Below are 44,717 nucleotides of genomic sequence, written 5' to 3'. Positions count from 1 at the left end.
GGAGCGGGGCGGCCGGGGGCTGCGCGGGCGGGGCCGCGAGGGCGGCCGGGGTCGCGGTGGCGGGCGCGGGGGTGGCGGTGGAGCGGCCGGCCAGGGCGGGGCGGGGGCCGCGTACCGGGGTGGCGGTCACCGAGGACAGCGGGGCGCGCACCAGGCCCTCGCCGGTGGCGCGGCGGGCGGTGCCCAGGGTGCGGGCGAGTCCGGGCAGCCGGCCCTGGGCGGCGCCCTGGGCGGCGGCCTGCTCGATCTGGTGCCGCTGGGCGGTGGCGATGATCCGGTCCACGGCGTCCAGGGCGTCCTGGCGCCGGGCGAGCCGTTCGGCGCTGCGGTCGCGGTAGCGGAGGGCGTGGGCCAGGGCGAGCCGGGCGGCCCCTTCGGCGGTGTCGGCGTCGGCGGCGCGCTGCTCCAGGCCGGGCAGCCGCTGTGCGGCGGCCTGGGCCTGGGTGCGGGTGGTGGCCGCGTCGCCCCGCAGGGTGGTGGCGCGGGCGCGCCGCAGGTTCAGCCGTTCGCGGGCCTCGGCCCGGGCGGCGGTGGCCTGCCGTCGGCGGGCCCGCAGTTCGGCGATCCGCGAGGGGGTGGCCTGGCCGGTGCCGCGCAGGGCGCGGCGCAGTTCGGAGCCGGACCGGCGGGCGCGGTCCGAGAGGAGGGCGAGCCGCTGCTGCGCCTCGGTGACCGCGCGTTCGGCGGCGAGTGCCGCCGCTTCCCTGCGGCGTACCTCGTTCTCCAGCCGGGTGAGCTCCGCGTCCTGAAGCTCCCAGGCGGTCTTGGCGGCGGTGTGCCGGTCGATCGCGTCGTCCAGTCGGCCTTCGGCCCGGGTCACGGCGGTGTCCGCCCGGTCCAGCACCGCCTGGCGGGCGTCCCGGGCCCGCAGCGCCTCCCGGCGGGGGTGGGCCTGGTCGGTCTCCCGCTGGTGCGCGCGGGCCTGGAGGAGTACGGCGTCGGCGTGGGCGGTGACGGCGTCGGCCAGCTGGTTCCAGGCGGTGAGCGTGGCGGCGTCGGTGCTGTGCAGGGCGCCGTCCGCGGTGAACCGCCAGTGCTGGAGCCCGTCCTCGGTGCGGAGCACCAGTTCGACCGGCCGTCCGGCCAGCACGGCGGTGCGGGAGGCGGCGTACAGGGCGCGGGCCAGGAGCGCCCCGTCGGAGGCCGGGCCGGGACCGGGGGCGAGCCAGAGCTGTGCGGCGGTCTCGGCCGGGTCCAGGGCGGCGGCGAGCGCGGCGGGCAGGTCGGCGAGCGGGTGGCGGGTCCAGTCGCGCAGATCGGCGGCGGGCTGTGCGGCGAGGATGGAGCGCAGGTCGTAGACCTGGGGGTCGGTGCGGGCGTCGGTGATGCCGAAGCCCAGCACATCCCTTTCGGACAGCCGGAGTTCGGCGCTGCCGGTGACATAGCGGGTGCCGCCCGGGCCGGTGACCTTGACCAGCACGTCGACCATGGTCTCGTAGCTGCGCGTGCCGCGTCCGCCGCCGGCGGGGAGGGCGGTGCCGCCGGTCTTCACCCATTCGCGGCGCAGTGCGGTGACCGAGGAGCCGGCGCCCTGGGCCACCGGCTGCTGGGCGAGCAGCGGGATGCCGACGCCGAAGAGGTGGGTGGGGCCGAGGGAGTCGGCGGTGTGGGCGGTCTGCAGGGTGGTGGCGGAGGCGCCGCCGACGGCCAGGGCCTGGGAGGCCGTCAGCGAGGGCAGCCGCAGCCGGTCCAGGGTGACGTCCCCGGCGTCGGTGATCCGCCGGGGGTTGCGGATCTCGATCTCCAGGCCGGGCGGGGCGCCGGGGTCCTCCTCCACCGGGTAGGCGCCGGGCATGGTGGCGGTGGCCCCGGTGCCGCGGGCCAGGTCCACGGTGATCCGGCCGGCCTGGATCAGCTCGCCGAGCCGCACCGCGGCGCCCTCGGCCGACTCGGACACCGGGGTGGAGGTGAGGTCGGCGGCCAGCTCGGGGGCGACGGCGGCGATGGTGTGGGCCAGTTCGGCGGCGGCGTTGAAGCCGAACACCGGGGTGGGGCCGGTGGGCAGCAGCCGGGGGCCGTCGGTGATGTGGCGGCCGGCCGGGGCGGGGGCCGCCGTCCGGGGGTCGGTGGTGGAGACGGCCGGGGGCAGCGGGTCGGGCGGTGTGTGCGGGTCGGCGGCCTCGCTGCCGGTGAACCGCAGGGTGACCAGGGCGGGCACGGTGGCGGTGCGTTCGGGGCGGCCGAACAGCATGCGCCTGGCCCATTCGCCCCAGCCGGTGTCCTTCTCGGCCCAGCCGATGATCCCGGCCTCCAGCAGCCCGCCGGGGATGTTCAGCGGCCAGTCGGTGACCAGTTCGGAGCGGACCGAGGCGGTGTACTCGTACTCCACCTCGAAGTCGGCCGCGTTGTCGGTGCGCATCCAGTAGCGGTCCTCCTCGGTGGAGGCGTTCTTGGCGGTGGCCGAGGAGCTGGTGGTGTACGCCAGGTTGGGTCCGGTGCGGTCGGTGCGGGTGTCCACGGCGGGGCGCGGATAGCGGGTGTTGGGGGTGATGACGGGGTTGGTCTGCCGGGTCTTCGTGGTGGAGACGGAGGTGTTGGAGGGGGCGTGGGCGTGCACCTGCTCCTGGCCGGTGCCGGGGCCGCCGGGTCGGCCGCGCAGGGTGCGCAGGCCTGCGGTGTCCTGCACGGGCCGGGCCCGCAGGGAGACCTCGACCAACCGGGCGCCGCCCTTGGCGACGTGCAGGAAGTGGAAGCGCTGGGCGGCGCCGGGGCCGCGTCCGGGCAGGGCGCGCAGCGCGGTGGGGGTGGTGAGGTCGGCGATCCGGGTGCGTACGCCGGAGAGGTAGGAGGTGTGCCCGGGGGTGGTCGCGCCGGGGGCTTCGGCCTCCACCAGGCGGGTCAGCTCGGTGCGGAGCCGGTCGCGCCGCTCGATCCGCCGGTTCGCGGGGGCGGCCGGGGCGGTGGGAGCCGGGCCGAGCTGGCGTACGGAGAGGATGCCGGCGAAGCCGGGTTGCCCGGTGCGGGCGAAGCGGTCCGGGGGCGGCAGGGTGGCGGCGGCCCGGGCGGGCACCGGCAGGGTGGCGAGCAGCGTCTGGAACCACTCGGCGTCCCGGGCGAGTTGGGCGTCGCTCATCAGGAACTGCGCGCCCCGGGGGATCTCCACGGCCACGGTGACCGGCGCGGAGCTGGTGACGTTGACGGCGTTGCCCACCAGGGTGCGGCGGCCGTGCCGGACGGTCAGCAGGATGGTCGCCCCGCCCCGGATGCGGTGCAGCGGGCCGCTCTCGGTGGGGGTGCGGGTCACCGCGGTGGAGGCGGTGACGGCCCGGGACCGATCGGTGCGGCGGGTGTGGGCCAGCCGGCCGGAGGGGTTGAAGAGGGGTTCCGCCTGGGGTGCGGGCGCGGTGGCGGGGGCCTCCTCCGCGCGCGGCTGGTTGCGCGGTCCGTCGCCGGGCTGTTTCTCGTCGGTCCGCTGGACCTGTTCGGCGGTGTTGGGCGGCGGGGCGGGCCGCTGGGTGGCGGTGAACGCCTCGGCGGTCTGGTGGGTGGTGCTGGTGGTGGTCTGGTGGGCGGCGGTGTCGGTGGCGCCGACGTCCGTCTCCAGGTACTGGGCGCCGCTGTTCAGGTGCTCGCCGTCGTGCAGATAGCCCTCCAGTTCGATGGAGAACTCGTGGTCGGCGCCGAGCCCGGGCAGGGTCAGGCCCTCGATCACATAGCCGCCCTTGAAGATCTGGTGGGCCCGGGCGGCCAGGTTGGCCGGGCTGAGGGCGGAGCGCAGCGCCTCCCGGAAGGTGGTGGACTCGTCGGTGGGGTCCGCCCCGGTCAGGTTGTCGGCCAGGTGGGCCAGCTTGTTGGCCTGGTCGGTGAGGAACCCGGTGACGGCTCCCCAGCCCCGGGCGATCAGCCCTTGCTCGGGGTGGCCGGGCTGGGTGCCGGCGGTGATCCGGTCGAAGGCGCCGATCAGCGCGGCCGAGCCGCGGAAGGCGTCCAGGATGGCGTCGTCGGGCATCCGGACCACGCCCGGCACCGGGGTGCCGTCCGGGCGGGTCAGGGCCAGTTTGGCCCGGTCGTCCGGGGTGACGGCCCGGACCTGGGCGAGGGCGGCCGGCGGGCGGGGGGTGCCGGCCGGTTCGGTCCGGTGGCGGGCCACGGCGAGGGTGAGGTGTCCGGTGGCGGTACGGGTGAGGGGCCGCTCCTCGTCGGGGCGGGCGCCGCCCGCCGTGTCGGAGGCGCCGCCCGGGGCGCTCGCCGGGTCGGCGAAGTGCCGTACCGGCGCGCTGCCGGCGCCCTCGTACAGGTCCAGCGCGAACAGCGCGGGCACCTCGAAGAGCTCGGTGGACTGGCCGCCGCTGCCGATGAAGAACTGGTCCTGGTTGTTGCCCGATCCGGCGGTGTAGGTGCTGCCGGTGCCCCGGCTGTAGCTGTGGTCGACGGAGCCGCTGAGCGTCCACGGCGGCTCGCCGGCCGGACCGGACGGGCCGCCGCCGAAGCCCGCGCCCCAGCCGTAGGCGTACCCCCGGGACTCGTTGCCGGGCACGCTGAACGAGGAGATGCCCATCACCTGGATTCCGGGCAGGGTGCGCAGATGGCGGGCCTGGCCGCGGGGGTCCCGTACCGCGCTCAGCCGGAGCTGGACGCGGCGGGTGCCGCCGGTGCGCCGGGGCAGCTCCAGCCAGATCGGCTGCCCGCCGTCCACCAGCGCGTCGGCGGAGGCCCGCAGCCCGATCGCGGAGCGGGCCTGATCGAACCGGCGCAGATTGGTGAGCTGGGCCTGCGCCCGCTCCTCGTCCTCCACGAAGGGGGCGAGCGGGCGGTTCTCCGGGGGCAGGAAGCCCTCGGCGCGCAGCCAGGCCTCGGCCCGTTGGAACATCTCGGCGGTGCCGTTCACGCCGAGCGGGGCGGCGGACAGGCCGAGCGAGTCCAGGTTCTCCAGGTCGTCCGGGAGCTGGCGGACGTCCGCCCCGGGGGCCTGGCCGAGGGCGTCGGCGGCGGCGAGCCGGCGCAGCCGCAGGCCCCCGTCCCAGGGGCCGGCCGTGTGGGTGCTGCTGCCGCCGCGGGCCCGGACCAGGGTGACCCGGTAGGTGACCCGGGCCGGGGTCAGCAGATGGCTCTTGTTGCTGCGCACGGCGTGCGCGAGGGTGGCCGAACCGCCGGAGGCCAGAGCGGTGCTGGTGCCCCACTTGACGGAGCCCTTGAAGGTGGTGCTGCCCACCACCCGGGAGGAGGCGTCCGGGTGGCCGGCGGCGGTGTCGTCGGTGAACACCGGTGCCACGCTGCCGTCGAAGGCGAGTCCGCTGCTGTACTTGGCGGAGCTGTCCAGCTTCACGGTCTGGGAGACATGCGCCTCCAGGTTGATCTTCCCGTCGAGTGACTGGTGGCTGGGCGTGTCGTCGGGCTCCACCACCGCCTCCAGCCGCAGCATGCCGACCGCCTTGCCGTGGCGGTCGAGCAGTACGGGCGAGTACAGCGCGCCGTCGCGCTGGAGCGGCAGGGTGCCGCGCAGCACCGGCTCGGAGAGGAACGCCTCCACAGCCTCGGCCGAGTCCTCCGACAGCTCGGAGAAGTCCTCCGCGAAGGCTCCGCGCACCTCGGTGAGCAGCCTGGCCGGCTGCCGGACGGTGTCCACGCCCCACACCGGCAGCGCGTCCAGGGCGGCAGGGTCGGGCAGGGCTCCGGGCGGGTCCACCGCCAGGTGCTCGGGGAACCAGACGGTGAGCGGGCCGTGCCGCTCACCGGTCCCCCAGCCGCCGTCGCCGGGACCTCCGTCGTCGGCGGCCTCCGCGTCGACGCGCAGTTGCCACTCGCTGGTGAACTCCACCGGCTGGGACAGCTCGTTGCTGCGCTGGGCGGTCATGGTCTGCACGGCGGTGCTGACGGTGGTGGCCGCCGAGAACTGGTTGTGCGTGAGCGCCAGGGCCATCGCCCCGTCCACCCGGCTGACCGGGCCCGCGCGGCCCACGGCGAAGGCACCGGACCAGGTCACCGGGACGGTGCGGACATTGCCCGAACTCCGGGTGACCGGCGTCTCGCTGCTGCCCTGGCCGCGCCGCTCCACCCGTACCTCGGGGTCCTCGGTGCCGTGCTCCCCGTACCGCCCGGACCGCTGGGGGTCGTGCAGGCCCAGCCGTACGTCCACGGTGCGCCGGCGGCCCTGGTGGGTGAAGGTGAACCGCCGTCCGCTGCTGCGGAGATACGGCAGCTGGCGGGCCAGCTCCACCGCGTCCGCCCGCTCGCGGAGCTGGACGCGGACCGGGTGGTCCTCGGGCGCGGTGTCGGGGTCGATGCCGAGGGCGGTCAGGATCTGCCGGTGCAGCCCCCGCACCACGGTGTCGTCCAGCGGCTCGACGTGCACCAGGCCGACGGTGCCGTCATAGGCGGCGCCGTAGCCGGTGACATACGCCGAGAGCGGTGTCCCCCAGTTGCGCGGGGTGCTGCTCGCCTGCCAGCGGCCGTCGTGCTCGTCCGGCGGCAGCGGGTCGACCACCTCCACCGACTCGGCCTCGGTCGCGGTCTGCGGGGAGTACGGGTGGTCGGGGACGGCCGGGCCGGTGTCCAACGCGGCTGCCAGCGCCCGTAGATCGGCCTCGATCACCGCTGGAGCGGATTCCGGGAGGGCGGTCGCGTCCGCCATCACCCCGGGCTGGACATCGGTCAGCCACTGCCGGAACAACGACTCACGATCCGCACCGCGATCCCGCAACGCCGCGTAGTGCAGCAACTCATGAAGGATCTGGGCATCGTCCCGGCCTTCGGTCCCACCGAGCCGGATGTGCAGCTGATCGCTGTCGCCCGGATCGGCGGACCGGCTCAGCTCGATGGCCTCGGCGTGCTCCGGCGCGGGCGTCAGCACCACCTCCACGTCCACCTGGTCACCCGAACCGGGCAGCAGGAGGCCGTGGTTGACATGCCGGGCGAACAGCCCCGCCACGCGCTCCCGGAACGCCGGAAGTTCCGAAGCGTCGAAACCGGGACCGAACCGCACCGGCACATGCACGGACACACTGCGCACCCACCGGCCGTCATCCGCCTGCACCCGGCGCACCCACGCCCGCACCAGAGTGTTCCGCCCGTGCAGCGTCCCCGGAGCCCGACCCGGATCCAGCAGATCACGACCCGGATCGAACCAGTCCTGACGCAACGCCCGCGCCGGAGCCGACGCCCGACGATGCCACCACTGATCACGATGGACGGGAGCGGGATCGGGAGCCGGTGCCGGGAGCCCGGCCATGAACTCGCGGAAGGCCTCGTAGCGGGCGTTCTCCGCGTCGGTGGCCGCCACCGGGTTGACCTCGGCATCCGCTGCCTGGTCGGCCGCCCCGTAGAGCCGCTCCAGGATGGGCAGCAGCCGGGGCTCGTGGGCGCGGACCCAGGCGGCGCCGTTGTTGCGGGGCTGCCCGGTGCGCGGGTCGGCGCCCTGGTTGGTGCCGAGGTAGGCGTTGCTGAGCTGGGCGAAGAACTCCTCGGCGGTCAGGGCGGAGTGGTTGTCGACCACCCGGCCGTCGGTGTGGCGGCGGGGGCCGTCCGGCCAGGAGCTGTCGGGGCCCTGGGCGTACCGCGTCCGGTAGCGCAGGCCGATCAGCTCCCGCTCGGCGTCCAAGAGCGCGGCGGCGTGCAGCAGATGGGCCAGCTCATGGGTGACCGAGGAGTAGCCCTCGGGCTGGTGCGGTACGGGGCCGATGGGCGTCCGCTCGCCGAGCAGGTTCTCCTCCGGCAGCGCCGCCACCAGGGCGCCCGAGGTCGCGCCGCGCAGGTCGTCGACCCGGTGTCCGGCCGCCCCGTGGGCGTGGGTGAAGGCGTTCACCGAGCCCAGCGGCACGCCCTGGGGCAGTACGACGACCATGGCGCCCGAGCCGAGCAGCCGGGTCGCCGCGTCCGGGTCGCGCAGCATCCGCGCGGTCCAGCGGTACGCCTCCTGGCGCGCGGACGCCGGGCGGGAGACGGCCGCCGGGACCACGACCAGCAGCCGGGCGGCGGCCTCGGCGAACTCAGCGGCGGTGAGGCGGGATCGCAGGGCGGAGGTGAAGTCCGCCCGGCCCGCCAGCCAGCGTCGCAGTCCCGGCTCCAGCAGCGTCAGGGCGTCGATCAGTTCCGGGGCGGGCAGCCGGGTGAGGCGCGCCAGCAGCCGGTCGGCCTGCTCGGCGTCGGCCGGCTCCACCGCCCGTGGCAGGGTGACGGTCTCGCCGGAGGCGTGCGCCGGGCGGGGGCTCGCGGCCGTGTCCGTGGTGGACGGCGGCGGTACGGGGGCGGGGTGCAGTCCGCCGGAGGCCCCGGGGGTGCCGTCGCTGGCGCTGTAGTGCCGCTGGTGGAGGTAGACCTCCACCACCGGGCCGCCCGAGGGGCCGAGCCGGTCGTGGACGGAGGCGGGCGCGCCGAGGTGGCCGGGGCGGGCGATGTCCACGGCGATGCCGAAGGCGTGGGCGGTGAGGGCCAGGAAGGCGTCTCCGTAGTCGCTCGCCCAGCCGGTCTCCCAGTCCTGCACCGCGTTGAGCAGCCCTTGGAGTTCCTGGGCGCTGGGCGGCGCGGTGCTGGTCAGATACGCGGCCTCCAGCCCCTCGCGCAGTTCCGCGTCGCTGAGCGCGGCGGCGCCGGTGACCCCGTGGTCCCGGGCGAGCGCCAGCAGATCGGCCCGGGTGACGGCGGGGTCGTACAGGTGGGCGGTGAACTCGTCGGCGATGGAGGCGCGCAGTTGCAGGATGACCTGGTCGGGCAGGGGTACGCCGCCGACGGCCCCGAGGGCGTACTCCGTGACGATGGCCCGCATCGCCCCGATCACCCGCTGGGACGGCAGGTGCGGTGGCAGGGTGCCGTCCTCGGAGAGCGCCGTGGCCTGGGCGACCAGGTCGCTGCGGACCCCGGCGGTGTCCGACAGCCAGGCGTAGGCCGGATGGGTGGTGGGCAGGTCGGTGAACCGGTCGCGGATCACCTGCGGGGCGCTGCCGAGCAGCGCGTACAGCAGGCACTCGCCGTTGGCGACGGTCCTGATCGGGTTGCCGGCGGCCGGAGGGTTGCCCGTGCCGGGCGCGGGCGGGGCATGGCCGGAGGAGGTGGCGGTGGCCTTCCCCTTGCCCTTGGCGGTGTCGGTCGCGGGCGTGCCCTTGGTGGTGGCCGGGGTGGCGGTGGGGTCCTTCACGGGGGTCTTGCCGGACGTCTTCGCGGAGGGCTTCGGCGCCTTGGAGGCCGTCGGGGTCTTGGCGCTCTTCGACGGCTTCGTGCTCTTCGGGTCCGGCTTCGGGGTCTTCTTGGCGCTGCCCGGGGGCGCCTTCGCGGCCTCGGGCTTCTTCGGGGTCTCGGGCTTCTTCGGGGTCTTGGAGGTCTTCGCGGTCTCCGGCTTCTTCGAGGTCGTGGAGGCCGGCGGGGCGCTGGTGGTGCCGGAGGCCGGGGCCGGGGTGGCGTGGGAGAGGGCGGCCTCGGCGGTGGCCGGGCCCAGGGCCGGGTTGGCGGTCACCGAGGCCACGGTGGCGCCGATCAGCCCCTCGCCGCTGTCCTGGCGGGCGTCGCCGACGGCGGTGGCGAGGGCGGGCAGCCGTCCGGCCGCCTTGGTCGCCAGCGTGGCCTGGCGAAGCTGCTCCTTGCGGTCGGCCGCGATGGCCCCGTCGATGACGGCGAGGTCCCCGCGGCGGTCGTCGCGCTCTCCGGCCAGGTCGTCGCGGCGTGCGAGGGCCTTGGCCCGCTCGGAGTGGCGGGTCGCCTCCGCCGAGCGGGCGTCGCTGACCGCCTGGGCGAGCGCGGGAAGGCGCCGGGCCGTGTCCTGCGCCTCGGTGTGCAGAGCCGCCAGCTCGTCCCGCAGTTCGGCCTCCCGGGCGCGCAGCCTGGCCACCCCGGCACGGAGCGAGGTCTGGGTCTGCTCGGCCCGCTGCCGCTGTTCGGCAGTCCGGCGGACATGCTCGGCGGGGGTGGACGACCGGACCATCCGGGTGGCGTGGCGCAGACCGGCCAGGACGAGCCGGTTCTCGTAGGAGCGCCGTTCGGTCACCGCCGTCCGCCGTTCCACGGAGGCGAGATCGTGCTCCAGCCGCCGTATCCGCCCGTCCAGCCGGGCCTGGGTGCGGCGGGCGCCGTCCAGGGCGGAGCGGGCGGCGCGGTGGGTACGTACGGCCGTCTGCCAGGCGCCGTCGCGCTGCCGGAAGACGGTGTCGGCCGCGGACAACCGCTTCTGGGCGGTGTCGAGTCGGGTCTCGGCCGTGCCGCGGGGCCCGCTCCGGCCGGTCTCCCGCCGACGGGCCGCGGCCTGCCGCCGGACGGCGTCACCGTGTGCGGTGACGGCCTCGGCCAGGTCGCCCCAGGCCTGGGCGGTGGCCGGGTCGTGGGTGAGCAGGGAGCCGTCCTCGGCGAACATCCACTGCCGCAGACCGTCCTCGGTCCGCAGCACCAGCTCGACGGGGCGGTCCGCCAGCAGCGCGGTGCGGGAGGCGGCGAAGAGGGCGCGGGCGAGGAGCCTGCCGTCCGGGTCGGGGCCGGGGGCGAGCCAGAGCTGCGCGGCGTCCTCGTCGGGGTCGAGGGCGGCGGCGAGCACGCCGGGCAGGTCGCCGAGCGGGTGGCGGGTCCAGTCGCGCAGATCGGCGGCGGGCTGTGCGGCGAGGATGGAGCGCAGGTCGTAGACCTGGGGATCGGTGCGGGCACCGGTGATGCCGAAGCCCAGCACATCGCGTTCGGAGAGCCGCAGTTCGGCGCTGCCGGTGACATAGCGCGTGCCGCCCGGGCCGTCGACCCGGACGAGGACGTCGACCATGGTCTCGTAGCTGCGGGTGCCGCGTCCGCCGCCGCCCGGCAGGGCGGTGCCGCCGGTCTTGAACCACTCGCGGCGGGTCGCGGTGACCGCCGAGCCGGCGCCCTGGACCACCGGCTGCTGGGCGAGCAGGGGGATGCCGACGCCGAAGAGGTGGGTGGGGCCGAGGGAGTCGGCGGTGTGGGCGGTCTGGAGGCTGGTGGCGGAGGCCCCGCCGACGGTGAGGGCGGTGGAGGTGGTGAGGGCGGGCAGCCGCAGCCGGTCCAGGGTGACGTCCCCGGCGTCGGTGATCCGCCGGGGGTTGCGGATCTCGATCGCGATCCTGGGCGGGGCGTCGGGGTCCTGCTCGGCCGGATAGGCGCCGGGCATCGACTCGGTGACCCCGGCGGCGCGGGGCAGGTCGGTGCCGATGCGCCGGGCCTGGATCAGCTCCCCGATCCGTACCGCCGCGGCCTCGGCGGAGCTGGAGAGCGGGGTGGCGGTGAGCAGACCGGGGGCGAGGGCCGGGGCGGCCTCGGTGAGCGCCTGGGCCAGCTCGGGATAGGCGTTGAAGTGGAAGACCGGGGCCGGTCCGGACGGGACGAGGCGCTGGCCGTCGGTGATCCGGCGGGGCTTCGCGGCGGTGGGCGCGGCGGAGGTGCGCACGGTGCGGGGGTCGGTGCGGGACAGGCCCGGCGGCAGCGGGACGGGGGCGGTGGCCGGCGGGTCGACGGCCTCGCTGCCGGTGAACCGCAGGGTGACCAGGGCGGGCACGGTCACGGTGCGCTCGGGGCGGCCGAACAGGGTGCGGCGCGCCCACTCGACCCAGCCGACGTCGTCGGAGAGGCCGATCAGACCGGCCTCGATGATGCCGCCGGGGATGTCCAGCGGCCAGTCGGTGACCAGTTCGGAGCGGACCGAGGCGGTGTACTCGTACTCCACCTCGAAGTCGGCGCCGTTGTCGGTCCGCATCCAGTAGCGGTCCTCCTCGGCGGAGGTGTTCTTGGCGGCGTCCGAACTGACGGTGGTGTACGTGACGTTGGGGCCGGTGCGGTCGGTGCGGGTGTCCTCGGCGGGGCGCGGGTAGCGGGCGTTGGGGGTGAAGGTGGTCGCGTTCTGCCGGCTGGTGGTCGTGGCGGACGAGGTGTTGGACGGGGCGTGCACATGCACCTGCTCATGGCCCGAGGTGCCGGGTCCGGCGGGCCGGCCGCGCACGGTGCGCAGCGCGGCGGTGTTCTGCCGGGGCTGGGCGGTGAGCGAGACCTCGACCAGCCGGGCGCCGCCGCTGGCGACATGCAGGAAGTGGAAGCGCTGGTGGTGGCCGGGGCCTCGGCCGGGCAGGGCGCGCAGCGCGGTGGGCGTGGTGAGGTCGGCGATCCGGGTGCGTACGCCGGAGAGGTACGCGGCGTGGCCGGGGCTGGTGGAGCCGGGGGCTTCGGCCTCCACCAGCCGGGTCAGCTCGGTACGGAGCCGGTCGCGCCGCTCGATCAACCGGTTCCCGGCCGGGGCGCCCGTACCGCTGGTGGCGGCGACGGCGGTGGCCGGGGCGGTGGGGGTGGTGGCCGGGGCGGGGCCGGTGGCGACCGGGGCGGCGGCCGCGGTGGGGGCCGGGCCGAGCTGGCGTACGGAGAGGATGCCGGCGAAGCCGGGCTCCCGGGTACGGGCGAAGCGGTCCGGCAGCGGCAGGGTGGCGGCGGGCCGCGCGGGCGCGGGCAGGGTGGCGCTCAGGCCCTCGAACCATTCGGCGTCCCGGGCGAGTTGGGCGTCGCTCATCAGGAACTGCGCGCCCTGGGGGATCTCCACGGCCACGGTGACGGGCGCCGAGCCGGTGGCCCGCACGGTGTTGCCCACGATGGTGCGGCGGCCGTGCCGGACGGTGACCAGGATGACCGCCCGGCCGCCGATGCGGTGCATGGGGCCGCTCTCGGTGGGGGTGCGGGTCACGCCGGTGGAGGCGGTGACGGCCCGGGACTCGTCGGTGCGGCGGGTGTGGACGAACCGGCCGGAGGGGTTGAAGAGGGCCCCCGGCTCGGGTGCGGGCGCGGGGGCCTCCGCGCGCGGCCGGTTGCGCGGACCGCCGTCGGGGTCGTCCTGGTTGCCCTGCTGGACCTGCTCGGCCGGGTTGGGCGGCGGGGCCGGCCGCTGGCTGGCGCTGAACGCCCCGGCGGTCTGGTGGATGGTGCTGGTGGCGGTCTGGTGGGCGGCGGTGTCGGTGGCGCCGACGTCCGTCTCCAGGTACTGGGCACCGGTGTTCAGATGCTCGGGGCCGAGGAGGTAGCCCTGGAGCTCGATGGAGAAGTCGTGGTCGGCGCCGATCCCGGGCAGGGTCAGGCCCTCGACCACATAGCCGCCCTTGAAGATCTGGTGGGAGCGGGCGGCCAGGCTGGCCGGGCTGAGCGCGGAGCGCAGCGCCTCCCGGAAGGCGGTGGACTCGTCCGCCGGGTCCGCCCCGGCCAGGTTGTCGGAGAGATGGGCCAGCCTGTTGGCCTGGTCGGAGACGAAGTCGGTGGTGGTGCCCCAGGCGCGCTGGACGGCGCCGCGCGGCGGGCGGCCGGGGTAGGTGCCCGCCGCGATGGAGTCGAAGGCGCCGACGAGTGCGTCCGAGCCCCGGAAGGTGTCCATGATGGCGTCGTCGGGCAGCCGTACGACGTGGGGCACCCGCACGCCGTTGCGGTCGGTCAGCGCCAGCCGGGCCTGGTCGGCCTGGGTCACCGCGCGGAGCCGCGGAGCCGCGGTGGGCTCGCGCCGGGCACCGGCCGGCTGGGTGCGGTGCTGGGCGACGGCGAGGGTGAAGCGGCCGGAGACGGTCTGTGTGACGGGCCGCTCCTCGTCGGGCCGGGCGCCGCCCGCCGTGTCGGAGGCGCCGCCCGGGGCACTGGCCGGGTCGGCGAAGTGCCGTACCGGGCCGCCGGGCCCCTCGTACAGGTCCAGCTTCAGCAGCGCGGGCACCTCGAAGACCTCGGTGGACTGGCCGCCGCTGCCGATGAAGAACTGGTCCTGGTTGTTGCCCGACCCGGCGGCGAAGGTGTCGGCGCTCTGCCGGGCGTAGCCGTAGTCGATCGCGCCGCCCAGCGTCCAGGGGGGATCCCCGGCCGGTCCGGACGGGCCGCCGCCTATCCCGGCCCCCCAGCCCCAGGCGTGCCCCCGGGACTCGTTGCCGGGTACGCCGAACGAGGAGATGCCCATCACCTGGATGTCCGGCAGGGTGCGCCGGTGCCGGGTCCGGCCGCTCGGGTCGCGCTCGGCGCTCAGCCGGAGTTGGACGCGGCGGGTGCCGCCGGAGCGCCGGGGCAGCTCCAGCCAGATCGGCTGCCCGCCGTCCACCAGCGCGTCCGCCGAGGCCCGCAGCCCGATCGCGGAGCGGGCCTGCTCGAACCGGCGCAGATTGGTGAGCTGGGCCTGCGCCCGCTCCTCGTCCTCCACATAGGGCGCCGTCGGCCGCCGCAGCGGCGGCAGGAAACCCTCAGCGCGCAGCCAGGCCTCGGCCCGCCGGAACATCGGGTCGGCCCCGGTGACGGCGAGCGGCGCGGCGGACAGGCCGAGCGAGCGGAGGTTCTCCAGGTCGTCGGGGAGCTGCCGGGTCCCGGCGCCCCGGGCGTGCTCCTGCCCCTGGACGTCGCCCGCTTCCAGCCGGCGCAACCGCAGGCCGCCGTCCCAGGGTCCGGCCGTATGGGTGCTGCTGCCGCCGCGCGCCCGGAACAGGGTGACCCGGTAGGTGACCCGGGCCGGGGTCAGCAGATGGGCGCGGTTGCTGCGTACGGCGTGCGCGAGGGTGGCCGAACCACCGGAGGCCAGGGCCGCGTTGGTGCCCCACTTCACGCCGCCCTTGAAGGTGACCGGGCCCTGCACCCGCGAGGAGGCGTCCGGGTGGCCGGCGGCGGTGTCATTGGTGAACACCGGGGCGAGGGAGCCGTCCAGGGCGAGCCCGCTGCTGTACTTGGCGGAGCTGTCCAGCTTCACCGTCTGCGAGACATGCGCCTCCAGGTTGATCTTCCCGGCGATGGACTGGTGGCTGGCGGTGTCACCGGGCTCCACCACCGCCTCCAGCCGCAGCACCCCGACCGCCTTGCCATGGCGGTTGAGCAGCACCGGCGAGTACAGCCCGCCACCGCGCTGGAGCGGCAGGGTGCCGCGCAGCACCGGCTCGGAGAGGAACGCCTCCACCTGCTCCGCCGAGTCGTCCGAGAGGTCGGCGAGGTCGTCCTCGAAGGCGTCCTGCACCTCGGTGAGCAGCCGGGCCGGCTGCTGGACGGTGTCCACACCCCACACCGGCAGATCGTCCAGCGCGGCGGGTGCGGGAAGCGGGCCGGCCCGGTCGGCGGCGGCGAGGTGCTCGGGGAACCAGATGGTCACCGGCCCGTGCGAGCGGCCCGGCCCCCAGCCCTCGTCCACCGAGGCGGTGCTGTCGCTGTCGCTGTGCCCGGACTCGCTGCCGCTGCCGTCGCTCTCGTCCGCCTCGTCCAGGACGCCCGGGTGGTCGATCCGCAGGCTCCAGCCGGTGGTGAACTCCACCGGCTGGGACAGCTCGTTGCTGCGCTGGGCGGTCATGGTCTGCACGGCGGTGGTGACGGTGGTGGTCGCCGAGAACTGGTTGTGGGTCAGCGCCAGGGACAGGGCGCCGTCGATCCGGCTGACCGGTCCGGCGCGGCCGACGGTGAAGGAGCCCGACCAGGACACCGGAATCGTCCGGACGTTGCCGGAGCCCCGGGTGGCGGAGAACTCACTCGTGCCCTGGCCGCGCCGCTCGACCCGTCCCTCCGGGTCCTCGGTGCTGTTCCCGTACCGCTCGGAGCGGACGGGGTCGCTCAGCCCCAGCCGGATGTCGATGGTGCGCCGGCGGCCGTTGTGGGTGAGGGTGAACCGCCGTCCGCTGCTGCGGAGATACGGCAGCTGGCGGGCCAGCTCCACCGGGCCGACCCGCTTCCGCAGCTGGACCCGGACCGGATGGTCGTCGGGCGCGGTCGCCGGGTCGATGCCGAGCGCCCGCAGGATCTGCCCGTGCAACGCCTCCACCATGGCCGCGGGCATCGGCTCCACGTGCACCAGGCCGACGGTGCCGTCATAGGCGGCGCCGTAGTCGGTGACATAGCTGGACAGGGGCTCGCTCCAGTCGCGCGGGGCGCTGCTCGCCTGCCAGCGGTCATCGTGCTCGTCCGGCGGCAGCGGGTCCACCACCTCCGCCGACTCCGTCGCGGTCTCGGTCGCGGTCGCGGTCTGCGGGGAGTACGGGTGGTCGGGGACGGCCGGGCCGGTGTCCAACGCGGCCTCCAGGGCCCGGAGGTCCGCCTCGACCACGGCGCCCGACTCCGGCAGGCGTCCGGCGTCCGCCATCACCCCGGGCTGGACATCGGTCAGCCACTGCCGGAACAGCGACTCGCGATCCGCACCGCGGTCCCGCAACGCCGCGTAGTGCAGCAGCTCATGAAGGATCTGGGCATCGTCCCGGCCGTCGGTCCCACCGAGCCGGATGTGCAGCTGATCGCTGTCCCCCGGGTCGGCGGACCGGCTCAGCTCGATGGCCTCCGCGTGCTCCGGCGCGGGCGTCAGCACCACCTCCACATCCACCTGGTCACGCGAACCGGGCAGCAGCAGACCGTGGTTCACATGCCGGGCGAACAGCCCCGCCACACGCTCCCGGAACGCCGGGAGTTCCGAAGCGTCAAAACCGGGACCGAACCGCACCGGCACATGCACGGACACACTGCGCACCCACCGGCCGTCATCCGCCTGCACCCGGCGCACCCACGCCCGCACCAGAGTGTTCCGGCCGTGCAGGGTCCCCGGAGCCCGACCCGGATCCAGCAGATCGCGACCCGGATCGAACCAGTCCTGACGCAACGCCCGCGCCGGAGCCGACGCCCGACGATGCCACCACTGATCACGATGGACGGGAGCGGGAGCAGGGGTGCTCTCGGGGGAGGACTCGGCGGCCTGCTCGGACTCCAGCGGCGGCGGATCGGCGGGCCCGCTCTCCACCACGGCCGGTTTTACCGGTGCCTCCGGTGTTTCCGGTGCCTCCGGTGTTTGCGGTGTTTGCGGTGTCTCCGGTGTCCGGGTGGCGGCCGTCTCGGTGCTGGTGGGGTGCGGCGGGGCGGGCAGGACCGGGTCGGCCGTGGAAGGGCCGCCGACCGTGCGTACCGCGGTCGGGGCGGCGGGGGCAGGGGCGGGGGCGGAAGGCGCGGCCTGGGGCCCGGCGAGGTCGCCGATCCGGGTGGCGAGCCGGTTCAGTCGGTGGTCGCCCAGCCCGGGGTTGGTGGATGCGGGGGTCTCCCCCAGCAGGACGCCGGTGACATCCTGGCGCCCGCTACCGTCCTCGCCGACACCGAGCAGTTCGGCGATCCGCTCGGCGTACTCCCGGGGATCGGCGTCCGCCCACCACTCGGTGGCGGTCATGGGCTGGTCGCGGCCCACCAGGGTGACGGGAGGGCCCTGGTGGACGGGGGTGCTCGCCGCCGGCTCGGCGGTGACATGGAGCAGGTCCCCGCCGGGCAGCCGGTGGCCCGGGGCGTTGAACAGCTCCTCCACCCCGGTGCGTATGCGCTGCCAGACGTCCTCGGGCAGACCGTCCGGCCCCACGGCGGGGAGCTGGACGGTGACATCGGTGACCCATTGGCCGTCGTGCTCCACCCGGCGTACGTCGAACACCGAGCGCCGCACCGGTGGGGCGGCCTCCCCCGCCCTCGGCGCGGGGGTGTCCGGGGCGGTGACCGAGGGGTCGTCGGCGCTCCAGGTGTCCTCCAGGGTCACCGGCTCCACGGAGGACCGGGCGGCCTCCCACTGCGGGTTGCCGGTGAGCGGGGCGGGGCGGGGGGCGCCCGGCATCGTCTCCGGCTGGGTGTGGACCTGGTCCGCCGACTGCCCCTCGGCATCCGCAAGGTCCCGGCGTTCCGGCAACTCCTGCGGCGAGTGCTCCTGCTCGCCGGGGGTCGGCTGGGTGCGCGCCCGGGGGTCGTCTTGCCCGGTGGCGGGTGGGGCGCCGGTCGGCTTGCCCCCGCTTCCGGTACCGGAGGACTGCTGCTCGGGGAGGTGCGTACCGCCCGCCGAGGGGGTGTGCGGACGCGGCAGGGCGTCGCCGCCGAGCGCGGTGGGGTCGGCCAGGTCCGTGTCGGAGCCCGCGAAGGGGTCCGGGAAGCCGGTACGGGTGGTGTCGAGGTCGGCCGTCCGGCCGGTACCCGTACCCAGGCCCGTACCCGTACCCAGGCCCGTACCCGTACCCAGGCCGGTACTCGGGAGGTTGGCCTCCGGGGTCCCGCCCGGCAGGGGCGCGGGCGCGCCCGGCCCGGTGACGGTCGGCCCGGCGGTGAGGGGCGAGGACGGCAAGGGCGTGACCGGCTGGGGGCGGATGGGGGTGGCGGTGTCGCGTGGGCCGCCGGCTGCCGTGGTGTCCTCGAAGGCGGAGTCGTCGAGGGCGGGGTCGCCGAAGGCGGTGGGCGACGGCCCGGCGGGGGTGGGGGCGGGCGGGCTCGGCGGAGGGGTGAGTGACCCGGTCGGCGGCGGGGTGGTGGTGGAGGAGGTCAGGGTCACCGGCGGCGGGTCGATGCGGTCGAGGCCGGGCCCGGTCGCCGACGCGGGCAGCGGCGGCGGCAGCGGGGCGGGTGTCGGGACGGCGGGGGTGGGGGCGGTGCGGGTGAAGCCGTCAGGACCGCCGCTGGGTCCCCGGCTGCCCTCCGGGCCCGAGCCGCGCGGGGGGATGCGGTTGATGTCGGTGAACTGGCTGGAGTCCGTGAGCCACTTGTTCAGCCACAGTCCCCCGCCCCCGCCTCCGACGTCGGTCACCACCTGGAACATCGAGCTGGTCCCCGACCCGACGAAGGTCTCCCACTTGAACTCCCACACCCCGTCGAAGAGTCCCTGGACCAACACCTCCGCCGCGCTCTCGCTCACTGCGCCGACGATGAAGGCCTCGGGCAGGTCGTTGAGCACATCCAGCGTCTTGACGGTGAGCGGGTTGCGCTTCACCCAGGAGTCGAAGTTGTCGATGTTCTTCTTTAGGTAGTTCTTGAAGAAGTTCCCGAACAGGTCGAAGGCACCTCCGAGCCAGCCGGAGAAGAGGCCGGCCAGCGCCCCGAAGGCCGCGCCCTTGCCGACCTCCTTCCAGTCGATGCCGTCCGGCTTGCGCGGCCCCTCGTTCAGCGCGATCTGCGCCAACTGCACCGCCAACACCTGCAACGCCTCGGTCAACGCCCCCGTCAGCGCCGGCCCCAACCCCGACATCCGCAACAACCGCTGCACGATCAACAGCACCGCCAGCCGACTGCGCGCCCGCGCCAGGAACATCTGCGTCACCGACGTCCCGCCGGTGAACGCCGCCAACGCCGCCAAAATCGCCAACTCCGCGATCAACGAGATGATCTCGGCGATGATCTCCCACTTGGCACCCTGGATCTTGATCGAGTGATCGACCTGACCCGCGGAGATCTCGTCCAACTGGTCGACCATCTGGTCGATATGGCTCACCCCGGCGTCGTCCACCAGCACCGACAACGCGCTGATATAGGGGTCGGCGACCTCCTTCGGGAGCGCGGTCGCCGCCTCCGCGATCGACGCCCGGATCTCCTCCTGGAGAGACTTCAGACCACGGCCGTAACGGTGGTAGAGCTCACGGCTCTCATAGGCGAGGTTCTCCCTGGCCTCCAACGGCATCTCACCGATGAGGATCCAGAGCATCTTCCGGACATCCTCCGGAAAGTTGATCTCCTGCACCCAGAACTCCGCTCACCCTGCCCGCACCGTGCCTCTGCCGGTGCCGGCACTCTTGCCCGTCCGCCGTACCCGTCTCGCCCTCAGGCGCCGGTCAGCGGCGTCCTCCGCCGCCGCCCCCGGTCTCGCCGTCGTCGAAGATGGACTCGGGTGTCCTGCGCCGGTGTTCGGCGATCCGCTCCTCGGAGTCCGACTGGGTGCGCTCGATGCTGTTGAGATTGGCGAGGGTGGCCTGCACCAGTCCGTCGAGCGCCTCGAACAGCTTCTCGCTGGAGCCGGTGCAGAACTCGTTGTTCCGCTCGTAGACCGGGCGGTTCTGCTGGGCGTAGTCGTCGGTCCAGCCGGGCCAGGCGGTGTAGGTCTGCTCGTCGGAGCGGAAGTCGCGGCCCAGCGCGTACGCCATCCTGGGCAGGTTCCTCATCCGCTCGATGGCCGTCCGCAGTTCGGCCGGGTAGGCCTCGAAGACACCGCTCATGACCGCTTCCCTCCGTGGTGACCGCCGTAGCCGTCCTCGTGGATCTCGTCCCGCAGCCGGTCGGCGGAGCGGCGGGGCCGTCCGGGCGCCTCATCCTCGCCCGCCAGCGCGGAGCCGAAGACCCGGTCCCAGTCGAGGTCGACCCCGCGCACCCCCGAGGCCGCGCCCTCGGCGCGGGTCAGCGGTTCGAAGACGTCCATCACCTGGCGGGCCATCCGGGCCCGACCCCGCTCGGCCGCCTCCATCACCGAGGCCGCCAGCTGGGCCGCGTTCATCGAACGATACTTGCTGTCCAGGAACTTCAGCCCGGCCAGCTCCCCCTGGGGGCCGATGACGACCTCCACGGAGCGGTCCCGGGACCGCACGGTCTCGGTGGCGCCCGCCATCCGGTCCTCGGCGCGGGCCACGGCCTCCTGGACGGACTCCAGTTCGGCCATGGCCTTCTTGATGCGCTGCTCGATCGATTCGGTCACCGGTGGCACCTCCGGTCGGTGGGGCGGGGGAAGCGGGCAGGGGGGCGAATACGGGCGGCCGGGGTCATCGTCCGATCACGGCCGGGGAGCCGCCCTCGTCGGTGCCCCAGACGTCCTCTTCCTCCTGCACCCAGGCGTCGCGGGTGCGGTCGCCGCTCTGGGTCTGCTGCTGGCCGGGGGCCTGCCCGCCCATGGGCATGAACGGCGAGCCACCGGTGGTGGCGGCGGTACGCGGGGTGGAGACCCGTACGTCGTTCTCGTCGTGCCCGCCCCGGGGGCCGCCCGGCCGGGGGCGTCCGCCGCGCGGTCCGCCCACGGGGCGGCCGTCGTCGATGACGTTGCGGACCCGCTCGGAGTTGTTGGCGCCGCCGCCACCTCCGGCCCCGGCGCCGCCCATGCCGCCCATCGGCATGCCTCCCATGGGCGCCCCGCCCATCGGCGTCTGCGCGGAGCCGCCGCCCACGTTCGAACCGGGCAGAGAGCCGGTGTTGAGCTGGTTGCCGAAGTCGCCGCCGGCCGCCCCGTAGGCGGGCAGGGGCCCGGCGCCGCTGCCGACCGTGGGCCGCTCGTAGGGGGTGTCGTCGTACAGCTCCTCCTCGTAGCCGCCGAGGGAGCCGTCGTAGGAGGGGCGGTCCAGGGTGGGGAGGGAGGAGTGGGGGCCCGAGCCGCCGGGCAGGGCGCCGCCGCCGTTGAGGTCGCCGGTGATCACGGTGCCGTCGGGGCGGGTGGTGGTGCCGATGCCGGTGTGCGGGTCGATCGTGGTGGTCGTGCCGTCCGGGTAGTCGGTGATCACCCGGCCGTCGGGCTCGATGTGCGAGACGCTGCCGTCGGGGTGCGGGAGCCGGTCGCCGGTGTTCAGCGGCCCGGTGGAGGTGGTGCCGTCGGGGCGGGTGACGGTGGAGGTGTGCAGGTCGGGGTCGATGGTGACGGTGGTGCCGTCGGGGTGGCGGGTGACGACGCGGCCCTGGTCGTCGATGCTGGTGTGGCTGCCGTCGGGCATGGTGAGCCCGTCGCCGGAGTAGACGGGCAGGTCGGCGCCGCCGAGTGAGGGCAGGTCGCCGGGGTTCAACTCACCGGTGATCGGGTCGATCGAGCCGGGCCGGTCGAGTCCGGGGCGGTCGCCGCCCGGGAGCCCTTCGCCGCGCGCCTGGTCGTACTCGGCCTGGGCCTGCTCGTAGGCGGCCTCGCGACGGGCCTGCTCCTCGGCCTGCTTGGCCTCCGCCTCGGCCTGCTTGGTGTCCTGCTCCTGCTGCCGCGCCTCCGCCTTGGCCTCCGCCTCCGCCTGCTTGGCCTCGGCCTCGGCGCGCTGTTCGGCCTCGCGCTTCTCCTGCTCGGTGAGCAGCTGGTCCTGGCGCAGCTCCTGCTCGGTCTGGAGCCGGCGCTGCTCCTCCTGCTGCTCGCGCTGGGCCTGTTCGGCGCGCTGCTGGGCCTCCTCCTGCTTGGCCTCCTGCTCGGCCTGCTTGGCCTCCGCCTTCTGTTCGGCCTCGGCCTGCTTCTGCTCGGCCTCCGCCTCCTTCTGCGCCTGCTTGGCCTCCTGTTCGGCCTGCTTGGCTTCCGCCTTCTGCTCGGCTTCGGCCTGCTTCTGCTCGGCCTCCGCCTCCTTCTGGGCCTGCTCGGCCTTCGCCTCGGCTTCCTTCTGCTCCGCCTTCTGCTCGGCCTCGGCCTGCTTCTGCTCCGCCTCCGCCTCCTTCTCGGCGGCCTTCTGCTCGGCTTCGGCTTCCTTCTGGGCGGCCTTGGCCTCGGCCTCGGCCTCCTTCTGCTCCTGCTCCTTGCGCTGGCGCTCCTGGTCGGCGCGGGACTGGGCGAACTGGGCGGCCTGGACCTGCTCCTGGCGCTGCTGAGCCTCCTCGGCGCGGCGCTGGGCCTCCTCCTGCTTGGCCTCCTGCTCGGCCTGCTTGGCTTCCGCCTTCTGCTCGGCCTCGGCCTGCTTCTGCTCGGCCTCCGCCTCCTTCTGCGCCTGCTTGGCCTCCGCCTCGGCCTGCTTCTGCTCCGCTTCGGCTTCCTTCTGCGCCTGCTTGGCCTCGGCTTCCTTCTCCTTCTGCTCCTGCTCGGCCTTGGCCTGGGCCTCCTTCTGCTCGGCCTCGGCCTCCTTCTGGGCCGCCTTGGCCTCGGCCTCCTTCTCCTTCTGCTCCTGCTTGGCCTCGGCCTCGGCCTGCTTGCGCTCCTGCTCGGCCTCCTTCTCGGCGGCCTTGGCCTCGGCCTCCTTCTCCTTGCGCTCCTGCTCGGCCTTGGCCTGGGCCTCCTTCTCGGCGGCCTCCTTCTCCTTGCGGGCCGCCTCCGCCTTGGCCTCCTCCTCGCGGCGCTTGGCCTCGGCCTCCGCCTTGGCGGCCTGCTCCTTCTGCCAGGCCATGAACTCGTCCTGCTTGCGCTGCGCCTCCTCCTCCTTGCGCTTGGCCTCCTCCTCCTTGAGTTCGGCCTTGTCCTCCTTGTAGCTGCTGGTGAGGTCGCTGCCGCCGCGGGTCTTGATGGAGCCGAGGACGAAGCTGGAGGAGGCCCAGGCGTTCTGCACGTCGCGCATGGCCTGCTGGGCGGGCTCGACCAGGTTCTCGATGACGGAGCCCTGCCAGAGCTGGACGGCCTTCTCGCCGACGTTCTTCCAGGTGGTCAGCTCGTCGAGCTGGCCGAAGGTGTCGCCCTTGAGGTAGCGGGTGGCGTTCTGGTCGAAGCCGGACATCGCGTGGTACGTGGTGTAGACATGGCCCCGCGCGCCGGTGTTGATCTTGTACGTGATCATCTTGATGTTGTATTCCCAGACATGGTCGGTGATCTCCACCAGCATGTCGTGCAGCCAGCGCAGCGGGTTGCCCATGTACCACTCCCAGTGGGCCCAGCTGCGTTGCAGGGTGCTGACCGCGTTGCGCAGGTCGGTCTTGGCCTGGCGTATCTCGTCGCCCTGCTTGGAGCCGCCGGTGGTGCCGGCCATGTCCTTGGCGTAGCCCTCGTACTGCTTGCTCAGGATGTGCACGAGGTTCCAGAAGACACCGGCGGCCTGGCCGCGCCAGGCGTCGTTCTGCTCGGTGCCTATGCGGCGCTCCCACTCCTGGACTGCGTCGCGCCGGCCGGCGAAGAACTGCGCCACCCGGTCGAAGGCGGCCGCCGCGGTGTCGAAGGAGGCGAGGCTCACCTGCTTGTTGTCGAGGACGTTGAGGCCGTTCCAGTGGAAGTTGTAGGTGCCGTCGGGGTTGTTGAGCAGCGCCTCCAAGGCGCGCCCGGTGCCGTAGCTGTACTGGGTCAGCGGCTGGGTGGTCCAGGTGGCCGCGTCACCGGTCAGCCCGAGGTGGTTGTCGTACTGGCTCTTGAACTCGCCGCCCTCCACGACCCCGCCGGCGGGCGGGCCGTCCGAGCTCTTGTTGCCGAGCAGCGTGATCCGCGCCTTGTACATGCTGATCTTGTCGCCGCTCTGGGGGTTGTCGCTGCCGGTCATGTAGAACGGGACGACGAAGTCGGTGTTCTCGATCCGGAAGCCGGCGTTCTCCACCCGCCAGTTGAAGTCGTCGGGGTCCGCGTAGTCCACGGAGTCCTGCTTGCTGATCTCGACCTTCATCTGCGGGATGTCCGCGTTGCCCTTGAGTTCGTCGAAGAGCTTGCCCCGCTCGGGCGCGAGATAGCCGGTGAAGAACTCCACGGCCTGGCGCCAGCCGTCGTTGTCCGAGGTGAGCGGCTTGATGTTCTCTTCACGCACGGTCGGCTCCGGGGGTGCGGGTGGGGCGGGCGGGGCGCGACCCGGGTGACGGGGCCGGGCGGCGGGGGTCGGGCTACGGGGACGCGACCCGGGTGACGGGTCGGCTGGGGCGCGGGGCTAGTCGTCGTCCTCGCTCTCGCCGCCGCCGAGCGTCTCGTCCACGTCCTCGAAGATGTCGAGGAACTTGTCGCCCTCGATCTTGGCCAGGTTGTCGCCCTGGGCCTTGAACAGCTTCTCGATGCTGGTGCGCAGGTTGTCGTCGATGTCCTCGAACAGGGTCTTCTGCTCCTCCAGGATGGTCTTGATGTCGGTGATCATCTTCTTCACCGAGTCCTGGAGGTTCTTGCCGCTCACCTCCTTGTCGTTGTCCTTCATGATGCCGATGGTGAGCGGGAGTTCCGCGCCGGGCTTCACGAAGTCGGGGCGGGCGCCGCCCTCGCCGATGTTGGCCAGGGCCGGCACGTCCTCGCCGGTCGGGCCCACACCGTCCTTGGTGATCTTGTCCAGTTCGGCGACGAACCCCGCGACGTCCACGTCGAGGAAGTTCTGCAGCCACGCCTTGTCCAGGTTGACCGGGCTGTTCTCGGCCATGTACGGCTCCTGCTCCTGCTGTCGTCGGTCTGCCGGCTCTCGGACTCCACCGCCACGCCCTGCCCGCCCCCGGTGGGCCCGGGGCCGGCCGCCCGGCCGCCGGGAGGGCTCAGGAGAGCGCTCTCGGCGACGGCGGGCGGAAACCGGCCGGACCGGAGTGGGGGCGGGGCCGGGTGTCAGCGGCCGATGCGCACGTCGCTCCAGAGCTGGGTGAGGGACTTCTCGCTGTACTGGTAGTTGTCCGACACGTCGGTGAGCAGCCGGGAGTGGTTCTCCAGCAGGTTGCGCATCGCCTCGACGGCGTTGTTCCAGGCGAGTTGCTTGTCGTTGTAGACCTGCCGGTCCTCGCCTTCCCAGGTCTGCTTGAGCTGCTGGAGCTCGGCGTCGAGGTTGGCGAGGATGGTGGCTATCGCCCGGGTCTGCTGGACCATGTCGTCCGCCGCGTTGGTCATATGGCGGTAGTCGACGTAGATGTGTCCGTCGGTGAAGTCGTCGCTCATGGTGGGCCTCGTCTCGCAACGGGTGCTGAAGGGGGCGGGGGTGGGCCGGTCGCCGCCGTGGGTGGCGGGGACCGGGCGGGGCTCAGCCGCTGAGCGTGTCGAAGATGGACTGCGACTGGGTGTACGCGGTGTTGATGGACTCGTTGTTGGAGCCCTGGGTGAGACCCTGCGTGCGCAGCGTCTCGTTGAGGGTGTCGACCATGTCGCGCAGGTTGCGCGAGATGATCTCCGCCTGGTCGTCCCAGAGCTTGAGCAGGTCCTGGAACGCCTTGCCGTCCGAGCCCTTGAGGCCGGAGGACAGGTTGAACTTCATGTTCTCCACGTCCTGGCGGCAGTTCTGCACGCCGGTGAACGCCTGCTCCAGGGCCATCACACCATTCCGTGTGGCCTGTTCCTGTGACTGCTGCATGCCTGCCATGGACCGTAACTCCTCAGCTGACGCCGGTCGGCCCGCGGTCGCCCAAGGCGGCGGGCACAAGGGGGCCACATGCTCTCATCGAAGCGGCAACCGGTCCGTGCGCGGGTCCAGTTGAACCTCCAACAAAAGAGGTGGCCAGTCGGATTCTGCGTGAAGGGCCGTCAAGAATCCAGCCGTGCCGGTGACGTACCCGGTTTTTTACACCGACTACACGGATCAGACGCCCGTTCCTTCCGGATGGTTCTCCGGGGGGCGGCCCGACATGCTCCCGTCACCTCCGCGCCTCCTGCCCGGCGGCCGCCTTCGCCGGTTCCGCCTCGGATCCGGCCTCTTGGGGGCAGGGCGCGGCCGTGGTAGCGGAACGCCCGGTCACGGCCGCGGTGGTGCTGAGGTCGGGGCCGGTGGGGAGCATCGCCAGCAGCGGCGAGGGCAGCCCGCGGGCCTGCCCGGTGCCGTACCCGAGCGCGGCCAGCGACTCCTGGTCCGCGACCCGGTGCTTCGTTCCGCTCTCGGTGACCAGGTAGACCGTGGAGCCGAGCGCGCCGCCGCCCGCGCCGAGCGCCCGGACCAGGGCGCCGCCACCGGGGCGGACGGTGATCCGGTCGACCCGGGTGCAGGCGGGGGTCAGGCCCTCGGGGGCGGGCTGGGCGGCCGGGCCGAGGCCGCCGATCGGGGCGAGGGCGACGCTCACCCGCGTACCGCCGCCGGCGCTGCCGATACGGGCGCAGGGTGTCCAGCCGTCCGGCGGGGCGACCGCCCGCGGCGGCGACTCCGGCAGGTCGGCGGCCGGGTCGGTGTCCGGGGCGGGGGCGGTACGGCCCTCCAGGGCGGTGGCGCCGAGTTCGGCGGCGGCCGGCGCCTGCCCGGCGTAGGCGGTACGGCGGGTCTCGGGGTCGCCGAGGACCAGCGCGGCGCCGGTCGCGGTGAGCGGGGCCAGCCCGTCGCGGCGCAGCAGGTAGTAGCGGGCGGGTGAGCCGGGGACGGTGATCCGGAAGACCTGTCCGATACGCGTCTCGGCGCCGGCCAGGGACGGGCCCTTCTCGCCCCGGCCGGGCACCTCCGGCGCGGCGAGGGCGGGTCCTTCGGGCAGCGCGTTGAGGAAGGCGGCGGAGACCCGGGTACGGGGCCTGGCGTCGTAGCCGAGGGCCCGCGCGGCGCGGGAGGTGCCATCCAGCCGGAGCCGGCTGCCCCGCCAGAGCAGGTGGTCGGTGCCGTCGGGGCCGGTGACCAGGACGGCCTCGCCGGAGCCCAGTCCGCCGCCGGCGGTGGGGGCGCCGATGGCGAGGACGGTGGCGGCCGGCCCGTCGGCGGCGGTGGAGCAGACCTGCCAGGCGCCGGTGTCCAGCCGGTCGGCGGCGGGCAGCGCGTCGGGGGCGCCGAGGATGCCGACGGGTGAGCCGTGCGGGGTGCCGTCGAGGGAGCGGCCGCCCACCGAGGTGGTCGTGAGGTCGGCGCCGCCCAGCAGCCGGGCGGAGGCGTAGTTGCGCACCGGGCGCAGCCGTCCGTCGAGGAAGAGGTAGCGCGAGCCGGTCTCCTTGGCGACGACCAGGGTGCCGGGCTCCCGCCAGGAGTCCTTGGTGCCCGGTTTGAACAGGCCGAAGACGAAGGCTCCGGCGGAGATCAGCACGGCGATCACCACCCCGATGGCGATCCCGCGGTTGGTGCGCCCCTGGGGGCTCTCCGGTGCGTCCGGGTCGCCCCGGAGCATGGCGGAGGTGAGCCGGCCCATGACGAACATATGGGCCTGCACCTGGTCGCGTCTGGACTGCATCGCGCCCGCCCCTTTCCGATTCCGAGGTCAGCCGTTGAGGGCCCGCAGGGCCCCGTAGACGCCGAGCACCCACAGCACCAGGGGCAGCAGGGCGATGGCGGCCGCCGAGTGGAGCAGTTCCCCGGCCCGGCCCCAGTAGGGCACCAGCCGGCGGCCCGGCACCGTCCAGGAGGCGATGGCGATCCCGGCGGTGGCCGCGAGCAGCCCGACGGCCAGCAGCAGCCGGCCGGAGGGGTCGTAGTCCAGGGCGGCGGCCCAGGCCAGCAGGGCCAGGCCCCAGGCGCCCGGCATCACCAGCGACAGCCGCTGCCAGACGTTGCCGAGGCCCTGGGCGTGCAGCAGGAGCAGCAGCGACAGCACGGCGGCGGTGATCACCTCGGCGAGGCCGGGGTGGTGGGCGAGCATGGTGAGGCAGCCGGCGCAGACCAGCCCGACCGCGCCGTACAGGGCGCTCATCCAGCCGTCGGCCAGCACCGAGCGGGCGGCCACCACGGCCGTGGCGTGCGGTTCGATGCCCTCCTGGAGCTGCTGGGCGTTGGTGGGCAGCGGGGGCATCTTCAGTCCGGCCATCCGGAAGGACAGCGAGGGCACGAAGGCGCCGAGGAGCACCGCGAGCAGCGCGATGACGCCGGCCGCCTCCACGGGGGTCAGGTCCGCCACCAGCATGCCGGTGGCGGTCAGCGCGCCGAAGAGGGCGAGCACCGCGGGGGCCAGGAACAGCGCCGCGTAGGCGGCGACGGCGGCCAGTGCGAGGACCGTGCCGCCGGCCCCGGCGGCGGAGGCGGCGAGCAGCCGGGCGCCGAGCACCTCCTGGCCGTGCGCTCCGGTGATCGACCCGCCGGGCAGCAGCCAGCCGGCGACGGCCATGTAGGGGCCGACCAGCAGTCCGAGGGCGGCCGCCGCGCCGCCGTCGCCGACCGCGCGGGCCGCGGCGGCGGCGCCGGCCAGCAGCAGCAGCGCGGCGACGGTGGCGCAGACGGCGCGGACGGTGCCGGAGCCGCCGGGCAGCGCCAGCACCGCGAGGCCGGTGAGCAGGGTGGCGACGGCCAGGCCGCGCAGCACGGCGCGGGCGGCGGCCGGGGACCAGCCGTGCGGGCGGCGCTGGAGGGTGGTGGCGATGCCGTCGACCAGGTCGTCCAGGTGCACCTCGGGCAGGGCCTCGGTGCGCGGGCGCAGGTAGAGGGTCTCACCGTCGCGCAGGTCGAAGGAGTCGAGGGTGCGTTCCTCGTCCATCGGTTCGCCGCCGAGGCGCTGGAGGACCCAGCCGCCGTGTTCGACGCCGGTCTCCTCCAGGTCGTCCCCGGCGTAGCCGAGGACGGCCGGCAGCAGGTCGGCCACCGGTACGTCGGCGGGTACGGCGAGGTCGACGGTGCGCGCCGGGGCGCGTACGGTCACCCGGCACAGACCTGCCACCTGGTTGTCACTCATGGGGCTGGCTCACGCCCTTCCGCGTTCTCCACGTGTTCTCCACGCGTTCCGGTGTGGCGTCGTCCGCCCGCTTCCGCCCGGTTCGGGCAGGCCAACAGGCCTGGTCGCGGCCCCTTTTGACCTTGGGCACGCGGCCCGGACGATCGTAGTATCAATCATCTGTCCGAGGTACCCACCGCCGGCCGTCACCGGTTCCGGCGGGCGAAGGAGTCCGTACGGTGAGTGTGGTGCTGTTCCGCAGGCCGGCCCGCAGGCGGGGCCCGGAGATGCCGGAGGGGGAGCTGACCCTCCAGGAGCCGCCGGTGCTGCCCGAGGTGGTGCCCGACTCCTCGGCGGTGTGGACGTATCTGCCGATGGCGCTGATGTCGGTGTCGATGATGCTGATGTTCATCCGGCCGGGGTCCTCCGGCGGCAGCAGCTTCATCTATCTGGCGCTGGGGCTGATGGTGGTGGCCTCGGGGGCGATGATGCTGGGCCAGGTGATGCGTCGCAACAGCGAGCGCAAGCAGCGGCTGAAGGGCGAGCGCCGCGACTATCTGCGCTATCTGACCCAGACCCGGCGCAAGGTGCGGGCGGCCGTGGTCGACCAGCAGCGGGCGCTGGCCTGGCGGCATCCGGAGCCGGCCGCGCTCTGGTCGATCGCCGACTCCACCCGGTTGTGGGAGCGCCGGCCGCAGGACGAGGACTTCGGCGAGGTGCGGGTGGCCGTCGGGGACCAGAAGCTGGGGCTGCGGCTGAACCCGCTGGCGACCAGCCCGGTGGAGGACCTGGAGCCGCTGGCCGCGCATGCGCTGCGCAGCTTCATCCGGGCCTACGGGACGGTCCCGGACCAGCCGATCGCGCTGTATCTGCGGGCCTGGGCGCGGGTGCTGTTCCGGGGCGACGCCGAGCGGACGCGGGCTCTGGCGCGGGCGCTGGTGGGCCAGTTGGCGGCGTTCCACTCCCCCGACGACCTGTGGATCGCGCTGTGCGTGTCGGACGAGCGGCGGGCGGACTGGGAGTGGGTGAAGTGGCTGCCGCACCATCTGCACCCGCAGGAGACAGACGGGGCGGGCCCGGCCCGGATGACCGGGGCGGCCTTCGGTGAGCTGGAGGACCTGCTGGGTCCGGAGTTCCTGGAGCGGCCGGCGTTCGACCCGGAGGCGCTGCCGGGCCGGGAGGAGCCGTTCACGGTGATCGTGGTGGACGGCGGCACCGTGCCGGGCGGGCACCGGCTGGACGGGCCGGGGCTGCGCAACACCGTGGTGCTGGACCTGTCGGGCGCGCTGACCTGGCGGCCGGGCCGGGTGACGCTCCGCTTCGAGGTGGAGGACGGTGAGCTGCGGCTGGTGCGCACCGACCGGGACCGCAAGGAGCAGACCACCTTCCTGGGCGTGCCGGACGTGTTCGGGCCGCACACCGCGCGGGCGCTGGCCAAGCGGCTGGCGCCGTACCGGATGGGCATCGGCACGGACACCGCCGAACCGCTCTCCACCGATGTGGAGCTGACCACCCTGCTGGGCATCGCGGACCTGCACCGGCACGATCCCGATCCGCTGTGGCGGCGGGGCACCGGGCCGAGCCGGCTGCGGGTGCCGATCGGGGTGGGCGCCGACGGGGTGCCGGTGGAGCTGGACATCAAGGAGTCGGCGCAGGGCGGCACCGGACCGCACGGCATGCTGATCGGGGCCACCGGCTCCGGCAAGAGCGAGCTGCTGCGCACCCTGGTGCTGGCGCTGGCGCTGACCAACTCCTCCGAGACGCTCAACTTCGTGCTGGTGGACTTCAAGGGCGGGGCGACCTTCCTGGGCCTGGATGAGCTGCCGCACACCTCGGCGGTGATCACCAACCTGGCGGACGAGGCGGCGCTGGTCTCCCGGATGCAGGACGCGCTGCACGGCGAGCTGATCCGCCGCCAGGAGCTGCTGCGGGCGGCCGGAAACTACACCTCGGCGCTGGAGTACGAGAAGGCGCGGGCCGCCGGGACGCCGCTGGCGCCCCTGCCCAGCCTCTTCGTGGTCGTCGACGAGTTCAGCGAACTGCTGGCCGCGCATCGCGAGTTCATGGAGCTGTTCGTGATGATCGGGCGGTTGGGCCGCAGCCTCGGGGTGCATCTGCTGCTGGCCTCGCAGCGGCTGGACGAGGGCCGTATGCACCAGTTGGAGAGCCATCTGTCGTACCGGATCGGTCTGCGGACCTTCTCGGCGATGGAGAGCCGCGGGGTGCTGGGCGTGCCGGACGCCTACGAGCTGCCCTCGGCCCCCGGCGGCGGCTACCTCAAGTCCGGGGTGGAGGCGCTGACCCGGTTCCGGGCGGCGTATGTCTCGGGCCCCTACCGCGAGCGGCGCGGCAGCGCGGGGCAGGCGCGGGCCGCCGGCCAGACGGTGCCGTGGGGTACCGGCTACGTCGTCCCCCGGGCCGTACCCGACCCCCCGCAGCCCGAGGCGGAGGCCGAAGAGAACGGCAACTCCCTCCTCTCGGTGGCGGTGGATCGGCTGCTCGGGGAGGGGCCGCCGGCCCACCAGGTGTGGCTGCCGCCGCTGGACCTGCCGGCCACCCTGGACCGGATCCTGCCGCCGCTGGCGCCCCATCCGGAGCTGGGCCTGACCACGGCGGCCGCCCCGGGCCGGGGGCGGCTGAAGGTGCCGATCGGGGTGGTGGACCGCCCCTTCGACCAGCGGCGCGACCTGCTGGAGGTGGACCTGTCCGGGGTGGGCGGGCACATCGCCATCGCGGGCGGCCCGCAGAGCGGCAAGAGCACCATGGTGCGCACCGTGCTGGCCGCGCTGGCCCTCACCCACACCCCCAGCGAGGTGCAGTTCTACTGCCTGGACTTCGGCGGCGGCACCCTGGCCGGGCTGGCCGGACTGCCGCACATGAGCGGGGTGGCGGCCCGGCTGGACGCCGAGCGGGTCGGCCGGACCATCGCGGAGGTGACCACGCTGCTGGCGTCCCGGGAGAAGTTCTTCCTGGACCACGGCATCGACTCGATGGCGAACTTCCGCCGCCGCCGGGCCAACGGGGAGTTCCCGGACCAGGACCACGGCGACGTGTTCCTGGTGATCGACGGCTGGTCGACGGTCCGGCAGGACTACGACCGGCACATCACCACCTTCAATGCGATCGCCGCGCGGGGCCTCAACTACGGCATCCACCTCATCGTCACCACCGCCCGCTGGGTCGAGCTGCCGTCGGCCGTGCGCGACCAGGCGGGCACCCACCTCGAACTGCGGATGGGTGACGCGATGGACTCCGAGATCGACATCCGCCGGGCCGCGACCGTGCCCCGCACCGCCGGCCGAGGCCTGACCCGGGAGAGCAAGCTCCACTACCTCACCGCGCTGCCGCGGATCGACGGCGTGGAGAGCTCGGACGACCTCGGCGAGGGCGTCGCCGGGCTGGTCGCCGCGGTACGGGAGGCCTGGACCGGCCCGCCGGCCCCGCAGGTCCGCATGCTGCCCACCGAACTGCCCCTGTCCGACCTCCCCGCACCGCACGGGGACTTCCGGGTGCCCATCGGCCTGGAGGAGGACGAACTGTCCGTCGTCTGGCACGACTTCGCCGAGAGCCCGCACATGATCGTGGTCGGCGACACCGAGAGCGGCAAGACCAACCTGCTGCGGCTCGCCGCGAAGGCGATCATGGACCGCTACACCCCGGCCGAGGCGCGGATCATGGTGGTGGACTACCGGCGCGAGCTGGTCGAGGCGGTGCCCGACGAGTACCGGCTCGGGCACGCGGTCTCCATCGACGCGCTGCGCGACCTGGTGGACGGCGCGGCCCGGGCGGTGCGCACCCGCGTCCCGGGCCCGGACATCGCCCCGGGCCGGATGCGGCTGGCCGACTGGTGGAACGGCCCGCGGCTGTTCGTCCTGATCGACGACTACGACATGGTCGGCTCGGGCCCGGTGAACGCCCCCTTCGAGCCGCTGCTCACCCATCTGGCGCTGGGCTGGGAGGTCGGCCTCCACCTGATCGTGGCCCGCTCCGCCAGCGGCGCCGGCCGGGGCATGGGCGAGCCCCTGATGCGCCGCCTCCAGGAGGTCAACACCCCCGCCCTGCTGCTCTCCTGCCCGCCCTCCGAGGGCTACGTCTTCGGCAACGCCAAGGGCCGCCTGCTCCCCCCGGGCCGCGCCACCCGCATCGCCCGCCGCAAGACGGTCCAGGTGCAGACGGCGTTCCTGGGTGGCGGGGAGGAGGAGGGCCGGGCCTGAGGCGGCCCCGCGAGCGGGGCGGGCGGTACGAGGCCGACCGGAACGGGTCGGACAAGGCGACCGGAGCCGAATGCCCGGCGGTCAGCGCCGAGCAGGAAGCACCCCGTACAGCGCCGACCGCCGCACGGCGTCAGGGCCCCGGTGGGTTCGGCGGGGCCGTGGGGGGCTGGGTCGGGGGGCGCCAGTGGCGGGTGCGGCCGCGGGGGATGATCGCCGCCGCGGCGGCCACCAGGATGAGCAGGCCGGCGCCGGCCGCGGCGACCACGAGGGCGCGGTGGCGGGGCTCGTGGGGGGCCGGGGCGGGCATCCGGGCGGGGGCGGGGCGGGGGGCCGACCCGGAGGCGCCGTCCAGGACGGCGGTCAGCGCGGCGTAGGGGTCGAGCCGCGGCGGGCTCGCCGGGTAGCCGGTCGCGGTGAGCCGGTCCCGTACCTGGGTCGCCGTCAGCTCCGGATGGCGGGAGCGCACCAGCGCGGCGGCGCCCGCCACATGGGCGGCGGCCAGCGAGGAGCCGCTGCCGATGTAGTGGCCGGTGCCGCGCGGGCCGGGGCCCACCACCGAGCCGCCGGGGGCCGCGAGATCGGCGCCCACGGCGGTGGGCGCCTTGGCCGGGCGGCTGCCGTCGGGGCCGTAGTCCAGCACCGACAGCGCCCCCGGGGCGGACGCCGGCCAGTACCAGGTGGCGGGCGGCGGGCTCTCGCCGCGCGGGTCGTCCGGCAGCGCGTCGGGGGCCGCCGGGGCGACCACCAGGGCGTCCTTGGCCCGCGCGTAGGCGACCGCGCCGGTCAGCTCGGTCCGCCCGGTGGGCAGCGCCCGGGAGACGTAGATCACCTTCGCGCCCGCCGTCGCGGCGGCGCGGATCGCGGTGGCCACCGACACCGGCGTGGCGGTGCCCCGTTCGTCGGTGCACCGCACCGCCAGCACCCGCGCCTCGGGGGCGACCCCGACCGCGCCCACCCCGGGCAGCGGGGCCCCGGCGATCAGCCCCGCGGCGAAGGTGCCGTGGCCCACGCAGTCCTCCCCCGCCGAGGCGAGCGTGCGCACCCGCCCGGCCAGCGCCGGGGCGCCGGCGCCCACCCCGGTGTCCACCACCGCGACGGTCACCCCCGCGCCCTTGGACTGCCGCCAGGCTCGGGACAGTTGCAGGGCCCGTACCGGCCAGGGCGCGGTACGGGCGGTCTGCCCGGAGGCGCCGGTGCACGGCTCGTCCGCGGGCAGCTGCGCGCGCACCACCGGCAGCGGTACGGGGGCGGCGGACGCGGGGGCGGCCGTCAGGGGCGGCACGGCGGCCAGCGTCAGGGCCGCCGCCAGGGCTGCCGCGGGAAGCGCGCGTCTCATGCCGCGCATCCTAGGTCGTCCGGCCGAAGGGCGGGGCGGGCGGCCGGAGTCGGCGCGAGGGCGGGCCGACTCGGCGGGAACGGCCGGTGAACTGACCCGTTCCACCTGGTAGATCACTTCGGCCTCACGTAGCCTGCAGGAGGTGCGCCGCGCCGTCCCGCGTGGGCCGGAGGCCGCACAGGGACGAGGGAGGACCAGCGTGTCACGGCAGTTGCTCATCGTGGGCCCGGACGAGCCGCAAGGAAGCCGGACCATCGGTGAAGCCCTGACCCAGGCCCGGAGCGGGGCCGTGATCCGGGTCCGCCCCGGCCGCTACCCGGAGAACCTCACCGTCCGCACCCGGGTGACCATCGTCGCCGACGGCGAGCGGGGCAGTGTGGAGATCTGCCCGCGCCGCGGCAGCGCCGTCTCCCTGGTCGCGGACGCGGTGATGCTCACCGACCTGACCCTGCGCGGTGGCACGGAGGACGTGCCGGTGGTGGACGCGGCGCGCGGCCAGATCGCCATGGACGGCTGCACGGTGGCCGGTTCGGCGTGGACGGCGCTGCTCGCCCGCGACTCCGGCTCGCTGGCCATGCGGGACTGCCGGGTGAGCAACCCGGACGGCGCGGGGGTGGTGGACACCGCGCCCACCGGGACGGTGGTGGCGGACTGCGTCATCGAGAATCTCGGCACCACCGGCGTGGTCATCGGCGAGCAGGCCCGTACCGCCGTGCGCGGCTGCCGCATCCGGGACGCCCGGGGCAACGGCGTGCTGGCCAACGGCGAGGCGACCGGCACCGTGGAGGACTGCGAGATCTCGGGCACCGAGAAGCCGGCCATCGCCCTGGAGGGCAGCAGCGCCACCCGGGTGGCGCGGACCCGGGTGCACGACGCGGCCGTAGGCGTCTACATCACCAGCGACTCCCGCCCGGTGCTGGAGGACGTCACGGTCACCGGCACCCGGGGCCCCGGCATCGTCATCGCCTCCGGCGCGGCCCCCGAGCTGGTGGACTGCCGCACCTCGCGCACCAAGGGCAACGGACTGGCCGTCACCGAGCGGTCCCGGGGGATGTTCCGGGGCTGCGCGTTCGACTCGGCCGGCGCTTCGGCGATCCGGGTGATCGGCTCCAGTGCCCCGTCGCTGACCGACACCACGGTGCGGGACTGCGCCGACCCGCTGGCGGCGGTGCTGCTGGACGAGGACTCGGCCGCCGAGTTCGACCGGCTGCACCTCCAGGACGCGGCCGGCACCGGGCTGCTGGTCCGCGGCGGCGCCAACCCGCTGCTGCGCCGGGCCCGGGTGCTCGACGCCCGCGGCACGGGCATGGAGGTCGTGGACGGCGGCCGGGGCCGGCTGGAGCACTGCGAGATCGAGGGCGCCGGCGCGGACGGCGTGCGGATCGGCGCCGGCGGCAACCCCCAGCTGCGGGACACCGCGATCCGCCAGTCCGCCGACGTGGGCCTGCGGGTCGCCGCGGAGGGCCTGGGCACGATACGAGACTGCCGGGTGCACGCCTCCGGGGCGTCCGGCGTCGGGGTGGACGGCGGCGGTGAACTCTCGGTGCTGCGCGCCGAGATCACCGACTCCGGGGCGCACGGGGTGCTCGCCTCCGAGGGGGCCCGGGTGACCCTGTCGGCCTGCCTGGTCAGCGGCTCCACCGGGGACGGCATCCGGGTGGACAGCGCCGAACCGGTCACCGCGACCGGCTGCGCCGTACGGGAGAACCGGGGCGCGGGCCTGCGGCAGACCCGGCCGGGCGAGCGGCTCACCGTGGAGGACCTGACCAGCACGGGCAACGGCGCGCCGGACCTCTGGGGCGCCGAGGTGGCGGCCCAGGCGGCGGGCGCCGGGGGCCGGCCGGGCCGGGCCGCCCCCAAGGGGCCGCTGGAGGAGCTGGAGTCGCTGATCGGGCTGGCCGACGTCAAGCACCAGGTGCGGACCCTGGTCAACCTCAACCAGCTGGCGCAGCGCCGGACCCGGCTCGGCATGCCGGTGCCGCCGATGAGCCGCCATCTGGTCTTCTCCGGGCCGCCCGGCACCGGCAAGACCACCGTGGCCCGGCTGTACGGCGGCATCCTGACCGAGCTGGGGGTGCTGCGCTCGGGGCACCTGGTGGAGGTCTCCCGGGCCGATCTGGTGGCGCAGGTGATCGGCGGCACCGCGATCAAGACCACCGAGGCGTTCAAGGAGGCGCTGGGCGGGGTGCTGTTCCTGGACGAGGCGTACACCCTGCTGTCGGACGGCAAGGGCGGCGGCGCGGACTTCGGCCGGGAGGCCATCGACACGCTGCTGAAGCTGATGGAGGACCACCGCGACGAGGTGGTGGTGATCGCCGCCGGCTACACCGACGAGATGGGCGCCTTCCTGGAGTCCAACCCGGGTCTGGCCTCCCGCTTCACCCGGACCATCGACTTCGCCAACTACTCGGTGGAGGAGCTGGTCACCATCACCGAGCAGATGTGCGAGGCGCACCACTACACGCTGGACCCGGGCACCCTGGACGCGCTGGCCCGCCACTACGGCCGGATGGAGCGCGGCGCCACCTTCGGCAACGGCCGTGCGGCGCGGCGGGTGTTCGAGGAGATGGTCGACCGGCAGGCGTTCCGGCTGGGGTCGATGCGCGATCCGGCCGAGAGCGACCTGTCGCTGCTGCTCCCCGAGGACGTGCCGGTCGGCCAGGGGGCCGACGCGCAGGACGCGGCGGGCAGTTCGGACGAGCTGCTGGCCAAGCTGGAGGCCATGGTCGGGCTCTCGGCGGTGAAGCGGGCGGTGACCGACCAGGTCCATCTGCTGGCCACCGCGCGGCAGCGGCGCGCGGCGGGGCTGCCGGCCCCCCGGATCAGCCAGCACCTGGTCTTCTCCGGGCCGCCCGGCACCGGCAAGACCACGGTGGCCCGGCTGTACGCGGACATCCTGCACTCCCTCGGCGTGCTGCCCAAGGGGCAGTTGGTGGAGGTGGCCCGCGCCGACCTGGTCGGCCGCTATGTCGGGCACACCGCGCAGCTGACCAAGGAGGTCTTCGAACGGGCCCTGGGCGGGGTGCTGTTCATCGACGAGGCGTACACCCTCACACCGGAGGGCTCGCCCTCGGACTTCGGCCGGGAGGCGGTGGAGACGCTGCTGAAGCTGATGGAGGACCACCGCGACGAGATCGTGGTGATCGCCGCCGGGTACAGCGCGGAGATGCGCCGCTTCCTGGACTCCAACCCGGGCCTCACCTCCCGGTTCACCCGTACCGTGGTCTTCGAGGACTACACCACCGACGAGTTGGTGGGGATCATCACCGCCCAGGCGGCGGACTCGGGCTACGACTGCCCGCCGTCCACGGTGGAGGCGCTGCGCGGCTATGTGGCGGCGCTGCCCCGGGACCGCTCCTTCGGCAACGCCCGTACCGGCCGCCAGCTGGTGGAGGAGATGATGACCCAGCAGGCCCGCCGGCTCGGCACCATCGCCACGCCCGGCCTGGAGGACCTGCGCCTGCTGCTCCCGGAGGACCTGCCGGGCGCCCGCCAGTCCCCGGTCTGACGCCGCCCGTACGGGCCCGGACGCCGCTGTCCCGTACGCGCCCCGGACGGCGGAGTCCCGTACGGGCCCGGGGCCGCAGGTCAGGGTGCCGGGGGCACCTGCCACCTGCCGTACGGAGCCAGGCCGCGGTTAAGGGCACCCGGGCCACCGCCCGTACGGCCCCAGGCCGCGGAGGTCAGGCGTCGGGGCCACCGCCCGTACGGGCCGGGCCCGGGGCCGCGGTTCACGGCGCCGGGGCCACCTGCCACCGGCCGTCCGGGAGCAGCCGCACCGTGAGGGTGCCGGTGCCGTCCGGGTCGGCCCGGTAGGAGCGCGTCCCTCCCCCGGGCAGGATGACGTCGAGGTCCAGGCCCAGCGCCTCCGCGGCGGCCACCACCACGGCCAGCGCCGCCGCGTCCGCCCCGCCCGGCGCGGCCTGGGTGGCGGCGACCCGGCGGGCGAGCAGCCAGCGCAGCTGCTCCTCGGGGGTGAGCCCCAGCTCCTCGGCGCTCAGGGTGCCGCCGGCCAGCACCGCCTGGACGGAGGCGGCGGCGGACACGGTGACCCCCGCGTCGGCGAGTTCGGCCACCGGTACCGGCTGCCGGCGGTCGAGCAGCGCGGAGCGCCGGTCCGGCCCCAGCGCGGCGAGCAGCGCCTCCTCGAAGCCGTCGAACACGGCACCGGTACCGCCGGGCGGCGACGGGGCAGGCGGTCCCGGCGGGGACGGGGCCGGGCGCGACGGCGGCACAGGCGTCGGGCGCGGCGACGGCACAGGAGGGGCCGGGCGCGACGGCGCCGGGGGCGGTGGGGCGGAACGCGAAGGCGCCGGTACGGCGAGGCGGTAGTGGCGGTCGTCCAGGAGGAGGACGAGCGGGGGGTACGGGCCGGGTGTGCCGCCGCCGAGCGCGGGCGGGAGCCCGGGGCCGGGCCGGCGCCCCGGGGTGAAGGTCTGGAAGGTGCCGTCGCCGCGGACCACGGTGACCTCCACGCCGAAGGTGCGGGCCGCGAGGAGCGGGAGCAGGTCGGCGGCGGAGTGGTCCCAGCCGGTGTCGCCGGGAGCGCTGCCCGGCCGCAGCAGCTGGGACCGGGCGAGCCGGGAGCGGGCCGTGGAGTCCAGCGCGGCGGCGTGTGGGACGACGGCGAGCTGGTCGAACTCGCGGCGGCCGGGCGTCCCCGGGGCCAGCGCCGCCACCGGCCCGGTGGCGTCGATCTCGGCGGCGGCGAAGGTGTCGGTGTCGTCCGGGGCGACGGCGTCCAGCAGGTCCGCGTCGGCCGGGTCGGCGAGCCGGGCGGCGAGCATGGCGCGCAGGATCCGGGGGGTGTCCGGGTCGGCCGGGTCGATGCCGTGGTGGGCGGCGAGGGCGGGTGCGGCAGCGGCCAGCCCGTGGGCCAGGGCGTGGAAGAAGGCGTCGCCGTCGCGGGGGACGTCCAGCAGGGTGTGGCCGGTGCCGTCGGGCGCGGTCAGCCGGGTGCCGTCCGGGGATGCGAGGTAGCGGGGGCGCGGCGGGGCGGGCGGCGCCGGGGGCCGGGGGCGGGACACGGGCCGGTGGGTCACCGGCGGTGGTTCGGCGAGTCCGGCGCGCAGGGCGCGGCCCTGGGGGGTGGCGCCGAGCTGGTGCCAGCGGGTGAGCAGGTCGGTGGCGGCGCGTACCCGGTGCAGCTCGGTGGCGGCGGCCTCGGCGGTGCGGGTGAGGGCGCGCAGTTCGGCACGGCGGGCGTGCAGGGCGCGGCCGGCCGCCCGGGAGCGGATCATGGCGCGGTCGCGGGCGGCCCGGGCCGAGGCGTCCTCGCGGGCGGCCCGTTCGAGGGTCCGCGCGGCGACGCGCTGCCGCCGCCGGGCCTCGGCGGTCCGCTGGTCGGCGGCGGCACGCAGCGCGGTGGCGGTGTGCCGGGCCCGCCCGGCCTCGGGCGGGGTGGCAGCGGAAGTCACCGGGGCGGGGCCCGCCGGCGGCGCGGGAGGTGCGGCGGCCTCGGCGGTGGTGAGCCGGGCCAGGGCGGATCCGTACGCGGTACGGGCGTCGGCGGCGCGGCGGTCGGCCTCGGCGGTGTGCCGGGCGGCGGCGGCCTGGGCCGTGCGCAGGCGTTCCTCGGCCCGGCGCAGGACGGCGGGGCGGGGGCCGCCGCCGGGCAGGGCGGCCCAGCGGGTGAGGTCGTCCCGGGCGCGCCGGGCGCGGTCCACGGTGTGGCGGGTGGACCGGCGCACCTGGGCGGCGGTGTCGTCGGCCCGGGTGATGGCGGTGGCCGCGGTCTCCAGCTGCCCGGCGGCCGTCTCCAGCCCGTCGGCGGCCGTATGGGCGGTCCGCCCGGCGGACTCGGCGTCGGCCAGGACGGTGTCGGCCTCCTCCAGGGCGTCGACCAGCGGAATGAGCCGGCGGGCGGTGTCCCGGGCCGCGGTACGGGCGGTGTCCAGCGCGGCGGCCGCGGCGTCCCGCTCCTCGCGCAGCCCCGCTGAGGCGCGGCGCTTCTTCCAGTACGCCTTGTCGGCGTCGGTCCAGGCCTTGGCGGCGGCGGTGACCGCGTCCCAGGCGGCGGAGACCCGGGCGGGGAAGACGGTGTCGTCGATCAGCCCGAGCTCCCGGGCGACGTCGTCGCGGATCCAGACCAGGGCGTGGGTGCGCGCGGAGACGGCCTTGGGTCCGCGAGGCGGGTGCTTGGCGAAGGGGCCGGTGAGGTGGCGGGCGAGGCGGCCGGGCGCGCTGTCCTTGACGCCCCGGTGCACCTCGGCGACGGCGAGCCAGTCGGTGGGCACGGCGAAGAGGAAGCTCCGGCCGGTCTTCGGTTTGACGTTGAGGGAGGAGAGGTGGTCCTCCCCCACCGGCGCGCCGTCCCCGTCGGCGGCGTAGGGGCCGGTGAGGGTGGCGGTGGGCTGGTTGAGCCCGGTCTGCTCGGTGCGGATGGCGACGCCGCCGCCGAGCGCCGAGTCCTGGGTGTTCTCCTGGGAGACGGAGGTGGACACGCCCTCGGCGGTCTCCCGCAGCACCTCCGTCTTCATCCCGTCGGCGACGGTCAGCAGCACCGCCCCGGAGAAGTCCGGCACGGCGTGCAGGGAGAGCCGGGCGGAGTCGGTGCCCACCGGGTTGCGGTGGGTCAGGCCGGGCACCTCGTAGCCGCCAGGGGTGGCGGCCTGGTCGTAGAAGGTGGACAGCGCGGTGTTGGTGGTGGCGTCCTCCAGGGTCTGGGCGGGGCCGCCGCCGGGGTGGGTGAGGGTGGTGGTGGAGGCGCGGCGCAGCAGGGCGGCGCGGCGGGCGGCGTCGGGGGCGCCGGTCCCGTCGCCGTCGCCGTCCAGGCCGCCGAGGTCGGTCCCGTACCCCTCGGCGATGGCCCGGCGGCTCGCCTCCCGGATGTGCTCCAGGCCGAGGACGCGGCGGACGTGGAAGCCGTTCTCGGGGACGGTGAACGGCCGGAGGCTGCCGTCGGTGTGGCGGGCGCCGCCGCCGAGCAGCCCGGGGCGCGCCCCGGAGCGAGGCGGGGTTGTGGGGGTGAGGTCGGGTGGGGCGAGCCGGGGGTCGGAGGCGGCGACACCCGGGGCAGGACCGGGCGCCATCAGGCTGAGTGGTACGTGTTCGCGCAGCGCGCCGGCGTCACCGGTGGCGGTGATCCGCTGCCGGCCGGTGAAGCGCCGCGCCGCCTCGCCCGCGCGTGCCCCGGCCCTCCGGCGGGGGGCGGGGGAAGCCCCACCCCCGTCAGTGGGCGTCTCGTCGTCGAACTCCAGGGTGAGGCGCAGCCGGTAGGGGGTGGTGATCTCGGCGTGCGGTTCGGTGGAGGCAGCGCGGTAGGTGGTGCTGCTCGCGGTGGAGTGGGCGGCGGAGACCGAGCGCCGCGAGGTGCCGGTCTCGGTGTAGACGGGCCCGGCGGCGACGGCGGTCGGGTCGCCGGTGTGGACGGCCTCGCCGACCAGCATGCCGATGTCCTTGCCGGAGGTGAAGTCGGCGCTCTCCTGGACGGACTGGACCGCGCGGCGGTTCTCCTCCCGCTCCTGGGAGTGGTCCAGCATCTCCAGGGCCGGTGTGCCGGGCAGCAGTTCGACCCGGACCCGGGCCCGCCGCCCGCCGACCCGGACCTGCCGCCACCCCCAGCCGCCGGAGCGGGTGGCGGTGCTGGTGCCCGTGCCGGTCAGCTCCCGGTGCAGGGCCCGCAGCACCCGGGCGGTGACATGCTGGCGGATGTGCTCCTGGGCGTGGTCGTCCAGCCCCAGGGCGGCCACCTGCGCCTGGAAGTCGGCGAGGACGGCGGTCGGGTCCAGGCCGTTGACCGGATAGGTGCCGAAGCTGTTGCCCCGCATCCAGGGCTGCGGCGACCAGGCGTCGGCGGTGTAGCGGGGTACGGGCCCCAGGCCGTCGTCCAGGATGCCCAGCAGATGGGCGCTCTTCTCGGGGACATGGGCCAGCCAGCCGCCGGGGACGGAGACCACCGACCCGGCGGCGCCGGCCAACGAGGAGGGGACGAGCGGGAGACCGGCGGCGGTGGTGCCGAGCATGCTGGAGACCATCGCCAGTCGGTGCTCGACGGTGCCGCTGACCAGGACCTGGTGGCCGAAGCTCTTGAGGTTGAGGTCGGCGACCACGGCGCGGCTCAGGGTCAGACTGCGCTGGCCGCTCTCCGACCAGGGGTTGGCCACCAGCCCGTACGCGCCGAAGGGCCCATGCGTCCCCGAGTGCGGTTTGGCGTAGGTGAGTTGGCCGCCGAAGGAGTGGGTGACGCTCCGCCCGGTCTTGCCGGTGGCCTGGGTGCCGCTGCCGAGGATCATCTCGGTGTCCATCTCCACCGGACCGGTCAGGGCGTGGATGCCGGTGACGGTGGTGAACTGGCGGAAGGTGCCCCACAGCGTGCCGTACGGGGGTTTGCCCATCAGGCCGGCGGTGGTGAGGCCGAGCGGGCCGGAGCTCTGGTCGAAGGAGGCGGTGGCGAACTGCGGCTGGAAGGACCTCAGCACCGCCTCCCGGGCCGGGGCGCCCTCGTAGGAGAACTGCCAGCTCCCGCCGGAGGCGTCCCGCATCACCGTGCCCGCGGTCTCGACCAGTCCGAGCGGCACCACCACGGTGAGGGTGAGGAAGGCGTGCTGCCGCAGCTCGGTGAAGAGCCGGTGCTCCGGACCGCCGGGCGGCGGTGGTCCGCCGGTGGCCAGCGCATGCGCCTGGCGGCGGGTCAGGGCGGTGCTGGGCAGGGCCCCGCCGAGGGTGCGGTACGGGTTGGGGAAACCGGGCCGGTGCGGGTCGACGGCCGGGGTGTGCCGGTCGGGGACGCTGATCAGGACCTGGCCGGTGACCGGGCCGCCGCCGACCGGGGCGCCGTTCGGGCCGGTGCCCATCAGCAGGGCCTGCGGGCGGCGGAAGACGAACGGCTGGGTGCCGAGCAGCCCCAGGGTGGCCACCCCGCGCACCAGCCCCCGGAACCGCCAGTGGCCGCCGTGGCTGACGGTGAGGGCGAGGTCGTAGCGGTAGAGGTGGGAGGCCTTGGTGCTCACCGACATGGGCTCGTTGGTGACCGAGGCCCCGTGGCCCGACTCGGAGTCGTGCTGGACGGCGGAGCGCCAGCCGAGCGAGAGCACCCCGGCGTTGTCCGGGGCGCCGATCGCCTCGCCCGCCCCGGGGTCCGGGTCGCGGAAGGCGAGTTGGAGGTCGAAGCCGCCGCCCAGGGTGCGCTTGCGGCTCTCCTGGCCGTCCATCCGCTGGCCGCCCGGGGCGCTGTGCCGCAGCTTGAGGTCGTCCTGCCGGCCCTCGTACCGCCGGTTGGTCAGCTCGCCGTGCACCCAGACGTAGCGGTGTCCGCGTCCCAGGGTGCCGGGCTCGATCAGCCGCACCCGGATGCCGGTGGTGGTCAGCGCCTCCAGCGCGGCGCCGAGGCTCTGGTGGGAGAGCGCGGTGAGCACCGTCAGCGTGTTGGCCAGCGCCGTCTTGTAGGCGTCGTCGCTGGTCCAGCGGCTGCCGGGACCGGGCGGGGTGAGCTGGTCGAGCGGGGCGACCATCCCCGGGTACTCCGCCGCCAGGGTGGTGAGCAGGGTGTCGGCGAACTCGTCCGGCAGGGTACGGGCCGGACCGCCGCCGCTGGTACGGGTCCGGGCCCCGTTGGCATGGGCGAACTCCTCGACCCGGTGCATCCCGAGGGTCGGCGGATGGTCGACCGTGAGATAGGCGGGGGCGAACGGCTCGGGCAGCCCGTGCCGGGTGGGGAGTGCCGTCCCGTCGTCCCAGCCGGCCAGCCGCCGCGCCTCGGTACGGGTCATCCGGTCCACGCTCCAGGTCTGGAAGACCCGCGCGGGGCCGCCGCTGCCCACATGCCGGACGTGCACCGTCTTGCGGACCAGATACAGCCCGGTCGGGTCGCCCTTGACCTGCCCGGAGGTCTTCAACCCGCCGAAGCCGCCCAGGCCGTTGGAGCGCGAGACCGAGAACAGATAGCGGAAGGCGGGCCCGAACTGGAGCCGGAGGTTGAGCACGCTGTCGCCGAGGTCGAGGAAGTTGAAGGCGGGTCCCAGAACCCCGTCCAGCCCGAAGTTGAGGTTCCGGGCCAGCGAGCGGTCGCTGCGCACGGTGGAGGTGATGATGTCGCGCAGCTCGGCGTCCGGGGTCTCGTCGACGAGGGTGGCGCGCACCGGCACCACCCGTTCCACCACGAACACCCCCAGCGGGGTGCGCCCCCGATCGTCGGCGAAGAGCGGGGCGGTGGTCAGCCGCCCGGCGGCCAGCATCCTGGCATGGCGCTGGAATGAGTCGCTGGAGAAGAAGGCGTCCAGCTCCCGGTAGGCGGAGCTGCCCGGCGCGGCCCCGACCCGCTGGGCGGCCCAGTCCCGGATACGGGTGACCGGGCCGAACCCCTCGGTGCGCACCAGCCGGTACTGGGAGTCCTGGTCCAGTGCGATGGACCGGGGTATCCGTCCCGCCTTCGGCGGCTTCACCGCGCTGTCCGGCAGCCGCAGCGCCAGCCCGTCGCGCAGCGCCAGCCCGAGCTGGGCGCCCTGAGCCGGCCCCGCCGTACCGGGCGGCAGCGGCTCGGTCACCACCCGCCCGTCGGCATCGGT

General features: G+C 75.0%; 13 protein-coding genes (1 of these 13 running past the window's edge). 2 read left to right on the top strand and 11 right to left on the bottom strand.

Going from position 1 to position 44,717, the window contains the following annotated elements:
• The 9 genes from M1O15_RS12290 to eccD form a co-directional block, all read right to left on the bottom strand.
• The coding region (locus M1O15_RS12290; protein WP_248633746.1) for a hypothetical protein at positions 1-19,312 on the bottom strand (19,312 nt) is incomplete at its 3' end.
• Between the two features lie 127 nt (positions 19,313-19,439).
• Positions 19,440-19,820, bottom strand: a complete 381-nt coding sequence (locus M1O15_RS12285; RefSeq protein WP_248633745.1) for a hypothetical protein — start codon at positions 19,818-19,820, stop codon at positions 19,440-19,442.
• Positions 19,817-20,293: a YbaB/EbfC family nucleoid-associated protein gene (locus M1O15_RS12280; protein WP_248633744.1), complete on the bottom strand. Its 477-nt coding sequence runs from the start codon at positions 20,291-20,293 to the stop codon at positions 19,817-19,819. Before M1O15_RS12280 ends, M1O15_RS12285 begins: the two co-directional genes overlap by 4 nt.
• Before the next feature lie 64 nt (positions 20,294-20,357).
• Complete coding sequence (locus tag M1O15_RS12275) at positions 20,358-23,975, bottom strand: AAWKG family protein (RefSeq protein ID WP_248633743.1); 3,618 nt, start codon at positions 23,973-23,975, stop codon at positions 20,358-20,360.
• A gap of 117 nt (positions 23,976-24,092) precedes the next feature.
• Positions 24,093-24,566: a type VII secretion system-associated protein gene (locus tag M1O15_RS12270; protein ID WP_248633742.1), complete on the bottom strand. Its 474-nt coding sequence runs from the start codon at positions 24,564-24,566 to the stop codon at positions 24,093-24,095.
• A gap of 176 nt (positions 24,567-24,742) precedes the next feature.
• The gene (locus M1O15_RS12265; RefSeq protein WP_248633741.1) at positions 24,743-25,066 is read right to left on the bottom strand and encodes a WXG100 family type VII secretion target; all 324 of its coding nucleotides are present in this window, start codon (positions 25,064-25,066) and stop codon (positions 24,743-24,745) included.
• Between the two features lie 82 nt (positions 25,067-25,148).
• Positions 25,149-25,484 (bottom strand): hypothetical protein, encoded by a 336-nt coding sequence (locus tag M1O15_RS12260; protein WP_248633740.1) that lies wholly within the window; start codon positions 25,482-25,484, stop codon positions 25,149-25,151.
• A 271-nt stretch (positions 25,485-25,755) separates the two neighbouring features.
• A complete protein-coding gene (gene eccB, locus M1O15_RS12255) occupies positions 25,756-27,255 on the bottom strand; it encodes a type VII secretion protein EccB (protein WP_248633739.1) in 1,500 nt (499 codons plus the stop codon).
• Between the two features lie 27 nt (positions 27,256-27,282).
• Positions 27,283-28,683 carry a type VII secretion integral membrane protein EccD gene (gene eccD, locus M1O15_RS12250; RefSeq protein ID WP_248633738.1) on the bottom strand — a complete coding sequence of 467 codons (1,401 nt, stop codon included), beginning with the start codon at positions 28,681-28,683 and terminating at the stop codon, positions 27,283-27,285.
• Between the two features lie 224 nt (positions 28,684-28,907).
• Between eccD and eccCa the strand changes: the two genes are divergently transcribed.
• Complete coding sequence (gene eccCa / locus M1O15_RS12245; protein WP_248633761.1) at positions 28,908-32,876, top strand: type VII secretion protein EccCa; 3,969 nt, start codon at positions 28,908-28,910, stop codon at positions 32,874-32,876.
• Between the two features lie 130 nt (positions 32,877-33,006).
• On the opposite strand, the gene M1O15_RS12240 is transcribed toward eccCa, so the two are convergent.
• Complete coding sequence (locus tag M1O15_RS12240) at positions 33,007-34,212, bottom strand: S8 family serine peptidase (protein WP_248633737.1); 1,206 nt, start codon at positions 34,210-34,212, stop codon at positions 33,007-33,009.
• A gap of 199 nt (positions 34,213-34,411) precedes the next feature.
• Between M1O15_RS12240 and M1O15_RS12235 the strand changes: the two genes are divergently transcribed.
• Positions 34,412-37,720 carry a right-handed parallel beta-helix repeat-containing protein gene (locus M1O15_RS12235; RefSeq protein ID WP_248633736.1) on the top strand — a complete coding sequence of 1,103 codons (3,309 nt, stop codon included), beginning with the start codon at positions 34,412-34,414 and terminating at the stop codon, positions 37,718-37,720.
• A 223-nt stretch (positions 37,721-37,943) separates the two neighbouring features.
• Here M1O15_RS12235 and M1O15_RS12230 read toward each other — a convergent pair whose 3' ends face one another.
• Positions 37,944-44,717, bottom strand: partial view of a hypothetical protein gene (locus M1O15_RS12230; protein ID WP_248633762.1) — the 3' portion only. It continues 3,654 nt past the right edge of the window; only the last 6,774 of its 10,428 coding nucleotides appear in the window; its start codon lies off the right edge, out of view — the gene reads right to left on this strand; it ends in the stop codon at positions 37,944-37,946.

It is taken from the genome of Streptomyces lichenis, from assembly GCF_023218175.1.
GTDB lineage: Bacteria > Actinomycetota > Actinomycetes > Streptomycetales > Streptomycetaceae > Streptomyces > Streptomyces lichenis.
Note: the sequence above shows the minus strand (reverse complement) of the source record. Positions and strands in the feature narration are given on the sequence as shown.

What these genes read in the sequence shown, in the direction of transcription:
- M1O15_RS12270 (WP_248633742.1), bottom strand. Translation starts at nt 24,566, where the DNA reads ATGGCCGAGAACAGCCCGGTCAACCTGGACAAGGCGTGGCTGCAGAAC.
- eccB (WP_248633739.1), bottom strand. Translation starts at nt 27,255, where the DNA reads ATGCAGTCCAGACGCGACCAGGTGCAGGCCCATATGTTCGTCATGGGC.
- M1O15_RS12265 (WP_248633741.1), bottom strand. Translation starts at nt 25,066, where the DNA reads ATGAGCGACGACTTCACCGACGGACACATCTACGTCGACTACCGCCAT.
- M1O15_RS12260 (WP_248633740.1), bottom strand. Translation starts at nt 25,484, where the DNA reads ATGGCAGGCATGCAGCAGTCACAGGAACAGGCCACACGGAATGGTGTG.
- M1O15_RS12240 (WP_248633737.1), bottom strand. Translation starts at nt 34,212, where the DNA reads ATGAGACGCGCGCTTCCCGCGGCAGCCCTGGCGGCGGCCCTGACGCTG.
- M1O15_RS12285 (WP_248633745.1), bottom strand. Translation starts at nt 19,820, where the DNA reads ATGAGCGGTGTCTTCGAGGCCTACCCGGCCGAACTGCGGACGGCCATC.
- eccD (WP_248633738.1), bottom strand. Translation starts at nt 28,683, where the DNA reads ATGAGTGACAACCAGGTGGCAGGTCTGTGCCGGGTGACCGTACGCGCC.